The following is a 56,228-nucleotide window of genomic DNA, read 5'->3' on the forward strand; positions in this document are numbered from 1 at the left end:
TGCTCGCCGGCTTCCCGCTGGTGGCCAGTGGCACCGAGGGCTACCGCACCGCCGAAGTCACCCTGGGCGGGGTGGACACCGCGCAGGTGTCCTCCTCCAGCTTCGAATCGCGCAAGGTGGCCGGCCTGTATTTCATCGGCGAGGTACTCGACGTCAGCGGTTGGCTGGGCGGCTACAACTTCCAATGGGCGTGGGCCAGCGGCCATGCCGCCGGCAGCGTGGCGTAGGGGCCTGCGCATGGACCTGCGGGCGCGCATCGTGTATCTAATGGGCAGCTTGGGGAGCCTTTGAATGCAGAACTCGAATGACATCACGCTGCGCCTGGTGATCGTGGATGACAGCGGCGAGAACGCTGAAGCGATCGTCAGCGCGCTGCGCAACAGTGGCATCGCGGTGCGGCCTTCGCGGCCGCAGGACGTGGGCGAACTGGGGCAGGTGCTGGCGACGCAGCCGATCGACCTGGTGCTGGCCGCGCCGCAGCAGTCGATCAGCCTGCCGCAGGTCTCCCAGCAGATAGCCGCCAGCGGCAAGGACGTGCCGCTGATCCTGCTGGTGGACCACATCGAAGAGGACGCGCTGGTCGAAGCCAGCGCGCACGGCCTGCGCGCACTCGCGCTGCGGCCGCGGCCGGAACACCTGCTGGCGGTGGTGCGCGACCAGTGGATCGACCTGCAGGCACGTCGCGGCCTGCGCCGGATCGAGGCGCAGATGCGCGAGACCGAACGCCGCTGTGACGCGCTGATCGCTTCTTCGCGCGACCCCATCGCCTATATCCACGAGGGCATGCACATCCGCGCCAACGATGCCTACCTGGAGATGTTCGGGTTTGAAAGCTTCGACGACGTGGAAGGCATTTCGCTGCTGGACATGGTGGCCGCCCAGCACGTGGAAGGCTTCAAGCAGCTGCTGAAGGGCCTGAGCAAGGGCGAGGCGCCGCCGCCGCAGTACCAGATCGATGCCCGCCACCAGGATGGCAATGCGTTCGCGGCGACCATGGAGTTCACCAGTGCGAGCTACGAAGGCGAATCGTGCCTGCAGGTGGTGTTCCGCCGCCGCCTGGAACTTGACCCGGAGCTGGCCCGCGAAGTGGAGGAGCTGCGCCAGCGCGACCAGGTCACCGGCCTGCTCAACCGTCCCACCTTCATGGTGCAGGTGGAAAACGCGGTAGCCCAGGCCAGCCGCGGCGAAGGCCGTTCCGGCCTGCTGCTGGTCGAGCCGGACCATTACGCCCGCCTGCTGCCGGACATCGGGCTGGATTCAGCCGATGCGCTGATCGCCTCCATGGCCGCGTTGCTCAACGATACGGTCGGCAGCCAGGCGCAGCTGGCCCGCTTCGGCGAGCACAGCTTCGCGGTGCTGCTCGACGGCGCCTTCGCCGATACTGCGGCCTTGGCCGAACGCATCCGCAGTGCTTACGCCGCGCATGTGTTCAGCATCGGCGAGCGCTCTGCCACGGTTACCGTGAGCATCGGCGGCGTGCAGGTCGGCGAGAAGATCGCCAGCATCGGCCAGGTGCTGGCGCGTGCCACCACCTGCGTGCAGGCCGCGGCCGAACTGGGCAACAGCGTGCGCATCTTCGATCCGGCCGCCACCGATCGGGTGGAAGAAGAGCGCATCGCCCGCTGGGTCGCGCGCATCCGCGAAGCGGTGGAAGGCGATGGCTTCCAGCTGCATTACCAGCCGGTGCTGAACCTGCAGGGCGAATCACGCGAACTGTACGAGGCCTACCTGCGGCTGGACAACAACGGCGAACTGATGAGCCCGGTCGCCTTCCTCGGCATCGCCGAGGAACACGGTCTGCTGGCCGACATCAACCGCTGGGTGGTACGACGTGCGATCGCCATCCTGGGCGAACGCCAGCGCGCCGGCCATGCCACCCACATGCTGGTCAAGATCACCCCGGAATCATTCGCCGATCCGCTGCTGATCACCACCCTGCAGGAAGAACTGCAGGCACATGGCGTGCCCGGCGACCGGCTGTGGCTGCATGCCCCGGAGTCCAAGGTCTTCACCCACCTGCGCAACGCCCAGCAGTTCCTGCAGGCGGTCGCCCCGCTGGGCTGTCGGATCGGGCTGGAGCAGTTTGGTTCAGGACTGGATTCGTTCCAGCTGCTGGCGCATTTCCAGCCGCAGTTCCTGAAGCTGGATCGCGGCTTCACCCGCGACGCGGCGAGCACGCGCGAGAACTTCGACAAGATCAAGGAAATCACCGAACGTGCGCAGGCGGCCAACATCGCCACCGTCGCCGAGTTCATCACCGATGCCAATTCAATGACCCTGCTGTTCAGCGCAGGGGTGGATTACGTGCAGGGTGAGTTCGTCGGCGAGGCTACGCCGCGAATGGACTTCGACTTCGGCTGAGGCACCGGCCCGCAGCGGGTGACGACCGGTGGTCGTCACCCGCCCGACTTCAGGTCATGTCGACCAGATTATCGATCTTCACGTCCGGATCCACGTCGGCGTCATAGTCCACGCCCTCCACGCCGAAGCCGAACAGGCGCAGGAAATCGGCCTTGTAGCCTTCCAGGTCGCTGATCTCATACAGGTTCTCATCGGTCACCTGCGGCCACAATTCCAGCACTTCGGCCTGCACGCCCGGCGCCATTTCCTTGTAGTCCGCGCGCAGTCGGCCGGCATCGTCGATCAGCTCGACGTGGCGGCCATCGGCATCGGTCAGCTCATGGCGCAGGCGCTCCACCGCCGTGCCTTCGGCCTTGCCGCCGTAGAGGATGTCATACAGCACGTCGAGCTGCTCGATGCAGCCCTCATGGGTGCCCTTCTCCTTCATCACCTTGAACAGCAGCGACAGGTACAGCGGCATGGTGGGGATTGCCGAACTGGCCTGGGTGACCACTGCCTTCAACACCGATACGCGGGCATCGCCGCCGATCGCGGCCAGCTTTTCGCGCAGGCCGAGCACCTTCTGGTCCAGATCCTTCTTGGCCGCACCGATGCTGCCGTTCCAGTAGATCGCCTGGGTGATTTCCTCACCGACGTAGGTGAACGCGGTGGTGGTGCAGCCGTCGGCCAGCACGCCGGCCGCAGCCAGCGCGTCGATCCACATCTGCCAGTCCTCGCCGCCCATCACCGCCACGGTGCCGGCGATCTCTTCGTCGGTAGCCGGCTCCAGGTGGGTCTCGGTCAGCTTGATCTTGTCGGTATCCAGGCCGCGCAGGGTGATCGGCGCGCCGATCGGCTTGAGCGTGGAGTTGATCACTTCGCCGGTCCTGGGGTGCTTGCGGCGCGGCGACGCCAGGCTGTAGACCACCTGGTCGACCTGGCCGAGGTCGGCCTTGATCAGCGCGATGACCTGATCCTTCACTTCATCGGAGAACGCATCGCCGTTCACGCTCTTCGCATACCGTCCGGCCTGGCCGGCGTACTTGTGGAACGCGGCCGAGTTGTACCAGCCGGCACTGCCCGGCTTGGTCTCGCTGCCGGGTTTTTCGAAGAACACGCCCAGGGTGGCGGCGTCGCTGCCGAAGGCGGCGGTGATGCGCGCCGCCAGGCCGTAGCCGGTGGAGGCGCCGATCACCAGCACGCGCTTGGGACCGTTGACGATCTTCGGCCGGGCGCTGATGTAGTCGATCTGCTGCTTGACCGCCGCATCGCAGCCGGTGGGATGGGTGGTGACGCAGATGAAGCCGCGGACGCGCGGTTTGATGACCATGGATACCTCGGTGTGGGACAGGTGCGGCGCGCTGGCGCGCTTGCACGAAACGCTGGAATCGTAGTGTGCGGGGGGAATATGCACAACCGACGGGGGCGTATCGTTTTCTGCCTGTGAGAGTCGGCAGGTGGGATTGCGCGGGACACGCCGCAAGTACGTCCTTGTAGGCTGCGTCGCCGCATCCATGCGGCTCAGCGTCCCGCGCAACCCCACCCGCCGCCTCTTCTGATACCTCCCTGGGCGCCCGTGGCGTGTGCGGGGAGGAAAAAAAGCAAAGAAAAAGCCGCACTTTCGTGCGGCTTTTTCTGTGTCTTTCCGGCTGCCTCGTTATGGGCGGCGGGCCAGGGCTTCTTCGTCCTTGGCCTTGGGCAGCAGGTCCTGCTTGGTCACCGCCAGCACGCCCATGGTCAGCAACGGGCAGGCGATGAAGATCGAGGACAAGGTGCCGATCACTGCGCCGATCATCTGGCTCAGGGCCAGCCCTTCCAGCGAACCGCCGCCGTAGATGTACAGCGCCAGCACGGACAGGAAGAACACCAGCGAGGTGATGATGGTGCGCGACAGGGTCTGGTTGATCGAGCGGTTCATCACTTCCAGCGGCTCGACACGCAGGCTGCGGAAGTTCTCGCGGACACGGTCGAACACCACGATGGTGTCGTTGATGGAGAAACCCATCACCGACAACAGGCCGGCCAGCACGGTCAGGTCGAACTCACGGCCGCTGAAGGAGAAGTAGCCGGCGACCACCAGCACGTCGAACAGGGTGGTGATGATGGCCACCACCGCGAACTTCCACTCGAAGCGGAAACCGATGTAGATCAGGAAACCGACCAGCACGAACAGCGCAGCGTACAGGCCGTTGAGGGCCAGCTCCTTGCCGACCTGCGGACCGACGAACTCCGAGGACAGCACGGTTGCGGCGTTGCCTTCCAGCGACACCGCCGTACGCACCGCTTCGGCAGTGCGGTTGTTGGCGTCGCCGGCGCTTTCGCCTTCGGCCTGGACCTGCGGCTGCAGGCGGATCAGCAGGTTGCTGCCGCTGCCGAAGCTCTGCACCTGGGCACCGGCATAGCCGGCAGTCTCCAGGTGCTCACGCACGGCGTCGACGTCGGCCGGCCGGTCGAAGCGCACTTCCACCACGGTACCGCCGGTGAAATCCAGCGCGTAGTTGAAGCCCTTGCCGATGATGCTGCCCAGGGCGGCGATGAACACCAGTGCGGCGATGCCGATGGCGATCCATCGGGTGCGCATGAAGTCGAACTTGGTGTCGTTCGGGATCAGGTGGAGCGGAAACAATTTCATGGTATCGATCCTTTTCCCGTCAGATGGCCAGGGTCTTGAGCTTCTTGCGGCGGCCGTAGACCAGCACTGCAAGGGCACGGGAAACGGTAATGGCAGTGAACATCGAGGCGATGATGCCGACGATCATGGTCACTGCGAAGCCCTTCAGCGGGCCGGTACCGAACGCATACAACGCAACGCCTGCCAGGATGCCGGTCAGGTTGGCGTCGAGGATGGTGCCGGACGCCTTTTCGTAGCCCGCCACGATGGCGGCCTTGGCGGGCATGCCCGCACGCAGCTCTTCACGGATACGCTCGTTGATCAGCACGTTCGCATCCACCGACAGGCCGATCGACAACGCCAGGCCGGCAAAGCCCGGCAGGGTCATGGTGGCGCCGAACAGCGACATCACCGCGACCACGATCAGCAGGTTGAACAGCATCGCCACCGAGGTGATGACACCGAACATGCGGTAGTAGACGGTGAAGAACACCAGCGTGAACAGGAAGGCGAAGCCCACCGCGGTGACACCGCGCTGCACGTTCTCCGCACCCAGGCTGGGGCCGACGATCTTTTCTTCCACGAAGTCCATCGGCGCGGCCAGCGAGCCGGATTTCAGCAGCTTGGCGAGGTCTTCGGATTCACGCTTCTCCAGGCCGGTGGTCTGGAAATTCTTGCCGAACACGCCGTTGATGTTGGCCACCGAGATGACCTCTTCCTTGACCCGGAAGCTGCGCACTTCCTTGCCGTCCACCGTTTCCACGGTGGGGATGCGCTCGGTGTAGACCACCGCCATCGGCTTGTTCACGTTGGCGCTGGTGAAATCGAACATGCGCTGCCCGCCGACATTGTTCAGCGTCACGCTTACCGCCGCGGAACCGTTCTGGTCGGTGGTGGCCTGGGCTGCGACCATCTGGTCACCGGTGACGATCACCCGCTTGGCCAGCAGCACCGGGCCGCGGTTGTCGCGCAGCTGGTAGACCTTGGCTTCGGGCGGAATGCGGCCGCTGGCGACGGCGTCCTGCGCGTTGCCTTCGATGACCGCGCGGTATTCCAGGGTGGCGGTGGCACCGATCATGCGCTTGGCTTCGGCGGTGTCCTGCACGCCCGGCAGCTGCACGACCACGCGGTCGGCGCCCTGGCGCTGGATGATCGGCTCGGCCACGCCGAGCTGGTTGACGCGGTTGCGCAGCGTGTTGACGTTCTGCTCGATGGCGCCGTTGGCGATGGCGGCCAGTTCGGCATCGGGCAGGCTGACGGTCACGCGGTTGCCGGTGACTTCGAAGCCCAGCGTCGGCTGCGACTTGAACAGCGCATCACGGGCACGCAGTCCAGCGCCCTCGCCTGCACTCGGGCTCAGGTTGGCGACGATGGTGTTGTCCGCGCGGCGCTCGACCGACTGGTACGGAATACGCGCATCACGCAGGGTGGTACGCACGTCTTCGGTGTAGCTGTCCATGCGCTTGTCCAGCGCGGCCTTCTGGTCCACCTGCAGCACGAAATGCACGCCGCCCTGCAGATCCAGGCCCAGCGTCATCGGGCGCGCGCCGAGGTTGGACAGCCAGTCCGGCACGGTGGAGGCCAGGTTCAGCGCCACCACGTAATCCTCGCCGACGCTCTGCTTGAGCACGTCATTGGCGGCGGTCTGCGCCTGGATGTCGGGCAGGCGGACGATCAGGCTGTCGCCTTCCACTTCGGCCGCCATCGGGGCGACGCCGGCCTGCTTGAGGTCGGCCAGCACGCGGTCGCGCAGCGCTGAATCCACCAGGCCGCCGCGGTTGGCGGTGATCTGGATGGCCGGATCCTTCTGGTAGATGTTGGGCAGCGCATACAACGTGCTGATCGCCAGGACGATCAGGATGACGACGTACTTCCAGCGTGGAAATTCGAGCATTGCGAGGTTCCCGCGCGGCGCCATCCCCGGCGCCGCGGTTGTGCTTCAGAAAAGGGAGTGGATCAGACAGCCGACTTCAGGGTGCCGGCCGGCAGCACGTTGCCGACAGCGCCCTTCTGCACGCGGATGCGCACGTTGTCAGCCACTTCCAGGGTGACGAAGTTGTCGCCGATGTCGGTGACCACGCCGGCGATGCCACCGTTGGTCAGCACTTCGTCGCCGCGCTTGATCTTCTCCAGCATGGCCTTGTGCTCCTTCTGCCGCTTCATCTGCGGGCGGATCATCAGGAAGTACATGATGGCGATCAGGATGACCGGGAACAGCAGGGTGGTCATGGTGAAGCCCTGCGGTTGGCCGCCGGCAGCCTGGGCGTGGGCGGCGGGAATCAGGAAAGCAAGCAGGTTCATCGTGGAGTCCTTTGGTTGGGCGGCGCTGCGGTGCCACGAGTGGCCGGGCGCGACCGCAGATCGGTGTCAGCCGTGAAGTATGCCACGGGCCCAGGGATTCGTCCTTGGGCCCTTCGGCAGGGGGCGGCCGCTCAAAGCGGCGGGACGGCAGCCCCCCGGGCTGCGTAGAAAGACCCGCGGAAGGCCTCGAAGGTTCCCGCGGCGATGGCGGCGCGCATATCGGCCATCAACTTCTCGTAGTAGAAGAGGTTGTGGATCGTGCCCAGCATCGGCGCCAGCATTTCGTTGCAGCGGTCCAGGTGGCGCAGGTAGGAGCGGGTATAACCGCCGCTGCAGGCGAAGCAGCCGCAGCCGGGTTCGATCGGGTCCATGTCGCGCTCGTAGCGGGCGTTGCGGATGCGGACCGTGCCGAAAGAGGTGAAATAGTGGCCGTTGCGCGCGTTGCGGGTGGGCATCACGCAGTCGAACATGTCCACGCCGCGGGCCACGCCTTCCACCAGGTCTTCCGGCCGGCCCACGCCCATCAGGTAGCGCGGGCGGTCTGCCGGCAGCACTGGATTGAGGTGATCCAGCATGGCGTTGCGTTCATGCTCGGGTTCGCCCACGGCCAGCCCGCCGATGGCGTAGCCGTCGAAACCGATCTGCTGCAGGGCCTCGGCCGAGCGGCTGCGCAGGTCGGTATGCACCCCGCCCTGGACGATGCCGAACAGCGCGGCGTCGTTGCCCAGGCCATCGTGGGCATCGCGCGAACGCTGGGCCCAGCGCAGGCTGAGCTCCATCGAGCGGCGCGCGACGTCCTCGGTGGCCGGGTACGGCGTGCATTCGTCGAAGATCATCACCACGTCCGAATCCAGCACCTTCTGGATCTTCATGCTTTCCTCCGGACCGAGGAAAACCCGGGCGCCGTCGGTGGGCGAGGCGAAGGTCACGCCCTGTTCGGTGATCTTGCGGCGATGTGCCAGCGAGAACACCTGGAAGCCGCCGGAGTCGGTCAGGATCGGGCCATCCCAGCGCGCGAAGCCGTGCAGGCCGCCGTGGTCGGCGATGACATCCAGGCCGGGGCGCAGGTACAGGTGGAAGGTATTGCCGAGGATGATTTCCGCGCCCAGGGCACGCACCTGGTCGGGGAAGATGCCCTTGACCGAGCCATAGGTACCGACGGGCATGAACGCGGGGGTTTCCACGGTTCCGCGCGGGAAGGTCAAGCGGCCACGGCGGGCACGGCCATCAGTGGTCTGGAGCTGGAACTGCAGTCGGGACATGGTGCGGTTGTTCGGGACAGATAGTTTTCTATTGTCTCGTACTTTTGGGGTTCCCGCGAAAGGCGTGGCGCCTCGGGTATCTGCGAGGGGCGCGGGCGGGGCAGGCTGCACGGGACACGCCGTGAACCCGTCCATGGGGGCTCCAGTTCGGCTCCTGCCTCACAGGGTCCCGTGCAACCTGCCCCACCCGCACCTTCCAGATTCCGCGCCCGTCGCGGCGACGGCCGGCCGCAGGCCGGCTGCTTTTCATCCCCCACCCCACCGCACAGGCGCTCCTTGCCGGCCGCACGCGTGAACGTGTCAGGAGCCAGCGGATGGGGGCAGGCAGGACGCTTGGAGCCCCGGATGGGCGGAAAGCAGCCCCCATGGATGGGTTCACGGCGTGTCCTGCCTGCCCCCATCCGCTGGCTCGACCCGTATCAGGGAGTCGCGCAGACCAACAGAAAACCGATCAGCCCTGCGGGAACAACAACATCGCATCGCCGTAGCTGAAGAAGCGGTAGCGCTGCTCGATCGCATGCCGGTACGCCTCGAACACCCGCTCTTTGCCGGCAAACGCGGAAATCATCATCAACAGCGTGCTCTCCGGCAGATGGAAGTTGGTCACCATCGCGTCCACGCTGCGGATCCGGTACCCCGGCGTGATGAAGATCTGGGTCTCCCCGGCAAACGGCAGCAGCTCACCGTCGCGCATCGCGCTTTCCAGCGCCCGCACCACCGTGGTCCCCACCCCGATCACCCGGCCACCGGCCTCGCGCGTGCGCCGCACCTGCTGCACCAGCTCGGCACCGACGTTCAGCCATTCGCGGTGCATCACATGGTCTTTCAGATCGTCCGCGCGGACCGGCTGGAAGGTACCCGCGCCCACATGCAGGGTGACGTGGCCAAAGCCCACGCCCTTGGCCTGCAGGGCCGCCAGCAGCGCATCATCGAAGTGCAGCCCGGCGGTCGGCGCGGCGACCGCACCGATCTCGCGGGCGAACACCGTCTGGTAGCGCTCGCGATCGTCCAGCCCGGGCTCGCGCTGGATATAGGGCGGCAACGGCAGCCGCCCGGCATGCAGCAGCCACTGCTCCAGCGGTTCGGGCACATGGAACCGCAGCACGTAGAACTCGCCATCGCGGCCCAGCACTTCCACCTCGCCACCGGCGTCCAGCGCGATCCTGCTGCCCGGCTTTGGGGTCTTGCTGGCCCCGACCTGCGCCCTTGCCTGCTGCGCGCCCAGCAGGCGTTCGATCAGGATCTCCACGCGGCCGCCGGTCGCTTTCTGGCCGAACAGCCGCGCCGGGATCACCCGGGTATCGTTGAACACCAGCAGATCACCTTCGCGCAGCAGCGCGGACAGGTCGCGCACATGCGCATCCTGCAGCGCGCCCGGCGTCGGCGGCACCAGCAGCAGGCGGCTCGCCGAACGCTCCGGCAGCGGCGCCTGGGCAATCAGTTCAGTGGGAAGGTCGTAGTGGAAATCGGACTTCTTCAAGGGAACACGCAGCAACAGGTCGGCAATGGCGCGCATTGTACGACCGGCCACCGATGGACAGCGCAGTTGGCGGCAAACGCCCACGAAAATGCTGCCATGCAGCAGCGAACGGACGGGGTTATCGCGCAAAAAACCGCGTGCTAGCATCGAAACGGAAGTCCGAATGCACGAGCCATGACCCGACGCGCGCGCTTGCCGCGCGTTGTGCTTTTACGGGCCGTGCGACCTATCGTTTCAGGAGATCTGCAATGAGCTTCATCGAACGCCTCGCCCCCCTCCGCGCCCAGCCCGGCACCCGCATGACCACCGGCCTGGATGACGCCACGCTGGAGCGTCTTGCCGCCTCCCACCCCGCGCTGGTGGCTGCGGCCGATGCCGCCGCGGCCGAATTTTCCCGCCTCCAGGGTGAGCTGGGCGAGGTGCTGGCGCTGGACGAACAGGCCCAGATCGACGCCATGCAGGACGGCTTCATCAACTTCTACGCCGACGATGCGGTGACCCCGTATGTCGCCTTGACCGCACGCGGCCCGTGGGTGGTCACGCTCAAGGGCGCGGTGCTGTACGACGCCGGTGGCTACGGCATGCTCGGCTTCGGCCACACCCCCGATGCGGTGCTGGAGGCGATGTCGCAGCCGCAGGTGATGGCGAACATCATGACCCCGAGCCTTTCCCAGCAGCGCTTCGTCAAGGCGCTGCGGGCGGAAATCGGCCATCGCCGTGGCGGTTGTCCGTTCACCCGTTTCATGTGCCTCAATTCCGGTTCGGAAGCGGTCGGCCTGGCCGCGCGCATCGCCGATGTGAACAGCAAACTGCAGACCGATCCGGGCGCCCCGCATGCCGGTGCCGCGGTCAAGCGCGTGGTGATCAAGGGCAGCTTCCACGGCCGTACCGACCGCCCGGCCCTGTACTCCGATTCCAGCCGGCGCACCTACCAGCAGCACCTGGCCAGCTATCGCAACGAAGACTCGGTGATCGCCATCGCCCCGTATGACGAAGCCGCCCTGCGCGCGGTGTTCGACGAGGCAGCGCGCAGCAACTGGTTCATCGAAGCGGTATTCCTGGAGCCGGTGATGGGCGAAGGCGATCCGGGACGCTCGGTACCGCCGGCGTTCTATGCGCTGGCCCGCGAACTGACCCGGGCCCACGGCAGCCTGCTGCTGATCGACTCCATCCAGGCCGGACTGCGCGCCCACGGCGTGCTGTCGGTGGTGGATTACCCCGGCTTCGAAGGCCTGGATGCGCCGGACATGGAAACCTATTCGAAGGCGCTCAATGCCGCCCAGTACCCGCTGTCGGTGCTTGCAGTGAACGAACGCGCCGCACAGCTGTACCGCAAGGGCATCTACGGCAACACCATGACCAGCAATCCGCGTGCGCTGGACGTTGCCTGCGCCACGCTGGCCCAGCTCACCCCGGAGGTGCGCGGCAACATCGCCGAGCGTGGCCGGGAGGCACTGCGCCGGCTGGAAAAGCTCAAGGACGAACTGGGCGGACTGATCACCAAGGTGCAGGGCACCGGCCTGCTGTTCTCCTGCGAACTGGCTCCGCAGTTCAAGTGCTACGGCGCCGGTTCCACCGAAGAATGGCTCCGCCGCCAGGGCGTCAATGTGATCCACGGCGGTGAGCGCTCGCTGCGCTTCACCCCGCACTTCGGCATGGACAGCAGCGAGCTGGAACTGCTGGTCGGCATGGTCGGCCGTGCCCTGCGCGAAGGTCCGCGCCGCGAGCAGGCCCAGGCCGCCTGAACCCCGCCTCTGCTGGCACCGGGCAGCCTCCGGTGCCAGCAGGTAAAATACGCCGCACACTGATCCCGCACCCCGCCCCCGGCGGGGCGCTTTCGTTTCAAGGAATACCCGATGAAGTCCCTCTGTGTTTACTGCGGCTCCAACGCGGGCAGCAAGCCGATCTATACCGAACGCGCGATCGCGCTGGGTGACCGCATCGCCCGTGACGGCCTGCGTCTGGTCTACGGCGGCGGCAACGTCGGCCTGATGGGCACGGTGGCCAATGCCGCGCTGGAAGCCGGCGGCGAAGTGACCGGCGTGATCCCGCAGCAGCTGGCGGACTGGGAAGTCGCGCACCGCGGCCTGACCACGCTGGAAGTGGTCGGTTCCATGCACGAGCGCAAGTCGCGCATGTTCGAGCTGTCCGACGCCTTTGTCGCCCTGCCCGGTGGCTTCGGCACCATGGAAGAAATCTTCGAGATGCTGACCTGGCGCCAGCTCGGCATCGGCAACAAGCCGTGCGCCTTCCTGGACGTGGACGGTTTCTACGCCCCGCTGATCGGGATGATCGACCGCATGGTCGAAGAACGCTTCCTGCACCCGGCCCAGCGCGCCGATCTCTGGTACGGCTCGGACATCGACGCGATGCTGGACTGGATGCGCAGCTACGAGCCCGCGCAGGCCTCCAAGTGGATCGACGAGAAGCGCCGCAACGCCCTGGTCTAACGCGGTGCCGGGCGACCCAGCAGGTAGCCCTGGCCGTAGTCGCAGCCCAGGTCCAGCAGGATCTGGCGCTGGCTTTCGGTTTCTATGCCTTCGGCAATGGTATTGATGCCGAGCGTGCGCGCCAGTGACACCACGCCTTCCACCAGCGCCAGCGTGCTCTGCGCTTCCGGGCCGTTGAGGCCGGCGATGAAGCTCTGGTCGATCTTCAACGTGGAAATCGGGAATCGATGCAGGTAGGACAGCGCCGAGAAGCCCGTGCCGAAATCATCCAGCTGCACCAGGATGCCGCGCTCGCGCAGCGCCTGCAGCACGCGCAGGGTGCGTGGACCTTCATCGAGCAGGGCGACTTCGGTGATCTCCAGGCGCAACCGGTGCGGGTCGGCGTCGAAGGCTTCGATCAAACCGAACAACCGGTTGCTGAACTCGGCCGAGCGGAAATGCCGCGGTGATACGTTGACCGATACATAGCCGGTACCGCCGCGTGAGAGGCCGGCGATCACCTGTTCGTAGATCAGCCAGTCCACCTGCTCGATCAGGCCACTGCCCTCGCCGAGGTCCAGGAACGCGCCCGGCAGCAGCATCCCGCGGGTTTCGTGCTGCCAGCGCAACAGCGCCTCATGGCCTACCACCACGCCATCGGTGAGCCGCACGATGGGCTGGTAGTACGGCAGGAAGTCCTGGTTGATGATCGCCCGCCGCAGGTCCGATTCCAGGTCCAGGCTGCGCATCGCCTGCTCGCGCATGTCCTCGTCGAAGATCGCACAGCGGTCGTGGCCCTGCGCCTTGGCGCGGTACATCGCCGCATCGGCATCCCGCAGCAGCTCTTCGCCGCGCTGGTAGCGCGCATTCCACAGCGCGATGCCCAGGCTGCCGGACGGGAACAGCTCGCGCCCGGCCACCCACATTGACTCCTGCAGCGCCAGCAGCATGCGCTGGGAGAACTCCAACGCCTGCGCCAAGCCGTGCGGGCACTGCAGCAGGATGGCGAACTCATCCCCGCCCAGCCGTGCCACCACGTTGTCCGGGCCCAGCATCGAGACGATGCGCTTGGCCACCTCGACCAGCATCTGATCGCCAGCCGCATGGCCGATGCTGTCGTTGACCAGCTTGAAGCGATCCAGGTCAAGGAACAGCACCGCGAATTCGCCGCCCTCACCTTTGCGCGCGCGCAGCAGCGCATCTTCCAGGCGATCCAGCAGGTGGATGCGGTTGGGCAGGCCGGTCAGGCCATCGTGCATGGCCTGGTGGGTCAACCGCTGCTCGGCGCGCAACCGCTCGGCGATCTGTCCGAGCAGCTTCTCATTCACTTCGCCCAGTTCGCGGGTGCGTTCCTCCACGCGTTGTTCCAGTCCGGCATGGGCCAGCCGCAGCCGCTCCTGGTCACGTTGCCGCGCCAGTCCTGCGCCGATGTTCTGCGCCACGAAGGTCAACAGGCGCTGGTCGTGCGCGGTGAAGGCCACGTCCGGGCTGTAGCTCTGCACCACGATCACCCCGACCACTTCGTCATCGCGCAGCAGTGGCACACCGAGCCAGCACTGCGAGCGCACACCGGACTCTCGCACCTTGCCGGCTTCGATCATCGCGTCGATGTCGGCGCGTGCGGCCAGCAGCGGTCGCCGCTCGCGCACTACGTGTTCGGTCAGCCCCTGGCTGAAGGCGCGCGGCGCGCGCGTGACCGTGTACTCGTCGACCGAGTAGACGAACTCGAGCCCATCACCCGCCTCGTTGACCAGGGCGATGTAGAAGTTGCGCGCATCCAGCAAGGTGCCGACGATGCCATGGACCTGCGCATGGAACTGCGACAGGCTTTCGGCCTGCATCGCCAGTTCGGCGATGCCATACAGCGCGGCCTGCAGCTTTTCGGCACGGCGACGTTCGAAGACCTCATCCTGCAGGCTGCGGTTGGCGCGCTGCAGTTCCAGCGTGCGTCGTTCCACCTGCCGCTCCAGCTGCACCTGCGCCTGGCGCCGGTCCATCGCCGTGCGCACGTGCTGGGCGACGAAGCCGAGCAGCGCGCGGTCCGCCTCGCCGTAGCGGTCATGCTGGTCATAGCTCTGCACCACGATCGCCCCGCAAACGCGCCCTTCGCGCAGCATCGGCACGCCCAGCCAATCCAGGCTTTCCGGCCCACGCCAGTGCTGCCCGTCCTGGCCCACGCTGGCCAGCAACTGGCGCGAGGGGCCACTGAGCGGGTGCCCATGCTGCAGCAGCGCGAAGGTCAGGCTCCCCGGCAGCTCACTTTCGGCATAGGCGCGCGAGGGATCGGCGACGAAATCATCGATCTGATCGGCGAAGTACAGGAAGCGGATGGTCTGCCGGATATCGTCATATTCGACGATGAAGCAGTTGTGCGCGTACATCAGCGTGTTGAGGACGCGATGGACATGCCGCAGCATCTCGGCCATTTCCAGTTCGGCCCCGGACAGATCGGCGATCTCATACAGCGCCTGCTGCAGCCGCTTGGCATCTTCCAGGGCGTGGATCTGGCCGGCCTGGCGGGCCTGCTGCAGCCCCAGTTGAAGGGCTTCGCGGGCGACCGACCACCAGCCCGCGGGCACCGCTGCGCCTTCGACACGCAGGCCGATGCGCGCACCGTCGTGCTGCCATTGCTCGTGCTGCGCCTGCTGCGTCCCGGCCGCGCGCAATGACGGCATCGCCTGCGGCGGATGGCATTGGCTCCCCTGCCCCAGCAGCGGATCGTCCCAGTCCACCCACAGACAGGCGTGGCCCGGCAACAGGCCACACAGGGCCTCCAGCAAGCCGCTGGTCACCACCGCATTGCCCGGTGTTTCCATCGTGGGTGCAACGATCTGACTGGACAACATGACGACCCCATGGCGCGGGAACTCCCGACACCTCCCCTGTGCGCGGAGCATAGCGCTTTCCGCGACCTGAATTTGTCGTGCCGCAACCCCGTTCCGCCCCTGCGCGCGTTGACGCTCCGGACATGCCCATTCCTGCTCCCTCGGCCACCTCCCTGCGCCCCCTGATGAGCGGCTATGCGCCGCCGCGGGCAGGCCTTACCCTGTCCCCCGTGGATACCGCCGCCCTGCCAACCGATGAAGCCTTGATGCTGGCCTGGGCCGGCGGCGACCTGCCCGCCTTCCAGGCGCTGTACGAGCGCCACCGCCGGCGCCTGCACGGGTTCCTGGTGCGCCAGCTGCGCGACCCCGGCCTGGCCGAGGAAATGTTCCAGGATGTGTGGCAGCGGGTGATCGCCGCCCGCGCCGGCTGGCAGCCGGACGCCGCCTTCAGCACCTGGCTGTTCCGTATCGCGCATAACCGCCTGAACGATCATTGGCGCGCGGCGCGCCACCGCCCACCCGCACCGGCTGACGCCGAAGCGCGGGTGGAAGGGGTGGTCGACGGCCACACCCCGGAAACCGAACTGAGCGGCTTCGAACAACGGCGCCGGGTGCAGCAGGCGATGGATGCCTTGCCGGCGGAGCAACGCGAGGTGCTGCTGCTTCGACTGGAGCAGGAACTCAGCCTGGAGGAGATCGCCGAGGTCACCGGCGTCGGCCGGGAAACCGTCAAGTCGCGCCTGCGCTATGCGATGGACAAACTGCGTGCAGGATTGGCCCCATGAACAGCCGCGATCCCCTCACCCCTGAAGAGCGCGAACTGGCCCGGCTGCTGGGTGGCCGGCTGGACAAGGCACCGCCGCCCGCCGTGGATGCCGCCGTGCTGGCCGCCGCGCGGGCCTCGGTGCAGTCCGCGCCCGCCGGGCAGGATGCCGGGCCCATGGGCGCGGACGAGGCACCGACGCAGGCTCCGCGTCGGCAGCGTCGCCGTGCGCGTTGGCCGACGGTGGCGGGCATCGCCGCGTCGGTGGTTTTCGCCGTCGGGCTGGCCTGGCAGATGCAGCCGCAGCGGGAGCCGCCGCCGGCCCCATCGCTGCAGGAAATGGCCACGCCCGCTCCCCGACCGGAAGCTGATCCACCTGCGCCAGAACCCATCGCAGATACAGCACCTGCAACGCCTGCCAGTGCCGCCATGCAGCGCGTGCAACCAAAGCCAGCGCCGAGGCCGCCCCTGCAGGGGCAGGTACCGGAGGCACCGGAGCAGGCAACCGCGCCCGCCCAAGTGGACGCCGCGCCCGTGCCGCAGGCATTCCGCGCACGCGCAGCGGAATCGGCGCGCATGGCCCCATCACGGCCGGCGCCGCCAGCCGCACCGTCGCCTGCCGCGGCGGTGATGGCCGCACCGGCGCCTGCCGCGGAGGCGTTCGCCAAGCCTGCACGCACGCCGCAGGACATGGCCGCGCAGGATACCGCCGAGGTGGCTGCTGCGACGGCATCGGCACCACTGAGTGCAGCGGCGGTGCAGCAGGAAGTGGAGGCCGATGCACGGCTTACGCGGCGGCAGTGGTTGCAGAAGATCCGCCATAGGCGTGATGCCGGTGACGTGGATCTGGCGCGGGCCAGCCTGGAGCGTTACCTGGCGCAGTACCCGGAAACCCGCCTCCCGCGTGACCTGCAGCCGCTGCTCGCCGACTGACTCCGCGCCCTGGTCGGCACGTGCCTGGCGTGCGCACGGTAAGATCGCAGGGATGCTCGATACCCTCGCCGCTGCCGTCGACCACTGCCTGGAGATCAAGCACAGTCGTTTCCTGGCCCACGCCGCGCCGATCCGTGATGCCGGCCACGCCCTGGAGTTCCTGCAGCAGGTCGCCGTGGCCGATGCCACGCACAACTGCTGGGCCTACCGGCATGGCAATGAGTACCGTTCCAGCGATGACGGCGAGCCATCAGGCACCGCCGGCCGCCCGATCCTGGCGGCCATCGACGGCCAGGGGTTCGACAGGGTCATGGTGGTGGTCACCCGCTGGTATGGCGGCATCAAGCTGGGCGCCGGCGGGCTGGTGCGCGCCTACGGCGGTACTGCCGCCGAGTGCCTGCGGACCGCGCCGCGTGAGCCGCTGGTGGCGCTGGCACACCTGCAGATCCACGCGCCGTTCGAGGACCTGGGCGCACTGCACGCCGCCCTCGCCGCTCACCTGGCGGTCAAGCAGGAAGAAACCTTCACCGCCGATGGCGCCAGCATGCGGGTCGAACTGCCGGCCGACCAGTACGATGCATTGAAAACACGCCTGCGCGACGCCACCCGTAACCGGGTACGCCTGCACTCTCCTTCCGAGTCCCACCCTGATGACTGACACCGACGCGTCCCGCCCCGCCCTCAAGCGCCTTGGCAGCCTGGGTACGCTGTGGCCTTTCGTGCGCCGCCACGCGGGGTTGTTCAGTGCCTGGCTGGTGGCGCTGGCGGTGTCCTCGGCGGCCACGCTCAGCCTGCCACCGGCGGTCAAGCAGATGATCGACCATGGCTTCACCGGCGGCGGCCAGATCAACCGCGCCTTCGCCCTGCTGATGGTGGTGGCGGTGGTGATGGCGCTGGCAACCGCCGCGCGTTTCTTCTTCGTCTCGCTGCTCGGCGAAAAGGTCGTCGCCGACCTGCGCGCGCAGCTGTACGGCCACCTGATCACGCTCGGCGCCGGCTTCCATGACCGCAATCGCAGTGGTGAACTGGTCTCGCGCCTGACCGCCGACAGCGAACTGCTGCGCAGCGTGATCGGCTCCACCATGTCGGTGGCACTGCGCAGCAGCGTCACCGTGGTCGGCAGCCTGGTGATGCTGTTCGTGACCAGCCCGCGGCTGGCCGCCTGGGCCCTGCTCGGGATTCCCCTGGCGGTATTGCCGATAGTGCTGGGTGCGCGCCGTCTGCGCGGGATTTCGCGCGACAGCCAGGACCGCATCGCCGACGCCAACAGCCTGGCCGCTGAAACCCTGGGCGCGGTCCGCACCGTACAGTCACACGCACGCGAGCCCTACGAACGCGGCCGCTTCGACCATGCGCTGAAAGACTCGATCCGTGCTGCCCGGCGGCGCATCCGCGCGCAGTCGCTGGTCACCGCCAGTGCCATCCTGCTGGTGTTCGGCGCCATCGTCGGCGTGCTCTGGCTGGGCGCGCATGACGTGATCGCCGGTCGCCTGTCTGCCGGTACGCTCGGACAGTTCGTGCTGTACGCGCTGATCGGTGGCGGGTCGGTGGGGGCGCTGGCCGAAGTGTGGAACGAACTGCAGCGCGCGTCCGGTGGCATGGGGCGCATCAGTGAACTGCTGCAGGAAGACGTTGAGATCCGCGCGCCGGCCTCGCCGGCGGTATTGCCGGTTCCGTTGCGCGGCGAGATCCGTTTCGACGACGTGGTGTTCCACTACCCGCAGCGCCCGGACACTGCCGCGCTGGAGCATTTCAGCCTGCACGTGCGGCACGGCGAAACGGTCGCGCTGGTGGGCCCCTCCGGTGCCGGCAAGAGCACCGTGCTGCAGCTGCTGCTGCGTTTCCACGATCCGCGCTCCGGTGCGTTGAGCGTGGACGGCATCGACCTGCGCGCGATGGACCCAGCGGCGCTGCGCGCCCAGCTGGCGCTGGTGCCGCAGCAGCCCACCCTGTTCGCCGCCAGCGCACGCGACAACATCCGCTATGGACGACTGGAAGCCAGCGATGCCGAGGTGGAAGCCGCTGCCCGCGCCGCCGAAGCCGATGAGTTCCTGCGTGCGCTGCCGGAAGGGTATGACAGCGAACTGGGCGAGCGCGGCGCACGCCTTTCCGGTGGCCAGCAGCAGCGCATCGCCATCGCCCGCGCCCTGTTGAAGGATGCCCCGATCCTGTTGCTGGACGAAGCGACCAGCGCGCTGGACGCGCAGAGCGAACGCGCCGTGCAGCAGGCGCTTGAACGCCTGATGGCAGGCCGCACCACGCTGGTGATCGCGCATCGCCTGGCAACCATCCTCAAGGCCGACCGCATCGTGGTGATGGACCACGGCCGCATCATTGCCCAGGGCACCCACGAACAGCTGCTGGCCGAAGGCGGCCTGTACGCGGAACTGGCTCGCCTGCAGTTCATCGACTGACCACGCGCGGATAACAAGCGGCGGCGCACGCTTGCCCCGCAGACCCTTGGAGTGAAGGAGGTAGACGATGTCGTTCCGTCAGTTTCCCGCGACCGATTCCAATGGCGAAAGCCGCATCATTCTCGAGTTCAAGCCGGAAGATGCATCTGCGCAGGACCAGCGCGCCGAGCCACGTTACGAACTGGAGGATGGGCGTGTGCTGGTGCGCAGCGGGCGGGAGTTCGTGACGCCCGGGGGCGATGTGCGGTTGAGCATCTGAGGGGTCGAACGGGTGGCCCCCCCCTCGCGGCGGGCGGCTTACAGCGGTTTACGTGATTGGCGCCGGGCGGTGGGGCTGGTCGGGGGACGGCAAGAGCCGCTCCTGCGGGCCTTGTTTCGCGCCATCCATGGCGCTCAACGCCCCCGCCCAATCCCACCGCGCAACCCCACCGCCCGGCCCTTCGACAGGTTCCGGTGGCCGCTCGCCGCGCAATGGAAAAAGAAAAGCGGTAGCGCCGACCCATGGTCGGCGAGCGCAGCGGGCCGTCGGCGGGGACATTCGGCCGACCATGGGTCGGCCCTACCAAGGCCCGCCTGTCAGAAAACCTCGACACCTGGTGGCGTAATTTTCGCCACCCATCTTGACAGCGTTTGCCCGCAAGGGCTGCGGCCTGTTATCCACATGTTTGTGCGATAACCATCCACACCGCCTGTGGATGAAACCGTCAGCGTGTCAGTACCCGACCAATCCCGCTGTCGTCCACTTCTGCCGCCGCCGCGGCGATCGCCATGTCGCTGCTGCCGGGCACGAAACCGATGCGGAAATGCACGTCGCCACCCGGCGTGCGCGAGGAATGGATCGAGGCCAGGCTCACCTGGTGCTGCTCGAACACATGCAACAGCGCGCGCAGGGAACCGGGACGATCCTCCGGCAGGTGTACCGACAATGCTTGGCGTTCGGTCAGGTCGGCCAGCAGGTAACCCATACGCTCGAAGGTGTAGTTGCCGTCGGCAAGCACCTGTTCGCCGAACGCATCACGATTGGCCTGCAACATCTGCTGGCGGAACCCCGCGCGTGCCGCGTCGTCGCCCTGCTGCACCTGCAGCTGCAACTGCTGCAGCTGGCCGATCAAGCGCTCCAGCATCGGCGCCACGTGCGGATTGCCGAACTGGATATCCTCGTAGATCGCCGGGTTCAACGACAGGATCCGCGAGATGATCGCCGTATCCAGCTCGAAGGACGCCGATCGATACGGCAGCAGCGCGGAAAGATCGCCGAGTTCGGCCGCATAGCCGCGCAGCACGCCGGCCTGCGCCAGGTGCCCCGCATGCACCATCGCCTGCACCAGCGCCATCACCTTGTCGTGGTGGGCCGGCGTGGCACGCACGCACTCGGCCTGCAGGGCCGCGTACAGCTCGTTGAGCCACGGCTGCCAGCGCTGCACGCGGGCTTCGCAGACCACCATCACCCTGCCCTTCAGCGTCGGAGACTTGGGCGGCGCGGTCATCGGATGCAGGCCCACGACGTCCGCCTGCGAGGCCAGCATCGCCTGCACCGGGGCCTCTTTCACCGAGGTGACGTCCAGCCACAATCGACCCGCCTCGCGGCCTGCCGATGCCTGCACGTACTCGGCCATCAGCGCGGGCGCATGCCGGATCGGCGCTGAGAACAACAGCACGTCGGCCTGTTCCAGCAACTGCTCTGGTGTATGCGAGGTGGCATCGGCAGGATCATGGCCGATCACCTGCAGCTGCAGGCGCTGTTCGAAGAAGCGGGTCAGCCAGCGGCCATACGCGCCGGCGCTGCCGACGATACCGATCACCTGCGGCGATGCGCTCATTCCAGCTGCTCCACGGCAAATCGATGCGGCTGCGCCAACGCAGCCGGTGCAGCGGCATGCACGTCGAACTCTTCGTGGCCGTTGGCCAGCGTGGCTTCCAGTGCCGCATGGGTGCCCGACACGGCGCGGCCTATCGCCTGCTGCATGTCCTCGCCGCGCAGCAGGAACGCCACGATCAAGGCCATCAGCACATCGCCGGTGCCAGCCACGTCCACCGGCAGCAGCGGCGAGGTCCAGCGCCAGACGCCGGACGCGCTCACCGCCAGCGTCACCAGTTCGCCACCGTCGCCGGAAACACTGTGCGCCAACACCCACGTCGGCCCACGGCCCAGCAGCACGCGGGCGGCGGCAATGGCGTCGTCCTGCGCCAGCGCGGGCATGCCGGTCAGGCGGCCCAGCTCGAAGGCATTGGGCGTGACCAGCCACGCATGCGGCAGCAGGCGCTCGGCGAAGACTTTCTCCAGGCCGGGTTCGACGTAGGGACCGGTGTGGGTATCGCCGATCACCGGATCCAGGCAGTAGCGCAGTTGCGGGCACGCCGGCAGGGTCTGATCCAGCCAGTCCGCGAACGCCGCGCCGTTGTCGACGCTGCCGAAATAGCCGGATACCAGCATCCGCGCCCGCTGCGGCAGGCCGCGTTCGCTGGCACCGCGCAGCAGGTCGGCAAACCAGTCCGCCGGCAAGACGCGCCCGCGGGTGGTTTCGTAAAAGGGCGCGTTGCTAAGCAGCGTGGTCGGCACTTCGGCCACACGGAGGCCCAGTGCCCGCAGCGGAGGTGCTGCGGCGCTGTTGCCGGCGTGGCCGTAGACAAGCTGGGACTGGACCGAAATGACATCGACCGGCGACGGGCCGTCGGGGCGCTGGCGACGGCCGTGGACCAGGTGGTTTTCGAGGGATTCGCTCATCAGCCCATTTTACGCCCGTGACGACCAACGGTCGTCACCCACCGGAAGCGCAAGGGGAGGACGGCCAGCGGCCGTCGCTACCAGAGCGGTGGCGTCGGGCGGGACGGCCAGCGGCCGTCACTACCGGGCGTCAGGAGGTCATCCGGTCCCAGAAGCCCTTGACGCCATCGATGAACGTCGCCGACTTCGGCGAGTGCTTGCGGGCGTCTTCGCCGACAAAGGTGGCTTCGAACTGTTCCATCAGCTTGCGCTGGTCCGGCGTCAGGTTGACCGGGGTTTCTACCACCACGCGGCAGTACAGGTCACCCTCGGTGCGGCTGCGCACCGAACGCACGCCCTTGCCGCGCAGGCGGAACAGCTTGCCGGTCTGGGTTTCAGCCGGAATGCGGATCTCCGCTTCGCCGCCCAGCGTGGCCACGCGGATGCTGTCGCCCAACGAGGCCTGCGAAATACGGATCGGCACTTCGCAATGCAGGTCGTCGCCGTCGCGCTGGAAGATGGCGTGCTCGCGCACCCGCACTTCCACGTACAGATCGCCCGGCTGGGTACCGGCCGGACCGGCTTCGCCTTCACCGGCCAGACGGATGCGGTCGCCGGTATCCACGCCCGCAGGCACCTTCACCGACAGCACCTTGTCCTCTTCCACGCGGCCATTGCCGTGGCAGGTCTTGCACGGCTGGGCGATGGTCTGCCCGCGCCCGTTGCAGTGATGACACGCCTGCTGCATGGCGAAGATGCCGCGCTGGATGCGCACTTGGCCACGGCCGTGGCAGACGCTGCAGGTTTCCACCTTGCCGTCTTCCGAACCGCTGCCATCGCAGTCGCCGCACTCGGCCAGGGTCGGGATTTCGATACGACGCTCGATGCCGCGCACCGCTTCTTCCAGGTCCAGTTCCATCACGTAACCGATGTCGGCACCGCGACGGGCCTGGCGCTGGCCACCGGCGCCACCTCCGAAGATATTGCCGAAGATGTCGCCGAAAATATCATTCATGTCCGGACCACCCGGACCGCCGCCACCACCGCCCATGCCGTGTTCGAACGCAGCATGCCCGTGGGCGTCGTACATCCGTCGCTTGTTGCCGTCGGACAGGATTTCGTAGGCTTCCTTGCACTCTTTGAACGCCGCTTCGGCGGCCGCATCACCCGGGTTGCGGTCGGGATGGTGCTTCATCGCACAGCGGCGGTAGGCCTTCTTCAGCTCTTCGTCAGTGGCAGTGCGGGCAACGCCCAGGACTTCGTAATAATCGCGCTTGCTCATGGAGTGGATCGCTTTCCGGTACGTCGGGATTCGTCAAAGCAGAAAAGCGGACAAGGTCCGCTCCTGCGTCGGGCGCCCCGACTCGCCTCGCGGCGGCCAGGACCCTGATGCGACGACGGGACGCTGCGCGAGGCAACGTCCCGCGTCGGTCTGGATCAGGACTTCTTGTCGTCCTTTACTTCGGTGAACTCGGCATCGACGACGTCGTCGTGCTTGGCACCGGCGCCGGCGTCGGCCCCCGGGGCGCCGCCCTGGTCACCGGCCGAAGCGGCGGCGAACAGCGCCTGGCCGGCTTCTTCCAGTGCCTTCGAGCGCGATTCGATCTGCGCCTTGTCGTCGCCCTTCATCGCCGTTTCCAGGTCGGCCAGTGCGGCCTCGACCTTGCCGATCACATCGCCACCGACCTTGCTGCCGTGTTCGGTGATCGCCGAACGGGTGCCGTGGATCAGCGCATCGGCCTGGTTGCGGGCCTGCACCAGTTCCTGGAACTTCTTGTCTTCTTCGCGGTTGGCTTCGGCATCGGCCACCATCCGCGCGATCTCGTCCTCGGACAGGCCCGAACCGGCCTTGATCTCGACCTTCTGTTCCTTGTTGGTCTTCTTGTCCTTGGCCGACACGTGCAGGATGCCGTTGGCGTCGATGTCGAAGGACACTTCCACCTGCGGCAGGCCGCGCGGTGCCGGCTCGATGCCGGACAGGTCGAACTTGGCCAGCGACTTGTTGAAGCGGGCCTGCTCGCGCTCACCCTGCAGCACGTGCACCGTCACCGCCGACTGGTTGTCCTCGGCGGTGGAGAACACCTGCGAGGCCTTGGTCGGGATGGTGGTGTTCTTTTCGATGATCTTGGTGAACACACCGCCCATCGTTTCAATGCCCAGCGACAGCGGGGTCACGTCCAGCAGCAGCACGTCCTTGACGTCGCCGCCGAGCACGCCACCCTGGATCGCCGCACCCAGTGCCACGGCTTCGTCCGGGTTGACGTCCTTGCGCGGCTCCTTGCCGAAGAACTCGGTCACCGCCTGCTGCACCTTCGGCATGCGGGTCTGGCCACCGACCAGGATGACCTCGCTGATGTCGCTCGAGCGCAGGCCGGCGTCATTCAACGCAACGCGGCACGGCTCGATCGACTTGCGGATCAGCTCGTCCACCAGCGACTCCAGCTTGGCGCGGGTCAGCTTGATGTTCAGGTGCTTCGGGCCGGACGCATCGGCGGTCACGTACGGCAGGTTGACTTCGGTCTGCTGGGCGCTGGAGAGCTCGATCTTGGCGCGCTCGGCGGCGTCCTTCAGACGCTGCAGGGCCAGCGGATCCTTGCGCAGGTCGATGCCCTGGTCCTTGTTGAACTCTTCAACCAGGTACTCGATGACGCGGTTGTCGAAATCTTCGCCGCCGAGGAAGGTGTCACCGTTGGTGGCCAGCACTTCGAACTGCTTTTCACCGTCGACGTTGGCGATCTCGATCACCGACACGTCGAAGGTGCCGCCGCCCAGATCGTAGACCACGATCTTGCGGTCCTTGTTGTCACCCTTGTCCAGGCCATAGGCCAGCGCGGCCGCGGTCGGCTCGTTGATGATGCGCTTGACGTCCAGGCCGGCGATGCGACCTGCGTCCTTGGTGGCCTGGCGCTGGCTGTCGTTGAAGTACGCCGGCACGGTGATGACCGCTTCGGTGACCTTCTCACCGAGATAATCCTCGGCGGTCTTCTTCATCTTCTCCAGCACCTTGGCGGAGATTTCCTGCGGCGCCATCTTGCGCGCATCGCTGGTGGACACCCAGGCATCGCCATTGTCGTGGGCCAGGATGCCGTACGGCACGTGGGCGATGTCCTTCTGCACTTCGGCGTCGGTGAACTTGCGGCCGATCAGGCGCTTCACCGCGTAGAAAGTGTTCTTCGGATTGGTGACCGCCTGGCGCTTGGCCGAGGCACCCACCAGGACTTCGCCGTCCTTGGTGTAGGCCACGATCGACGGGGTGGTGCGATCGCCTTCCGAGTTTTCGATGACGCGGGCCTTGCCGCCGTCCATGATCGCCACGCACGAGTTGGTGGTGCCGAGGTCGATACCAATGATCTTGCCCATGGGGGACTCCTGAAGATTATTCGGTTAATCCGGCCGCAGCCGGTGTATGAATGGGATGTGGGGGAGGCTCGTGGAACATTCAAGCCATCCCGGGACGCTGTATTCCATGATTCAGGATCCAGGCCGCGCCGGGCCATGCCCGGCGCACCGGCATTCCCGGTTCGCGGTCAGTCGCGCGCGACCACCACCAGCGCCGGGCGCAGCAGGCGGTCGTTGAGCAGGTACCCCTTCTGGAACACCTGCACCACGCTGCCCGGGGCGGCGCCGTTGGCATCGACCTGGCTGATCGCCTGGTGGTGCTCCGGGTTGAAGGGCTGTCCGGTCGGGTCGAGCAGTGCCAGTCCGTTGTCTGCGGCCACCTTCAGCAGCTGCCTGTAGGTCATTTCAAGGCCGTCGCGCAGCGGGCTGGCGTCCTCGCCTGCCGCCTTCAGGCCGGCGTCCAGGCTGTCGAACACCGGCAACAGCTCGCCGAGCAGCTTCTCGTTGGCGAAACGGCGGGCCTGTTCCACGTCCCGGGTCATGCGCTTGCGCTGGTTGTCCAGGTCGGCGCGCTCACGCAGCGCATCGGCCTTGACCTGCTCCAGCTCACCGCGCAGCTGCTCCAGCTGGTCGTGGTGGGCCGCAGCGGCCTCGTCGGCGGCCGGGTTGGATTCGATATCGTGATGATCTTGGTTCATGTGCGTTTCCCTGGCGGTGACTCCCCGCCTCCATCCCACCTAGTGTGGGCGGGAAACTGCGTTTCAAGCGCCGCGGGTCATCGCGTTGCCCGATCCCGGCGAAAAGGCCGCCCCGAGCACCTCGGCGGTGGCCTGCACCAGCGGGATCATCCGGTCGTAGGCCATCCGCTTCGGCCCGATCACCCCCAGAACGCCCAGCACCTGGCCATCGGCGATATACGGCGCAGTGACCAGCGAGACGCCTTCCAGCGGCACCACCCCGGTTTCTTCGCCAATGAAGATGCGCACGCCCGGCGCCTGGATGGTGCGCTCCAGCAGTTGCAGTATCTCGCGCTTGCTCGAAAACAGCTCGAACAACTCGCGCAGCCGTTCCAGGTCGGACAGGTCCTGCACGCCCATCAGGCGGGTCTGGCCGGCTACCAGCATGTCGTTGGCCGGCGGCTGCAGCGCCTGCTCGGCCAGCTCGATGCTGTGCGCCAGCAGCTGTTCCATCTCGCTGCGGGTATCGCGCAGCTCGTGCAGAAGGCGGCGGCGTATCTGCGCCACCGGAAGCCCGGCGAAGTGGGTATTCAGGTAGTTGGCGACCTGCTCCAGCTCGCCCGGCTCCCAAGGCCTGCGGGCCTCGATCACCCGGTTCTGCACCTCGCTGTCGGCGAACACCACGATTGCCAGCACGCGATGGGCGTCCAGCGCCACGAAATCGATCTGGCGGAAGGCGAACTGCTCCCGCGTGGGCGCACTGACCACGCCGACGAAATGGCTCATCGCCGACAGCAGCTCGGAGGCACTGCCGAGCAGCGCCTGGGTGCCGGCGCCACTGGCCAGCTCGCTGCGCAGGCGGCTCAGGTCCTGCTCGCCCGGCGGATGCATCTGCACCAGGCTGTCCACGAACACCCGGTAGCCGTGCGCGGTGGGAATGCGCCCGGCCGAAGTATGCGGCGAACTGAGCAGCCCCAGGTCTTCCAGGTCGCCCAGGATGTTGCGGATGGTCGCCGCGCTGACATCCAGCCCCGCCGTGCGCGCAAGCGTTGCCGACCCGACCGGCTCGCCATCCTGGATGTGGCGGGCGATCAGGGTACGCAGCAGGTGCCGCGAACGTGGGGCAAGTTGGTCGAAAGACGGCGGCATTGGATCAGCCTGTGAGACTCCCCTCCTAGATAATGCCGGGAAGGACGCTTGGCAAGTCATTGGTGCATGCCACCGTGCGTGCTAGCGTTGCGCGGCTTGAGAGACCTACTGGACCATGCTCAGACACTTATCAATCAAGGATTTCGCTGTTGTCCGCGCCACTGAACTGGAGTTCGGCCCCGGCATGACCGTGGTTTCGGGCGAAACCGGCGCGGGCAAATCGCTGATGGTGGACGCGCTGGGCTTCCTGTCCGGCCTGCGCGCCGACAGCGGCGTGGTGCGCCACGGCGCCCCGCGCGCCGAGTTGTCGGCCGAGTTCGCGCTGGAGCAGCTCGCCGGCGCCCGCCGCTGGCTGGCCGACAACGAACTGGACGACGACGAACAATGCCAGCTGCGCCGGGTCATCCGCGCCGACGGCGGCTCGCGGGCCTGGATCAACGGCCGCCCGGTGACCATTTCCCAGCTCACTGAACTGGCCGGCCTGCTGGTGGAAATCCACGGCCAGCACGAACAGCAGGCGCTGCTGACCCGGCCTTCGCAGCTGGCCCTGCTCGATGCCTATGCCAGCAACGCCGAGCAGCGCCGCGCCGTGCGGGTGGCTGCAGCCGGCTGGCAGACGCTGGTCGACGAAGCCGCGGCGCTGTCCCAGCAGGGCGATGTCAGCGACCGCATCGGCTTCCTGGAACACCAACTGCGCGAACTGGAACGCGAAGAGCTGGAACCCGAATCGATCATCGCGCTGGGCGCCAGCCATCGCCGCCAGGCCCACGCCAGCGCCCTGCTGACCACCTGCGATACCGCCACCACCCGCATCAACGGGGACGACGACGCCTCCGCGCTGGGGCTGCTGGCGCAGGTGCGCGGCGACCTGGGGCGGATGATCGAACACGATGCCCGGCTGGGCGAGGTGGATGCGCTGATCGACAGCGCCAGCATCCAATTGCAGGAAGCGCTGAGCCTGCTGGACCGCGTGCATGATGACCTGGATGCCGACCCGGAGCAGTTCGAAGACAACGAGCGCCGGCTGGGCCGCCTGCATGACCTGGCCCGCAAGCACCGCGTGCCGATGGAAGAGCTGGCCGCCCAGCGCGACCGCATGCAGGCCGAAGTCGAGCAGCTGCGGGGGGCTGACGTGCGCCTGCAGAAGCTGGCCGGGGAAATCGAAAAGGCTGCGGCCGCCTGGCGTGAACAGGCGGCGCTGCTCAGCGCCGGGCGCCAGCGCGCAGCGGCCGAACTATCCACCACCACCACCGGGCTGATCGCCGAACTGGGCATGGGCGGCGGCCAGTTCCTGATCCAGCTGGAACCGCAGGACCTGGCCAAGCCGGATCCGCAGGGCGCCGAACGGGTGGAGTTCCTGGTGGCCGCCAATGCCGGCCAGCCGCCGCGCCCCCTGCGCAAGGTGGCTTCCGGTGGCGAGCTGTCACGTATCTCGCTGGCCATCGAAGTGGCCGCGCTGGACCTGGATGCGGTGCCGACCATGGTGTTTGACGAAGTCGATTCGGGCATCGGCGGCGCGGTGGCCGACATCGTCGGGCAGAAGCTGCGCGCGCTCGGCGAAAAGCGTCAGGTGCTGTGCGTTACCCACCTGCCGCAGGTCGCGTCGAAGGGCCACGCGCATTACCGCGTCAGCAAGGCGCCGGTGGAGGGCATGACCCAGAGCGCGGTGGAAAAGCTGGACACCAAGGCCCGCGAAGAAGAACTGGCGCGCATGCTGGGCGGGGTGGAAGTCAGCAAGGAAGCACGCGCGGCGGCCAGGAAGCTGCTGGCGGGCTGACCTGCGGGCGGGCCGCCTGACGGCCCGCTGGCGCCACGGTCCGCTGCGCTCGCCGACCATGGGTCGGCGCTACCGCTCACTCTGGTAGCGCCGAACCATGCTCGGCGGAATGCCTGAACGAAAAACCCCGGGCACGCCCGGGGTTTTTCGTCAACGCTCATGCCAGGACTCAGCGGCGCTTCTTGCGCACGTAGAGAACCAGCGAGTGCTCCTCCAGCTCATACCCGTGATCGGCTGCGATCTTGCGCTGCAGCTCCTCGATTTCAGCACTTTCGAACTCGATCACGTTGCCCGAATCCACGTCCACCATATGGTCGTGATGGCCGCCGCGGTCCAGTTCATAGACGGCCTGGCCGCCTTCGAAATTATGCTTCAGCACCAGGCCGGCGGCCTCGAACTGGGTCAGGACACGGTAAACCGTGGCCAGGCCGATCTCATCACCGTGCTCCAGCAACTGGCGGTAGATGTCTTCGGCGGTCATGTGGTGCTGGTGGTTCTGGGCATTGCGCTGTTCGAGCAACGCCAGGATCCGCATCCGCGGATGGGTCACCTTCAGGCCGACTTTGCGCAGGTCGTGGGTTTCCATATGTCTCCGTTCATTGGCGATTTAGCGCCAGCTGCCTCGGATTGGGTCGCGGTGGCACGCCGGGAGTGTATCATCGGATCGATTTCCCCAAACGCGATTCCCGATGCGCAATCTCCTGCTGGTCGCCGCCGTTGCCCTGTCCACCACGGGCTGCGGCATCATCTATAAGCAACCCATCTATCAGGGCAACCTGGTCCGGGAAGATGCCGTGTCCAAGCTGCAGGTCGGGCAGAGCAAGCAGCAGGTCAACGCCCTGCTGGGCACCCCCTCGGTGGCCGACCCGTTCCATGCCCAGCGCTGGGACTACATGGCCAGCCAGCGCATCGACCGCGTGGGCCGTACCGAAACGAAGAACTTCACCGTGTACTTCGAAAACGATGTGGTCACCCGCTGGGAAGGCGATTACTTCCCGGCCCAGGATTCCAAGCTGGCCACGCAGACGGTGCGGCAGTTCGGCCGCAACCTGCCGAAAGAAAAGAAGAAGGGCGGCGGCTGACCCGGTAGTGACGGCCGCTGGCCGTCAACCGCGCCAACCTGAACCTGGCGGATGATGCACAACCTGGTGGGTGATTCCCAGCCTGGTGGGTGACGACCGTTGGTGGTCACAGCCTTACCGCCCCACCTACCTGGGCTGCGCCTTCGCCCGCCGCCGACGGTTGTCCTTCGGGTCGGCCAGCAGCGGGCGCAACAGCTCTACTCGGTCGCCGTCCTGCAGCACCTGGTCGGTACGCGCCATGACTCCGTGAACCGCCACCGCAGGGCATGCGTCGCCGCCTTCCAGCGCCGCAGCCACGACGGCTTCGGCCACCGTGGCGCCTTCGGCCAGCTCCAGCGTGCGATCAAGCACCCGCTCCGGCCAGGCCAGCACTACCTGCACCCGGATCACCAGCTCACTCCTGCTCGTCAGCCACACGCACGAAATCGTTGACCATGCGGTCGGCCAGCCCTTGGAAGCCCAGCGCCAGCGCCGGCGCCAGCAGCCGTGACTTCGGTTCGAATTCCAGTTCCAGGCTGACCTTGCAGGCGTCTTCGGCCAGCGAATGGAACTCCCAACGCCCGTGCAGGCGCTTGAACGGACCATCACGCAGCTTCATGTCGATGGATGCAGGGCGTACCAGGGTGTTTTCGGTCATGAACCAGGTCGAGAACGAGCCCAGTCCAAGGTCCAGCCGGGCGACCAGGCGCTGTTCGCCCTCTTCCAGGATCTGCGCGGCCGAACACCAACGGAAGCGACGCGGATAGGCGGCGATATCGTTGACCAGATCAAACATGCGCGCCGCGGAGTGTTCAACCAGGGCGCTTCGACGGATGGTAGGCATTTCAGGTTCGGCTGCAGGTGATCGACCGGGCGGGCCCGAATCGGAGACAATACGGGAATGAGCAAGAACAGCAGCAAGGATAAAGCAAAGAACGCGACGGCCAACAAAACCATCGCGTTGAACAAGCGTGCCCGGCACGAATACCACATCGAGGAGCGCTTCGAGGCGGGCCTCGCCCTGCAGGGCTGGGAAGTGAAATCGATCCGTGCAGGCCGCGGCAACATCGTTGACGCATATGCCTATGTGAAGCAGGGTGAGATCTTCCTGATCGGCGCGCAGATCACCCCGTTGATCCAGGCGTCCACCCACGTGGTGGCCGAAGACCGCCGCGAGCGCAAACTGCTGCTGCATCGGAGCGAGATCGACAAGCTGGTCGGCAAGGTGGAGCGCGATGGCTACACCATCGTCCCCACCGCGATGTACTGGAGCAAGAACAAGATCAAGCTGGAAGTGGCGCTGGCAAAGGGCAAGCAGGACCACGACAAGCGTGACGCCGCCAAGGACCGCGAATGGGCGATTGAAAAGTCGCGGGTCATGCGCCGCGGCAATCGCGACGCCTGACCGCCCGTGCTATTGGGGCGGGTGACGTCCGTTGGTCGTCGATTCTTCGCTCCGGTGGGTGACGACCGTTGGTCGTCACGCTGTTGCTGTCGCCCGGGCCGCTACGCTCACCGAGCATGGCTCGGCGCTACCACCCAGATAGTCCGGTAGGGACGGCCCTTGGCCGTCAATGCGTCGCTCTGGTGGGTGACGACCGTTGGTCGTCACGACCTCCCCGCCCCCTCAGACGTCCACCGCCCCGCCCTTCATCCGCGGCGACAACGCCGCGTGCATCACGGCCAGGTGCATCACCACGGCCAGCTCGTCGGCATGGCTGTCATCACCCGCGCGCCAGCGATTCGCCAGCGTCGCCGCTTCGCCCGGCAGCAACGCCAACAGCCGCGAGTCATCCATCGCATCGGCCGCCTGCTGTAGACGGCGCGACAACCGACGCGCCTGCAGCACGTGGGTCAGTGCGCTCACCATGGCCAACGCCAGCAGCGCGATCGCCAAGCCATGCTCGAACCATTGGGACAGAACGTCCGGCTCCGGCGCCCACGCCAGCACCGCCAGCAACAGCAGGCCCAGCAGGCGCCAATAGCCCAGCGAGGGTCGCTTGCGGCGTGGCCAGTGCACCACCACCGCACTGGCCACCAAGGCCGCAGCCGCCGTCACCGGCAGTTCGATCAGGCACCCGGCCGCCACCAGGGCAACCAGCGCCGTCCACACCCACGGCGGCGGCACGGCCCTGCGCAGGTAGCCCATTCCCACCGGGCCGACCAATTGCCGGAGGCTGCGCTTGTTGCTTACGTCCACCTGTTACCTCGCCTGCAGAGCCAGTCCCAATGGTCACCCGGCGGGCGTCGCAAATAGGTCGGCAAGAAGTTAACAGTTCGAGATGCACACCCGCTACCGGAAGTCGCGCATTTGCGTGACTGTTCAGCCGGATTGGCGTAGCATCACCCTCGTTGGGCAGCCCTGCTCCAGCGTCATCGGAACTGGGCCAGTACTTGCAAGCACTTGTTAGAAACCGGGGGTGCATTGGTTTCGACGGGGGTTGTGAAGTCGCTTGGCGCATGCCGAGGGGGTAGCTTTCCTCGTAAATCCAGCTGCAAAACTCTAGTTGCCAACGACGACAACTACGCTCCGGTCGCACTCGCAGCCTAAAAGCTGTTGAGTTAGACCTTCTGCCGACTTAGGCGGAGCCTCGAAACTGCTTGTGTCCATGCTCGCAGCGTAGAGTCATTATCATGGGATCGAGCTGGGCGGCTGCCTGTCAGTCCGGCACTAGAACACAACAGGCTTGTTCCGGGATGTGCTTCGCACACCGTGCTGTTCCGGGACGAGACTCAACGGTGAGCTAAGCATGTAGAGCTGGGGATGGAGTGCCTTCGGACGGCGGTTCAATTCCGCCCACCTCCACCATTGATGGGACCGAGAAGGTCCGCGAGAGCCCGGAAACCCCCGCAATTCAAGGGTTTCCGGGCTTTTTCGTTTACCGCCTCACTCCTCCTCTTCCAGCGAACCTCGATGGATGCGCGACAGCCTCCAGCCCGCATGGGACCGGAAGTACCCGGTGTCGCCAGTCAGGGCATAACGGAATGCCGCCCAGGCCGACACCAACGGCGACGCACGCCAACGTCGGGCTTTTTCATATGCATAACGGACCGCACGCATCAGGCCATCGATCTCCTGATGGCATCACGCCGCACGCGGAGCTTCTTCCATACCAGTGTGGCCGCCTGCAGCGCGACCAGCGCCGCGGCAAAGGCTGCGGCGATGCCGAGCAGCGCAATCATGAGCTCCATGAGTGAGTCCTGTGTGTGGGGGGCTTTCACGCCTACGCAGGTTTTCACCTACGTGTAGAGTCCCCCTGCCGACCCTTCGCGCACCGTCAATTTGTCGACGCGGCGGTTAAACCCGCGTGATTCTGGCGCATTTGCCTTACCGGGAAGTTCAGGGTGGGAGGTAGGTCACAGAACAGTCTGAACGCACATCCTGAAGCGTTAATATTAACCGTTCATCAAAGTGCTGACAGCGGGGCAGCCTCATGCAAATCTATGCGCCCCCACGCCAGACCAGTGACGCTGGCAAACCGATCCTGAAGGACGCTGCATGAGAGACCTGCGACCGATACTGCTCGTAGAAGACAGCCTGCAGGACGCAGAGCTGACCATCGCTGCTCTGGCACGCTGCCAGTTGCTCAATCCCGTGATCCATGTGCGCGATGGCGAAGAAGCGCTGGATTACCTGCGCAGCACCGGCCGCTACAGCGGGCTGCACCACGGTGGCCCGGTCGTCGTGCTGCTGGACCTGAAACTGCCCAAGTTGACTGGCCTGGAAGTGCTCGCCGAGATCCGCCGCGACGAAACCCTGCGACATACCCCTGTGGTGATGCTGACCGCCTCCCGCCAGGACCGCGATCTGGTGAAAAGCTACGAGGTGGGCGTGAATGCCTTCGTGGTGAAGCCGCTCGACTTCGATGAGTTCCTGTCTGCCGTGCAGGAGCTCGGCATGTTCTGGGGAATGACCAACCAGCCGCCGCCCCCGTTCGTGCCGGCCGCCTGAGACGGGCCACCCGCGCAGTCAGGTCCGCAGGTGGCGACAGGCTTTCGCCCCCGCCAGCGCGTGCAGGCATGCCTTGCGCGCCCTACCCCGCCCGCGCGGTTTCCCCATGACGCGGACGGATCTGCAGAAAGAGAAGCAGCCAGCGCTGCACCCATCGCAGCGGCGCAGCCGAGCCACCGCTATGCTCGGTGTCCGATCCCACTGCGATGTCCGATGTTCCACCATCTTTCTCTGGGCGTAGGCGACCTCGCCCGCGCCGGCTGCTTCTACGACGCCGCCCTCGGTGCATTGGGTTATCGCCGCGTCTTCGAGGGCGAGCAATCCATCGGCTATGGCCTGGTCGACGATCAGGACCTGTTGCTGCTCAACCTCACCGACGATGCCGCCCCGCCGCGCGACGGCTTCCACATCGCGTTTGCCGCGACATCGCAGGAGGCGGTTGATGCCTTCCATCGTGACGGTGTCGCCGCCGGCGGCCAGGACAATGGCGCGCCCGGCGCCCGCCCCGATTACGGCCCCCACTACTACGCGGCTTTCCTCATCGATCCCGACGGGCACCGCGTGGAAGCGTTGATCAACAGACCCGGCATCGGCTGATCCCACACAGCAAAAAAGCCGCATCGTCACCGATGCGGCTTTTTGATTGCACGTGCGCGAAAGAACCGGTCAGGTCACTTTCTTGGCAATCGTCATGCCGAGCAGGAACAGCACCACGGCAATGATGATGCCCGCCCAGAACAGGAACTTGGCGATGCCGACCGACGCGCCGGCGATGCCGCCGAAGCCGAGGGCACCGGCGATGAGGCCGATGATGGCGAAGATGATGGCCCACTTGATCATGACAGTCCTTTCCGACAGGGAGTTACGTGTTGGCCCAAGCGTAGCGGGAGAGATGTCGTGCACTGGTGATCCTGTCGATTGCGTCGGGTGAAGAGGCTCGACAGCCATTGCCGACGACGTTGCACGGAAACCGCTACTGCCTGCCCCGCACGATGTCGGATTCGGTACAAACCGGGCTCGGTCATCAGGACTTTCCGAACTAAATGGCGCGCGCGTTGCGACACTTTATGAAATCAAAAACACAGCGATGACGTCTTGAACATTATGTATATACCTTGACGATTAACACTGTGACCGACCGCACACCCGACGCGCGACTCCACAACTAAGGTCGCACTTCCTACATTCACGCGGTCACAGTTTGAATGAATGCCCCCGACGTTGTGCAGCATGCGACCCCCGCCCTTCCGGCGCCGGAAACTACAGCGACACCGGCTGCAGGAAGATCAAACAGGGTAGAAAGCGTCCTCGCCGTTCGTCATTGGAACGACAGCCTTTTCAGTTTCACCACGACCCGCTCACCATCGTTCCGGTTTGAAAGTGGCCAGTTCGTGATGGTGGGACTGCTACGCGAAGGGCGCCCACTGATGCGCGCCTACAGCCTGGCCAGTCCCAGCCATGAAGACTATCTGGAGTTCTTCAGCATCAAGGTGCCCGGGGGCCCGCTCACCACTGAACTCCAGCATCTGCGGCCCGGCGATGGGGTGCTGGTGGGTAACAAACCGACCGGCACGTTGATTCTTTCCGACCTGCGGCCAGGCCGGGTGCTTTACCTGCTCTGCACGGGCACCGGACTGGCTCCATTCCTCGGCCTGGCAGGCGATCCGGAAACTTACGCCGCCTTCGAAAAAGTGGTGCTCGTGCACGGCGTGCGAACGGCGGCCGACCTCGCCTATCGCGAATATCTCCAGCAGGAGTTGCCTCGCCATGATTATCTCGGCGAGGCGGTCCGTTCGAAACTTGTGTATTACCCGACCGTCACCCGCGAGCCATTCCTGCACCAGGGCCGCATCACCGACCTGATCGCCGACAACCGGCTCTGCGACGACCTTGGCCTGCCTGCGCTATCGCCCGGAAGCGACCGGGTAATGATCTGCGGCGGGCCGGCCATGCTGGCAGAAACACGCGCCCTGCTCGATGCCCGTGGCTTCGCCGTTTCCCCGGGACGCGGTCACCCCGGCGACTACGTCGTGGAACGCGCCTTTGCAGATGCCTGATACCCGATTGCCGCCATCACGCGGCGACATCCCATGCACCTTGCTGCAGGAGACCAGCACCATGGATATGCCCGTTACCCCTCCCCCGCGCCGCGTCGCCATCACCGGATACGGCGCCATCAGTTCGATGGGCGCCACCGCCGACGCGATATGGCAAGCGATCATGGCCTACCGCGTGGGCTACAAGCGGTATACCCACGACGATCCAGCCATCACCGCGCGCTATTTCGGCTTCATCGATGACTTCGGACGCGAGCAGATGCGGCCGTTTTCGAAGAAGACCTCAAAGATGCTGCCGCTGTTCGCCAAGTACTGCCTTGTCGCGGCCGAGGAGGCCATCGGCATGGCATTCGGTGACACCGGGCTCGACGAGATCTGCACGCCGTTCGAGCGTGGCGTGATGCTCGGCACCGGCTGGGGAGGTCTGGATACCGCCAATGCCAACAACAATGACTACCGCCAGACCGGCGTGGCAACGTCGTTCGCCACGGTCATGTCGATGTGCAACGCGGCAACCGCCGGCGTCACCATGCACTGGAACTTCCGCGGCGTGCAGAACAGTCCGGTAGCCGCCTGCGCGACGGGCACCATCGCCGTCGGCGAAGCCTACGAGGCCATCCGCAGCGGGCGTGCCAAGGTCATGCTGGCCGGCGGCAGCGAGTCATTGAAAGAACAGTTCAACGTCTGGTCGGTCGATGTGATCCAGGCCCTGAGCAAGGAGCAGGACGACATCCGGCGCGCCTGCTGTCCCTTCAGCCAGGACCGCAGCGGCTTCGTGCTTTCCGAAGGCGCAGCCGTGCTGTGCCTGGAGGACTACGAACTGGCACGGCAGCGTGGCGCCCGCATCCTCGGCGAGATCACCGGCTACGCGAATTTCTCCGACGCCTACGACATGACCGCACCGGCCGAGGACATGCAGGCACGCGTGCAGGTGATCCGCCAGGTGTGCGTGCAGGCTGGCGTGGCGCCCGAAGACATCGGCTACGTGAACCTGCATGGCACCTCCACGCCGCTCAATGATGTCAACGAAACCAACGCGCTGAAGGAAGCACTGGGCCAGGCCGCGCATGCGATCCCGATGTCCAGCACCAAGTCCTATACCGGCCACCTGATCGGTGCAGCCGGCGCGCTGGAGGCGGTCCTGTGCCTGAAGGCCATCGAGCATCGCACCATCCCCGCAACGATCCATCTGGACCGCCCCGACCCGGAGTGCGATCTGGATTACGTGGCCAACCAACACCTGCACGACCGTGACATCCACAACGCCTTGAACCTGAGTTTCGGCTTCGGCGGCGCCAACGCGGGCGTGATGATCGCCCGGGCGGAGTAAGCATGGACCTTCGTTTCGACAGCCAGGACATCGAGGCCTGGGCGCGACTCTCAGGCGACCGCAACCCCATCCACTTCAACCGTGAAGCCGCCCTGCGCATGAATGCCGCCGACGTGGTGGTCCACGGCATGCTGGCGATGCTGCCGATCAAGCAAGCGCTAGGCCGCGCGGCGGCAGCGGAGCCGGGGCAGGACGCCGCCCCTTGGATCCACTTCAAAACGCTGTTGAAGGCGCCTGTCCTGCGCGACCGCGACGTCAGCCTGGCACTGGTCCATCGCGTGGACCGGACCGGATTCAAACTGCGTCCGTGCACGGGCGCTGCGGAACATTTCATCGGCGGGGCACGCCGCATCGAAGCGCCTGTCTGGGACTCCGACGCGCGTCGCATCACCCTTCCGGTGGGCGAAACCGAAGCCTGGCTGCGCCATTTCGAAGACGGCCTCGGCAAGCAACTGGATCAATGGGTCGCGCTGGATGCGCTGGTATTCGGTGACTTCGTCCGGTACCGCCTCTGCGCCGTATTCGATCGGCTTGGACCGGCCTTGCGGCTGGACGAACAGCTCGACCACATCCAGGACCTGAGCTCGCACCTGCTGGTGCAGACCACGCACCAGACCGTATTCGCCGGCGGACTCTGCTGCGCCGGTGCGCTTCCCCCCGTCGTTGATTACCAGATCGACAACATCGACCTGGTCGAACGTGACGATGAAGCAGTGGGCACGCTGGATCTCGGCGTGCACCTGCAGCAGCGCCACGTCATGACCATCACGCTGGGTCTGATGATCCGGAAACTGGCCTACCCACAGGAGAACGATACCCATGAACACCACTGAATCCGTATTCAACATCATCCGTGAGCTGATCCTGGAACTGAAGGATGAGGAGATCGAGAACATCACCCTGGAGAGCACCATCGAAGCCCTGGACCTGGACAGCCTGGATTTTGTGGAAATGCAGGTCGTGGTGAGGAAGAAGCTGGGCGTGGCGATGGATCCCAAGGCATTTGCCAGCCGCAACATCAACACGCTCCAGGCGCTCTGCGACTACATCCTGGAACTCACCCAGGCAGCGCAGGGGACGGCTTGACCGGGCGTTGCTTGCCGCCTCACCAACGCGCCGCAAAGGAACCACCATGCAGACAGAAACCACGCTCACCATCGCCCCGTCCCGTATGGAGAAAGTGCTACGCCTGAGCGAAGCCTCGCACCTGGATACGATGGACCACGCCACGGTACTGCCGTGGAATGAGCCGATCGACAAAGACATCGCGCCGAAGAACCTGGACCACCTGTGGATCACCGGCACACCCTTCGCCGAGGCATTGACCAAGGCCAACCGGCTCGAACTGGCCTGGCTGGAAACAGCGCGCGACATCTCCATGTTCATCTGGCTGGAACAGACCCTGCCACCGTTGTACATGGGCTACATCACCCGCGACCACGCACGCATCGCGCCGGAGCTGCAGGAATACCTGATGGTGTTCTCCAAGGAGGAAATCGTCCATACGCTGACCTTCAAGCGATTCATGGCCAAGGCCGGCCTGCCCTTGTTCCAGCCGCCGCAGGGACTGTACACGCTGCTCACCGATACGCTGCCGGCCATGGCACCACCGGTGGGGGTGCTGTTCACCCTGTTGCTGGAATGGGTAGCGGAGATGGGCGCGATGCATACGACCCAGGGTACGGACGTGGAGCCGATGACCCGCACCCTGTTCCGCGCGCACCACCATGACGAAGCACGGCATATCGCCTTTGGTCGCTGGATCGCCGAATCCTACTTCGAGACCGCCAGCGCGGAGGAGGTCGAACAGGTGCGCGCGATGGCCCGGCAGATCTTCCCGCGGCTGGTCGACATGTACACCTACAATCCGGAGATCGCGCTGCACACCTCGTTCGACTTCCCGGTCCAGCCGGACAATCCAGAGGCGATCGAAGCGGTGTGGCGGTCGGAGCACAACGTCCGCGTGAACGCCGAACGTTTCTCCGCGCTGTATGCGTGGATGGACAAACTGGGCCTGCGCTGATGACACAGCAACGCTGGGACGCCATCTTCGTGGGCGCCGGCATCACCAGCCTGGCCTGTGCGGCCTTGCTGGTGAAGCGGGATCCCTCCGCGCGCCTGCTGCTGATCGACAAGCACATCGCCGTCGGCGGCTATGCGTCCACGTTCTCACGCCCTCGCCTGGAGGCCACGTTCGACTGCAGCCTGCACAAGCTCAGCGGCATGGACGAGGAAGGCAACCTGCTGCGGATCCTGCGAAGCCTGGGCCTGGAAGCGGCGCTTGGGCTGGTTCGACCCGCTGACTATTTCTGCGCCCGCCGCGCCGAGCAGACGCTGGTACTGCCCAATGATGCGGCCGGCGTACAAGCCTTGCTGACGGCACGCTTCCCCCAACAGGAGGCGGGCATCGCCGCCTTCTTCGAGCACGTGCTGACACATGGCCGCAATGGCTATTACCAGTTCCAGATGCAGGACGGCAGCTTCGAACCGGACATGGCACAGCTGCGACATGCCCACCGCCACCTGAAGTCCAGAACCGTGTACGACGGCCTGGCCGAGCTGGTCGACGATCCTTTCCTGGTCGAACTGCTGGCCGCCCCGGGCATCTACGTGGGCGGTTATCCAGAAGATCTCGGCTATCTGTACTACCTGCACGTGGTGTATGCCACCTTGCGTCGGGGCAACGCGTACGTCACCGGCTCCTCGCAGCACCTGTCCAACCTGCTGGCGCAGCAGGTGATCGACGCCGGTGGTCAGGTGCTGCTCGGCACGGCGGTCGAACAGGTGCTCACCGATGGGGGCGGGCATGTGACCGGGGTGCGCACCCGCCGTGGCGTGTTTCACGCCGACCAGGTCTACATCAACGCATCCCCCCACTACGCTGCGGGCAACCTGTTCGGCGAGGACGTCGCGCTGGAGGACACGGTCAGCAGGCTGGCCGCACTCAAGCCTGCGCGTTCGACCACCACGGTCTACCTGGTCACCGACGTGGACCCGTCCACGCTGGGACTGCCCCACACCGAATCGATGCTGTTCGCCGACGACCCGTCTGCGGCGTTCAGCGCGCGCAGGACCGCGATGCAAGCCGGTGCCGGCGAGGCCGCCAGCGAACATGCGTACTGGCAGTGCTCGCCCATGGAGGTCACCAATTACCGGGCGCTGGATGCACGGGGGGGCAACGTGCTCTGCCTGAACGTGCTGGACTCGGCCGCGCACTGGCCGCAACGGCGCACGCCCGCCTATCGGGAGAAGAAGACCCGTGCTGCGGCAACGCTGGTGGAGCGGCTGCTACGCCAGGCGCCCGCGCTGTGCGGACACATGCTGCACACCGAGGTAGCGACGCCGCATACCTATGCCCGGTTCACCAACAACACCGAGGGTTCGGGCTACGGCGCCATGGTCGGCACCAGCCTGAAGGGCCACACGTTCCACCACGGGTTCCCCGTACGCGGCGTCCATTTCCTCAGCGCGTGGGTTGCCGGACCGAGCTACGAAGCGGCCTTCGGCTATGCCGAGATGACCGCCAGGCAGTGGACCCGACAGGCCGCCGGCGCATGACCGCCGCAGCATCCAGCAACGTGCAACGTACCTCACAACGAGTCGAACCGGAGACCGACATGCAGACAACCACTTCATCCAACACCCCCTGGGTGCTGGTGACCGGGGGCAGCCGCGGCATTGGCAGGGGCCTGGTGAAGGCACTTGCCACCGAAGGCTATATCGTGGCTTTCACCTACCAGTCCTCCGCCGAAGCGGCCGGACTGCTTGAACAGGAGGTCGCCGCTGCGGACGGGCAAGCGCACGGCATCCAGTGCGATGGCCGCGACGCTGCCGCGGTGGAACAGGCCTGTGAACAGCTCATCGAACGCTTCGGTGAGCCGTATGGCCTGATCAACAACATGGGCATCACCGGCGACCAGTTGATGTTCAACCTGGACGTCGAACGCTACCGCGACGTGGTGGCCACCAACCTGGATTCGGCGATCTATTTCAGCCGGTTCATGTCCTCGGCGATGGTTCCGGCGCGCCGGGGCCGCATCATCCAGATGTCCTCGGTGACCGGCCTGAGAGGCAACAAGGGCCAGGTCGGCTACGCCGCCACCAAGGCCGCGATGATCGGCATCACGCGGACCCTTGCAGTGGAACTGGCGCGCTTCAGGATCACCGTCAACGCGATCGCGCCGGGCTTCATCGCAACGGAAATGGTCGAGCAGATCGATCCTGCCATCCGTAGATCGATCACCGCCGACATTCCGCTCAAACGCCTGGGTGAGGTCAGCGAGGTCGCTGCATTGGCCAACTTCCTGCTGTCGTCCAGTGCCGGCTACCTGACCGGCCAGACCTTCGTGATCGACGGTGGCCTGACCGCTTGAGCTTCATCACTCCCTCAACTGCAGGAGGTTTTCCATGACCTATGTCGTGACCGAGAACTGCATCCAGTGCCGGCACACCCTTTGTGTGGACATCTGTCCGACCGACGCCTTCCACGTGGGTCCCAATTTCATCGCCATCAATCCGCAGGAGTGCGTGGACTGTGGCCTTTGCGTCCCGGAATGTCCGGAAGATGCCATCCTCGCCGACAACGCGCTGGATGCAGGCAACCAGCACTTCCTGCACCTGAACGCCCGGCTGGCGCAGCGCTGGCCGGTGTTGCTGGAGCGCATGCAACCGCTGCCGGACCATGCTCTGTGGAGCGGTCGCAGTGACCGCCTGGCGCTGCTTGAAGACGCCGAGGCCCGTGCATGAAGCAGGCCCGGTGATGCCCTCTTCCGGTACGCCCCTGCTGATCACCGCCGCAGCACTGACCGCACTGGCCGCGCTGCTGCACCTGGTGGTGATCCTGCAGGGCCCGCGTGGCTACCAGTGGTGCGGTGCGGGCGACCGTATCGTGGCGGCAGCCCGCAACGGCAGCCGCGTTCCGGCGGCGCTGACCAGCGTGATCTGCGTCGTGCTGCTGGCGTGGGCGGCCTATGCGCTGTCCGGGGCGGGGCTGATCGGTCCCCTGCCCCTGTTGCGGCCGGTGCTGGTTGGCATTTCCAGCGTCTTCCTGCTGCGCGCGCTGCTGGGCCCGTTCGTACTGGTTGGCAACGGGCGCAGCGCGCGGTTCGTCTGGGTCAGCTCGGCCATCTGCCTGCTGTACGGGCTGGTCTACCTGGTCGGGCTGGTACAGCGATGGGACGCGCTGCCCAGTTGATCCGGCCAACCAGCCGGAACGGCACATCCCCTCCCCTCCCTTCCGTGCGACCCTTGCCACGACCGTGTTTGCCTGGAATGGAGGGATTCTCATGTTGCATCGTCTGCGGCGCCCTGCCGCTTTGCTTCTGCTTGCGCTTGCGCTGCCTGCTGCGGCGGCCACCCCGCCCGCACCGCTGAAGGTGATGTCCTTCAACGTACGCACGCCTGCCGATACCGCGCCGCAGAAACGCTGGCCTGATCGTCGTGAGGCGCTGGTGGCCACCATCCGCACTGCGCACCCGGACGTCATGGGTACGCAGGAACTGGTCAAGGAGCAGGCCGATTACCTTGCCGCGCAGTTGCCGGACTACCAGTGGTTCGGCGAAGGGCGGCGTGGCGGTGATGGCGATGAGCACATGGGCGTGTTCTACGACAGCAAGGCGCTGGCGCTGGAGCAGTCCGGCAACTTCTGGCTGTCCGATACGCCGGATGTGCCAGGCAGCATCAGCTGGGGCAACCTGTTCCCGCGCATGGTGACCTGGGGCTTGTTCCGTCGTGTGACGGACGGCCGGCGCTTCTACCTGTTCAACACCCACCTGCCCTACCGCGAAGAAGACGAGCCGCAGCGCGTCCGCGGTGCACAGGCGATCGTGGCGCACCTGAAGACGCTGTCGCCGGATATCCCGGTGGTGGTGACCGGCGACTTCAACAGCGAACCGGGTGGGCCGACCTACGCGGCGTTCACCACCGCGTTGCAGGATGCACGCACGCAGGTGGCTGCGCCGCGTGGACCGAAGAAGACCTTCCATGATTTCACCGGAAAGGCGACCACTGAACTGGACTGGGTACTGGTGCGCGGCTTCAAGGCGCGCAGCTTCGCCACCCTTGACGGGCGGGTGGACGGCATCCTGCCGTCCGATCATTTCCCGTTGCTGGTGGAGCTGGAGTGGGATGCGCGGTAACAGCGTGACGGCCAGCGGCCGTCACTACCGGGGTGCCGCCTGCGCTGGGTAGCGCCGAGCCATGCTCGGCGAGCGCAGCGGCAAGCACGGGAGCGTGACGACCAACGGTCGTCACCCACCAACGGCAGGAGCGTGACGGCCAGCGGCCGTCACTACCGGGGTGTCGCCTGCGCTGCACTCGCCGAGCCATGCTCGGCGAGCGCAGCGGCAAGCGCGGGAGCGTGACGACCAACGGTCGTCACCCACCAACGGCAGGAGCGTGACGGCCAGCGGCCGTCACTACCGGGGTGTCGCCTGCGCTGGGTAGCGCCGAGCCATGCTCGGCGAGCGCAGCGGCAAGCGCGGGAGCGTGACGACCAACGGTCGTCACCCACCGAGGGCAGAAGCACCCACCACGGCCAGCGGCTGTCATTACCGGTGCTGCGTCAGTTGGCCAGCGCGACGGTTGGCTGTGCGGCCTGGCCCCAGCCGCCGAGTGCCTTGTACACACCGACCACGCTGACGTTGACCTCCGCTTCGGCGGCGGCCAGTGCATCGTCGGCCGACAGCTGCGTGCGCTGCGCATCGAGCAGGGTCAGGAAGTCTTCCGACCCTTCGCGATAGCGGATCTGCGCCAGCGTTTCCGCACGCCGTGCGGCCTGCGCCTGCTCGGCGACGATCGCCAGCCGGGCCTGCTGCTTGGCGTAGCGGGTCAGCGCGTTCTCCGTATCTTCCAGCGCCAGCAGCACGGCCTGTTCGTACTGCGCCGCCACGCCATCGGCTTCGGCCTTGCTGGCCTTCAGGCGCGCACGCACGGTGCCGAAATCAAACGCGGCCCAACTCAACGACGGGGTCAGCGACCACGCTTTGTTGTTGCCGTTGACCAGCCCGCTGGCATCGCCACCAAGGAAGCCGACGAAGCCGCTCAGCGACAACCGCGGGAACAGATCCGCGGTGGCAACGCCGACCCGTGCCGTGGCTGCGGCAAGCCGCCGTTCGGCCACGCGTACGTCCGCTCGCTGGCGCAGCAGCTCGCGCGTGTCGCCAAGCGGCAATGCCTTGGCGAAGGCCGGCACGTCGCGCGGGGCGAGCAGGCCGTCCAACGCATCCGGACGCAGGCCCAGCAATACGGCCAAGCGATGCCGCGACTGGGTCTGGGCCACTTCCAGCAGCGGGATGTCTGCTTCGATGGCCTTCAACCGGGCGCGGCTGCTCTGCACGTCCAGCTCGCTGCCAGCGCCCAGGTCCCAGCGGGTTTCAGTCAGCTTCTGGGTGTCACGCAGGTTGCCCAAGGTCTGTTCGGCTACTGCGATGCGCTTCTGCGTGCCGCGCAGCTCGAAGTAATTGCGTGCCACTTCGGCGGCGACCAGCACCTGGGCATCGGCGAGGTTGGCCCACTCCGCATCCAGGTCCGCGCGCGCGGCTTCGGCGGCACGACGCTGGCGACCGAACAGATCCAGCTCCCAGCCGGCGTCGAAGCCGAGCTGGTAGCTTTCACTGAACACCCGTTCGCCACCGGCCAACGTATCTGGCTGCTTGCGGCGGTCGTACGAACCGCCTGCGGTGACATGCGGGGCCTGGTCCAGGCGGCTTTCAACGAACACCGCACGCGCCTGCTGCACGCGCGATACCGAGACACGCAGATCCAGGTTGTCGGCCAGCGCGCGGTGCACCAGTTCCTCCAGCACCGGATCATCGAACTGTGCCCACCAGGTCGCCACCGGCGACTCGGTGCTGTACACCGGCGCCGCCGATCCCTGCAGGGTCACCGGTGCTTCCACCGGCGCCTTGTAGTTGGGTCCGACGGTCACGCAGCCGGCCAGCAGCACGCTGGCCAGGGCAACCACCAGGGTTTTGATCACCACGGCAGCACCTCACCCAGGTAGGTGAAGCTGCCGTTCGGGCCATCGGCGTCCAGCAGCGCCATCTGCACGCTGGACTGCGCGCCCACGGACACTTCCACTTCGCCCTCGCCACCGTTCATGTCGGTCTTGACGTAGCCCGGATGCACGGTGTTGACCTTGTGCGCGGTGTCGCGCAGTTCGTAGGCCAGCTGTGCGGTCCAGGCATTCACTGCACTCTTGGACACGTTGTAGGCCGGCACCTTGAAGTCATAGATGGGCGAACCCGGCTGGCTGTGCAGGGTGACCGAACCGAGCAGGCTGGACACGTTGACGATGCGCGCAGCGGCCGATTCGCGCAGCAGCGGCAGGAACGCCTGGGTCACCGCCACCAGCGCGAACACGTTGGTGTCGAAGGTGCGCCGCCAGGCATCCAAAGACTGCTGCGACGGCGCCTTGCTGATGTCATCAAGCAGGATGCCGGCGTTGTTGACCAGGATGTCCAGGTGGCCATGGCGGGTGCGGACCTGCTCGACGGCAGCGGCGATGCTGGCTTCGTCGGTGACGTCCAGCTCGATGGCTTCCACCGGCAGCCCTTCGGCCTGCAGCTTCAGGGCGACTTCCACGGCGGTGTCGCGCTTGCGGCCGGCCAGCAGGGTGTGCACGCCGGCCTGCGCCAACTGGCGCACGGTCTCGGTGCCGATGCCACGGGTGGCACCGGTGACCAGCGCAATCTTGTGGGTATTCGCGTTCATTGTGGGGTTCCAGGTTGGGTCAGGGGTAGCGCCGGGCAATGCTCGGCGGCTACCGGGGGAGGAACGGATCAGTGATGCAGCGTGGATTCGCCGTGGGTCACCAGTTGGCCACCGCCATTGCGGGTGACGAACTTGCGCAGGGCCACGTAGAACACCGGGGTCAGGAACAGGCCGAACAACGTTACGCCCAGCATGCCGGCGAACACCGTGATGCCGGTGACCGAGCGGACCTCGGCGCCTGCACCATGCGACAGCACCAGCGGCACGGTGCCGGCGATGAAGGCGATGGAGGTCATCACGATCGGGCGCAGACGCAGGCGGCAGGCTTCCAGCGCCGCTTCGACGATGCCCTTGCCGCCCATTTCCAGCTCCCGGGCGAACTCGACGATCAGGATCGCGTTCTTGCACGCCAGGCCCATCAGCACCACCAGGCCGACCTGCACGAACACGTTGTTGTCACCGCCGGTCAGCCACACGCCGAACAGGGCCGACAGCAGGGTCATCGGGACGATCAGGATCACCGCCAGCGGCAGCGACCAGCTTTCATACAACGCGGCCAGCACCAGGAAGGCCAGCATCACCGCCACCGGGAACACGATCAGCGCGGCATTGCCCTGGGTGGCCTGCTGGTAGCTCAGATCGGTCCATTCGGTGACCATGCCCGGCGGCAGCACCTGGGCGGCGATCTCGGTCAGCTTGGCCATGCCTTCGGTGGACGACAGCAGGCGCGGATCGGTTTCACCGGCCAGGTCGGCGGCCGGGTAGCCATTGAAGCGCAGCACCGGGTCCGGGCCGAAGGTCTGCTTGACGGTGACCATCGAACCGATCGGCACCATTTCGCCACGGTCGTTGCGGGTACGCAGGCGGCCGATGTCTTCCACGCTGTCACGGAACTGGCCATCGGCCTGGGCGATCACCTGCCAGGTGCGGCCGAACTGGTTGAAGTCGTTGACGTAGGACGAACCGAGGTAGGTCTGCAACGTATCGAACAGTTCGGTCAGCTGCACGCCCTGGGCCTTGGCCTTGACGCGATCCACTTCGGCATCCAGCTGCGGCACGTTGGCCTGGTAGCTGGTGATCGGGAAGGCCATGCCCGGGGTCTGCGAGACAGCGCCCTGCATGGTCTGCACGGCCGTCTGCAGCGCACCGTAACCCAGGTTGCCGCGGTCTTCGATGAACATCTGGTAGCCGTTGCCGTTGCCCAGGCCGAGGATCGGTGGCGGCATCATCGAGAACGCAAAGCCCTCCTGCAGCGCGGCGATCTTCTGGTTGATCTCCGCGTTGATCTGCGCAGCGGTGCGGCCATTGCGCTCGCTGAAGGGCTTCAGCGGTACGAAGGCCACGCCGGTGTTGGGCGTGTTGGTGAACTGCAGTGCATTGAGGCCGGGGAAGGAAATGGTGTGCGCCACGCCATCGGTTTCCATGGCGATCTGCGCGACCTTCTTCAGCATCGCGTCGGTCCGGGCGATGGAAGAGCCTTCCGGCAGCTTCACGCCGGCGATCAGGTACAGCTTGTCCTGGGTGGGGATGAAGCCCGGCGGGACCAGCTTGAACATCACACCGGTGCCGACCAGCAGCAGCGCGTACACCACGAACACCGCGCCACGCTTGCCGAGGATGTTGGACACGCTGCGCTCGTACTTCTCCGAGCTGGACTTGAAGAAGCGATTGAACGGACGGAAGATCCAGCCGAACAGGCGATCGATGATGCGTGTCGGCGCATCCTTGGCGGCGTCATGCGGCTTGAGCAGGCGCGCGGCCAGGGCCGGCGAAAGGGTCAGCGAGTTGATCGCCGAGATCACCGTGGAAATGGCGATGGTGACCGCGAACTGCTTGTAGAACTGGCCGGTGACACCGGACAGGAAGGCCATCGGCACGAACACCGCACACAGCACCAGCGCGATGGCGACGATCGGGCCGGACACTTCCTTCATCGCCTGGTGGGCGGCGGCGGTGGGTGACAGGCCTTCTTCGATGTTGCGCTCGACGTTCTCCACCACCACGATCGCATCATCGACCACGATGCCGATCGCCAGCACCAGGCCGAACAGGCTCAGCGTGTTGATCGAGAAGCCCAGCAGGTACAGCGCAGCGAAGGTACCCACGATGGAGACCGGCACGGCGATCAGCGGAATGATCGAGGCGCGCCAGGTCTGCAGGAACAGGATCACTACCAGCACCACCAGCGCGATGGCTTCCAGCAGGGTGGACACCACCGCCTTGATCGAGTCGCGCACGAAGATGGTGGTGTCATACACCGCCTCGTACTTGACGTCGTCCGGGAAGGTCTTCTGCATCTCGTCCATGGTGTTCATGACGGCATCGCGGATTTCCAGCGCGTTGGCGCCGGGAGCCTGGAAGATGCCGATACCCACCGCGTTCTTGCCATCCAGCTGCGAACGCAGGGTGTAATCACCGGCGCCCAGTTCCAGCCGGGCGACATCGGACAGACGCACCACTTCACCGTCGACGCCGCTCTTGAGCACGATGTCGTTGAATTCCTGCTCGCTCTTCAGCCGGCCCTGCGCATTGATCAGGGTCAGGAACTGGCTGTTGGGCATCGGTTCGGCACCCAGCTGGCCGGCCGAGACCTGCACGTTCTGCTCGCGCATCGCCCCGACGACGTCGCTGGCGGTCAGCCCGCGCGCAGCGATCTTGTCCGGGTCCAGCCAGGCACGCATGGCGTAGTCACCGCCACCGAAGATCTGTGCATCACCCACGCCCTGGATGCGCGACAGCGCGTCCTTGACGTGCAGGCGGGCGTAGTTGCGCAGGTACAGCGTGTCGTACTTTCCGTTCGGCGAGGTCAGGTGCACCACCATCAGGAAGGTCGGCGACTGCTTCTGGGTGGTCACGCCCTGCCGCCGCACGTCCTCGGGAAGACGGGCCTGGGCCTGCGCCACGCGGTTCTGCACCTTCACCGCCGCCGCGTCCGGGTCGGTGCTCGGGCGGAAGGTGATGGTCATCTGCAGCACGCCGTCGGAGCCGGCGACGGACTTCATGTACATCATGTCCTCCACGCCGTTGATCGCTTCTTCCAGCGGCGTGGCCACCGTTTCTGCGATCACTTTCGGGTTGGCGCCCGGGTACACGGTGCGCACCACCACCGAAGGCGGGACGACGTCGGGATATTCACCGGTCGGCAGCAGCGGGATGCTGATCAGGCCGGCGGCGAAGATGATGATCGACAACACCGCCGCGAAGATCGGCCTGTCGATGAAAAAGCGGGAGAAATCCATGGGAATGTCCTTGGGTTTGGCCGGCGCGGGGGTGCAGCCACCCTGCCCCTGCCGTGCTGGCAGGGGATCGGGGTTCGCGGTGACGCTGGCCGGATGGATCAGTTCAGTGCGGCGGTTTCACTACCAACGCGTGCCGGTGCGGGTGCCGGGACGGGGGCCTTTGCAGGGGTGGCGGCGGGCGCGGTGCCTGACTGCATGGCCACCGGCTTGGCCTGTACCGGCATGCCCGGCATGAAGACCTTCTGCACGCCGTCGACGATCACCTTGTCGCCGGCCGCCAGTCCGTTCTCCACGATGCGCAGGCCTTCGGCACTGCGACCCAGCGCGATGTCGCGACGCTGCGCCTTGCCGTCCTTGTCGACTACGTAGACGTACTTGCGGTCCTGGTCGGTCAGCACCGCGCGGTCGTCGATCAGCATGGCCTGGAACTGGCCGCTGCCGAGCAGCTGCACGCGGGCGAACAGGCCCGGGGTGAACTGGCGGTCGGCATTGTCCAGCAGCGCGCGGACGCGGATGGTGCCGGTGCTGCGGGTCACCTGGTTGTCCAGGAAGTCGACCTTGCCTTCGTGCGGGAAGCCCTGCTCGCCGCTCAGGCCGATGCGCACCGGCAGCGATTCGTCGCGCTCGCTGGGGCGCTCACCCTTGCGTGCCATCTGCGCATAGCGCAGGAAGGTGGCTTCGTCGGCATCGAAGTACACGTGCACCTTCTCCAGCGACACCAGCGTGGTCAGCACGCTGGCTGCATCACCGGCGCTGACCAGGTTGCCGGCGGTAACCATCGCGCGGCCCGCACGGCCGTTGATCGGCGCGCGCACCTTGGTGAACTCCAGGTTGAGCGCCGCCGCATCCAGGGCCGCCTGCGCCGCCTGCAGCTGGGCGCCAGCCTGGTCGGACGCCGCACGGCGCTGTTCCCAGGTTTCGGTGGAGATGGCCTGCTGTTCGGACAGGCGCTTGGCGCGCTCGGACTCGCCGCGGGCCAGCGTGGACTGGGTGCGGGCGCGGGCGACCTCGGCGCGGGCGCGGTCGTACTCGGCCTGGTAGCTGCGGGCATCGATGGTGAACAGCACATCGCCCTTCTTCACTTCCTGGCCTTCGATGTAGTTGACCTTGTCGATGTAGCCGGAGACGCGTGGACGCAGGTCGACATTCTCGACCGCTTCGACGCGCCCACTGAACTCATCCCACTGGCTGACCTGCTTGACCAGCACCGGCGCGGCGCTGACTTCCGGGGCAGGCGGTGCGCCGGCTTCTTCGGCATGGCTGCCACTGCAGGCAGTAAGGATGGCCAGGGCCAACGCCGAAACCGTGGCGAAGGCCAGGCGGCGGGTGGTGCGGTGGAGGGGCATCATGGTGTTCATGGCATGTATCCGTAGGGGGTGGTGATACGGGTGTTCTGTCGTTCGTGGTGCCGGTCGGGCCGGCGGCCGGGGGATGGTGCGACCTCAACAAAGGTTGAGGTCAAGCACTCCCGGCCGATTCGCGCCATCGCAGCGGCGCGTCCAGCCGCAGCAGCCCGCGAGGCAGCTGCGCATCGCGCGTATCGCAACGCACGATCGCGCGGTTGTCGTGGCACTGGTCCAGCAGCGAGACCAGGCGGCGGCCGACCAACAGCGCGCTCGGCCACTCGATGCAGGCGTTGGCGGCGTTGCTGGGCGTGCACACCGGCGCACCGACTTCCAGCAGCTGCGCGCGCACGCCCATCGCCTGCGCCTCCTGGTGCACCACCTGCGCGTACATGCGCAGTGCCGCGGCAGTGATCGAGGAATCACCATGCGCGGCCCACGGCTTGAGGCCGGCGGGGCTGCCGATGATCACGAAGCGGCGCGGGTGGTGGTGGTCCTGCAGCAGCGGCAGCAGGTGGCGGACGGCGTGTACGTGCGGCATCAGGTCCAGCTGCAGGGTCTGCATCAGCGCATCGCCGGGACGGTCGATGACCCGGCCACGTGCATACGGCCCCCCGAGCGCTGCGACCACCGCGCCCAACGGGCGCTGGCGTGCGGCGACGCGGTCGGCGACCACCTTGGCCGATTCGTCATCGGCCAGCGAGCCGAGCATGGTCTCCAGGCCCGGCTCGTCGTCGAACTGCAACCGCAGTGCGGCCAGCCGGCCCGGATCGCGGCCGACCACCAGCACCGGGCTGCCGGCTTCCAGCAATGCACCGACCACGCCCTGGCCCACGGCACCGGTGCCGCCGAGGACGAGGACCTCCGGCGCCAGCGTCCCGTTCACGGGATATTTCCTCCCATCTGCGGGACAATACCGATACGGCCCAGGCGATCCATGCCACGCGGGCGGATACGCAGGGCACCGCCACGCTGCTGCCGCGGGACGGCGGTGAACTCGCGAAAATCCTTGTTAACCAAGGAACTGGGACGATTTTCGACCGTCATCGCCTGGTCCAGGTCGTGCTGGTCGGCGGAGCGGAAAAGGTTGAGAATGTTGCGCAGGCTCATGACTGATGGCCTCCGGTTCGGGAATGGCGCCATGGTGCGCTTCTAACTCCTACTTGATTAGTCCTCTTTTAGGGGAATAATCATCCCGCACCCGGTCCAATCTTTTTGTCACGATAATCCCGTCCCCGACGTCCAGGAATTCGACCATGTCCCACGATCTCAACGAAACGCTGATCTTCGTCAAAGTGGTCGAGCAAGGCAGTTTCATTGCTGCAGCCAAATCGCTCGGCCTTCCCAAGACCACTGTCAGCCGCAAGGTGCAGGAACTGGAAACGCGCCTCGGCGCGCGCCTGCTGCACCGGACCACGCGTCGGCTGGGCCTTACCGAGGCCGGCTCGATCTACCACGAGCACTGCCAGCGCATCGCACGCGAACTGGAAGAAGCGGAGAGTGCGGTGAGCCAGCTGCAGTCCGGCCCGCGTGGCTGGTTGCGCTTCACCGTGCCCTATTCGCTGGGCATCACCTGGATCGCGCCGCTGCTGGGTCAGTTCCATGCGATGTATCCGGAAATCCGCCTGGACATGCATCTGGGCAACGAGAAGCTGGACCTGATCGCCGGCGAGGCCGACCTGGCCCTGCGCGTGGGGTCGCTGCCCGATTCCAACCTGGTGGCGCGCAAGCTCGGCACGCTGCGCACGCAGGTGTTTGCCAGCCCGGCGTACATCGAACGGCATGGTGAGCCGCTGCACCCGGACGAGCTGCAGTTCCATCGAATCCTGGCGATGCGCAAGGCGTACCACAGCCATCCCAACCGGATCACCTGGCAGCTCGGCGAGAACGGCGGCGAACTGCGTGATTTCCCGGTCACGCCCCTGATGGTGGCCAACGATGTGTCCGCGCTCAATGGCGCACTGGTGTGCGGCGAAGGCCTGTTGCTGACCGGTGACGTGATGGCCAAGCCGTTCATCGAAACCGGCATGGTGCGCCGCGTGCTGGCCGGCTGGACCGGCCCGGAAGTGGACTTCAACGCGGTGTTCGCCGGCGGCAAGCTGGTGTCGCCGAAGGTGCGCGCGTTCGTGGATTTCCTGGTGGAGAAGCTGAACTTCGACGCCAACTACATGATGGCGCAGTGCCCGGCGGCGAAGTACGCGCAGCAGCAGACCGAGAAAGCCGAAGCAGAAGCGGCCGCCGAAGGAAAGCGGATCCTGGAAGTGGTCGCTGCCTGATCGGGTGATGACGGCCACTGGCCGTCAACCGCTTCGGTAGTGACGGCCGCTGCCGTCATGAACTTCGGTGGGTGACGACCGTTGGTCGTCACGCTGTTTGCTGTCGGCGTGACGACCAACGGTCGTCACCTACAAAAAATGCCGCCTGCGAGGGCGGCATTTTGTTGCGGTCGAAGCCGCAACCGCAATAACGCTGCGCGTTATTGCTGCAAGGGAATCACACGGATCTCCACGCGGCGGTTCTGTGCGCGGCCCGCGTCGGTGCTGTTATCGGCAATCGGATAGGCCTTGCCCGCGCCCAGCGTTTCGATACGCGCACGCTGCACGCCCTGCGCCGTCAGGTAGGACGCCACGGCATCGGCACGTTCCTTGGACAAGCGGTTGTTGACCGCGTCGCTGCCGATGCTGTCGGTATGGCCGACCACTTCGATCATCGTCTGGTTGTATTCGGACAGCGTGCTGGCGACGCCGTTGAGCGAGCCGTAGAACTGCGGCTTCAGCGCCGACTTGCCGAAATCGAAGGTGATGCCGTCCGGCAGGTTCAGGCTGATGTTGTCGCCCTGGCGCACCACGTCGATACCGGTATTGGCGGTACGTTCGCGCAGCGCGCGTTCCTGGCGGTCCTGGTACTGGCCAACGGCCGCGCCACTGAGCGCACCGATGCCAGCGCCGATCATGGCGTGCTGGCGGCGCTCGGTCGCGCTGCCACCGGTCAACAGGCCAGCTGCGACACCTACTGCGGTGCCGATCAGCGCGTTGCGGCCGGTGCGGTTCTGCTGCTGGGTTTCATTGCCGTACTGGTCACTCTGCACGTAGGAACCGCCAGTGGCGCAGGCGCTGAGCGCTGCGGCGGTCATCAGGGCAAGGGCCACATTGCGGGGAGCGGAACGGATCATGGAGTTCTCCTTGGAAGCCGGCTGGTCCGGCGTGCGTCGGGGTGAGCATATACAGCCTGACGCGATGCGGGGATGAGGGCACCGCGTGGGGACAGCGCCCCGTTCAGCTTGTTCCCCACGGCGTGCAAAAGCGCCCTACTCCGCCCCGGTGCGGCGATACGCCGCCAACGCCGCCTCGCGGCCTTCCGTCAGGCCGACCAACGGTGCGCGCGGATAGCCTGGCGCCTTGGCCGCCAGCAGCGCGGCGTGCTGCCAGGGGGCAAATCGGGCCTTGACCGGCAGAGCGGCCAGTTCAGGCAACCACCGCGTGATGTAACGCGCCTGCGGATCGAATTTCTCGGCCTGGGTCACCGGGTTGAACACCCGGAAATACGGCGCGGCGTCGGCCCCGGTGCCGCCGACCCACTGCCAGCCCATGGAATTGTTGGCCAGGTCCGCATCGACCAAAGTGTCCCAGAACCAGCGCGCGCCGACGATCCAGTGCGCCCGCATGTGCTTGCACAGGTAACTGGCCACGATCATCCGCACCCGGTTGTGCATCGTCCCGGTATGCCAGAGCTGGCGCAGCCCGGCATCGACGATGGGCACGCCGGTGCGGCCCTGCTGCCACGCCTGCAGGTCGGCGGCGCTGGGCGTGGCCCATGCAAATCCGTCGAAACGCGCATTGAGGTTCTCGTCGCTGGTCTTCGGGAAATGGTGCAGCAGGTGATGGGCGAAATCGCGCCAGCACAACTGGCGGATGTAGGCGTCGATGTCGGCGCTGCGGCCGGCGCTGCGCTCTGCTTCCAGCGCATGCACGATGCGCCACGGCGCGATCTCGCCGAAGTGCAGGTGCGGTGACAGCAACGAGGTACCGACGCGGTCCGGCAGGTCGCGTTGCTCGCGATAGCCGTGCAGCGCACCATCGACAAACACCGTCAGCGCCTCGCGCGCACCGGCCTCGCCGGGCTGCCAGTGCTCCCAGAAGCCGGCATCCCAGTCCAGCGCGGGGGCCAACCCCAGCGCGTCCAGCGCGAGCCCCTGCACGGCATGCGCGGGCAAGCTGGCCGGCGCCTCGCTGCCGGGCTGCAGCCTCCATTTACTCAGTGCGTTGCGCCAGAACGGGGTGAACACCTTGTACGGGCCGCCCTGCTTGGTTTCCAGCTCCCACGGTTCAAACAGCAGGCTGCCGTTGCAGCTGTCTGCCTGCAGACCCTGCTCACGCAGCGTGCGCTTGATCTTCGCATCACGCGGTTGCGTCGCCGGTTCGTATCTGCGGTTCCAGAACACCGCTTGCGCGCCGGTCTCCCTGATCAGCTGCTGCAGCACGTCCAGGCTGTCGCCTTGCCGCAGGACCAGGTGCGAGCCGCGTGCGCGCAGGTCCGCATCCAGCGCAGCCAGCGAACGGTGCCGCCAGGCATTGGATGCCGCGCCGGGTGCCCAGTTGCCCTCCTCGTGCGGAGCGTGGATGTAGACCGGGACGACGTCATGCCCTGCCTCCAGCGCAGCCTGCAGGGCCGGGTTGTCGGCAAGGCGGAGATCACGGCGAAACCACACCAGGGCTGATGACACGCGCTGCATCCAAGGCAAAAACAGGAAGCGCCATCATAACGATGGCGCGTGACCTGGCTGTAGAGCCGACTTGGGTAGCGCCGAGCCACGCTCGGCGGCTTTCCGGGCAGGCGATGCCACGTCTGATACAGGCCGCGCTGCGCGCTCGCCGAGCATGGCTCGGCGCTACCTGCCCTTTCCTGCGCTGTCGAAACGCTGCATCGACTGCTGGATCAACACCTTCGCTTCGGCGGCGTTGCCCCAGCCGCTCAGCTGCACCGGATTGCGGCCTTCGGGCAGGTCCTTGTACACGCGGAAGAACGCTTCGATGCGCTGGCGCTCGATCGGCGCCAGGTCGTCCAGCTCGCGGATGTGCGCGTAGCTGGGATCGACCTTGTCGGTCGGCACGCCGATCACCTTCTCGTCCTGCTCGCCATCGTCGACCATCTTCAGATAGCCGATCGGCCGGAAGCGCACGATTACCCCCGGATGCAGCGGTTCACGCGTCAGGACCAGTGCATCGAGCGGATCGTTGTCACCGGCCAAGGTGCGCGGCATCGAACCGTAGTTGGCCGGGTACGCCACCGGCATCGACTGGAAGCGGTCCACATGTACCAGTCCGTCTTCCTTGATCTCGTACTTGGTGAAGCTCCCGGCCGGAATCTCCACGGCCAGGTGCACCTCCTCCGGAGCCTGCCTGGGCTGTGCGGCCAGGAACGGATGCAGCACCGTGTCGGCGCCGATCGCCGCGCCGGTGATCAGGACCAGGCCGGCGGCCAGTGCCAGCATTGGCAGCGCGTTGCGCACGGGGGCCTTCATTCCCAGCAC

53 protein-coding genes, 1 other RNA gene and 1 pseudogene (2 of these 55 running past the window's edge) are annotated in these 56,228 nt (G+C 66.2%); 26 read left to right on the forward strand and 29 right to left on the reverse strand.

Going from position 1 to position 56,228, the window contains the following annotated elements; genetic code table 11:
- Both IFT63_RS08020 and IFT63_RS08025 read left to right on the forward strand, forming a co-directional pair.
- Positions 1-227, forward strand: the 3' portion of a protein-coding gene (locus tag IFT63_RS08020) for an NAD(P)/FAD-dependent oxidoreductase (protein ID WP_042615073.1). It extends 958 nt beyond the left edge of the window; 227 of the gene's 1,185 nt are visible here — the last part of the coding sequence; its start codon lies beyond the left edge, outside the window; its stop codon occupies positions 225-227.
- Positions 228-291: 64 nt separating this feature from the next.
- Positions 292-2,361, forward strand: a complete 2,070-nt coding sequence (locus IFT63_RS08025; RefSeq protein WP_192083776.1) for an EAL domain-containing protein — start codon at positions 292-294, stop codon at positions 2,359-2,361.
- Between the two features lie 49 nt (positions 2,362-2,410).
- Here IFT63_RS08025 and fabV read toward each other — a convergent pair whose 3' ends face one another.
- The 6 genes from fabV to queA form a co-directional block, all read right to left on the reverse strand.
- Positions 2,411-3,670, reverse strand: coding sequence for an enoyl-ACP reductase FabV (gene fabV, locus IFT63_RS08030; RefSeq protein ID WP_192083777.1), 1,260 nt, complete (start codon positions 3,668-3,670; stop codon positions 2,411-2,413).
- A 327-nt stretch (positions 3,671-3,997) separates the two neighbouring features.
- A complete protein-coding gene (gene secF / locus IFT63_RS08035; RefSeq protein ID WP_192083778.1) occupies positions 3,998-4,972 on the reverse strand; it encodes a protein translocase subunit SecF in 975 nt (324 codons plus the stop codon).
- A gap of 19 nt (positions 4,973-4,991) precedes the next feature.
- Positions 4,992-6,845 carry a protein translocase subunit SecD gene (gene secD, locus IFT63_RS08040; RefSeq protein WP_192083779.1) on the reverse strand — a complete coding sequence of 618 codons (1,854 nt, stop codon included), beginning with the start codon at positions 6,843-6,845 and terminating at the stop codon, positions 4,992-4,994.
- A 62-nt stretch (positions 6,846-6,907) separates the two neighbouring features.
- Positions 6,908-7,252, reverse strand: coding sequence for a preprotein translocase subunit YajC (gene yajC, locus IFT63_RS08045; RefSeq protein WP_042615071.1), 345 nt, complete (start codon positions 7,250-7,252; stop codon positions 6,908-6,910).
- Between the two features lie 131 nt (positions 7,253-7,383).
- Positions 7,384-8,514: a tRNA guanosine(34) transglycosylase Tgt gene (tgt, locus tag IFT63_RS08050; protein ID WP_192083780.1), complete on the reverse strand. Its 1,131-nt coding sequence runs from the start codon at positions 8,512-8,514 to the stop codon at positions 7,384-7,386.
- A 451-nt stretch (positions 8,515-8,965) separates the two neighbouring features.
- Complete coding sequence (gene queA / locus IFT63_RS08055) at positions 8,966-10,030, reverse strand: tRNA preQ1(34) S-adenosylmethionine ribosyltransferase-isomerase QueA (RefSeq protein ID WP_192083781.1); 1,065 nt, start codon at positions 10,028-10,030, stop codon at positions 8,966-8,968.
- Positions 10,031-10,242: 212 nt separating this feature from the next.
- Here queA and IFT63_RS08060 point away from each other — a divergent pair, with 212 nt between their 5' ends.
- Positions 10,243-11,739 (forward strand): aminotransferase class III-fold pyridoxal phosphate-dependent enzyme, encoded by a 1,497-nt coding sequence (locus tag IFT63_RS08060; protein ID WP_192083782.1) that lies wholly within the window; start codon positions 10,243-10,245, stop codon positions 11,737-11,739.
- Positions 11,740-11,850: 111 nt separating this feature from the next.
- Positions 11,851-12,444, forward strand: a complete 594-nt coding sequence (locus IFT63_RS08065; protein WP_057687281.1) for a TIGR00730 family Rossman fold protein — start codon at positions 11,851-11,853, stop codon at positions 12,442-12,444.
- Here IFT63_RS08065 and IFT63_RS08070 read toward each other — a convergent pair.
- Positions 12,441-15,269 (reverse strand): EAL domain-containing protein, encoded by a 2,829-nt coding sequence (locus IFT63_RS08070; RefSeq protein WP_249404358.1) that lies wholly within the window; start codon positions 15,267-15,269, stop codon positions 12,441-12,443. The genes IFT63_RS08065 and IFT63_RS08070 overlap by 4 nt on opposite strands.
- Positions 15,270-15,433: 164 nt before the next feature.
- Between IFT63_RS08070 and IFT63_RS08075 the strand changes: the two genes are divergently transcribed.
- The 5 genes from IFT63_RS08075 to IFT63_RS08095 all read left to right on the forward strand — a co-directional run bounded on the left by IFT63_RS08075 (position 15,434) and on the right by IFT63_RS08095 (position 19,617).
- Positions 15,434-16,033 carry an RNA polymerase sigma factor gene (locus tag IFT63_RS08075; RefSeq protein WP_152620713.1) on the forward strand — a complete coding sequence of 200 codons (600 nt, stop codon included), beginning with the start codon at positions 15,434-15,436 and terminating at the stop codon, positions 16,031-16,033.
- Complete coding sequence (locus IFT63_RS08080; protein ID WP_192083783.1) at positions 16,030-16,944, forward strand: hypothetical protein; 915 nt, start codon at positions 16,030-16,032, stop codon at positions 16,942-16,944. The genes IFT63_RS08075 and IFT63_RS08080 overlap by 4 nt, the downstream gene beginning before the upstream one ends.
- Before the next feature lie 52 nt (positions 16,945-16,996).
- Entirely contained in the window at positions 16,997-17,602 is a 606-nt protein-coding gene (locus IFT63_RS08085; RefSeq protein ID WP_192083784.1) for a YigZ family protein, read from the forward strand.
- Positions 17,595-19,358, forward strand: coding sequence for an ABC transporter transmembrane domain-containing protein (locus IFT63_RS08090; protein ID WP_042615413.1), 1,764 nt, complete (start codon positions 17,595-17,597; stop codon positions 19,356-19,358). The genes IFT63_RS08085 and IFT63_RS08090 overlap by 8 nt, the downstream gene beginning before the upstream one ends.
- 67 nt (positions 19,359-19,425) lie before the next feature.
- Positions 19,426-19,617 carry a hypothetical protein gene (locus IFT63_RS08095; protein ID WP_192083785.1) on the forward strand — a complete coding sequence of 64 codons (192 nt, stop codon included), beginning with the start codon at positions 19,426-19,428 and terminating at the stop codon, positions 19,615-19,617.
- 445 nt (positions 19,618-20,062) lie between these two features.
- On the opposite strand, the gene IFT63_RS08100 is transcribed toward IFT63_RS08095, so the two are convergent.
- The 6 genes from IFT63_RS08100 to hrcA form a co-directional block, all read right to left on the reverse strand.
- Positions 20,063-21,178: a prephenate dehydrogenase gene (locus IFT63_RS08100; RefSeq protein WP_192083786.1), complete on the reverse strand. Its 1,116-nt coding sequence runs from the start codon at positions 21,176-21,178 to the stop codon at positions 20,063-20,065.
- Complete coding sequence (pdxY, locus tag IFT63_RS08105; protein WP_042612300.1) at positions 21,175-22,083, reverse strand: pyridoxal kinase; 909 nt, start codon at positions 22,081-22,083, stop codon at positions 21,175-21,177. The genes IFT63_RS08100 and pdxY overlap by 4 nt, the downstream gene beginning before the upstream one ends.
- A 130-nt stretch (positions 22,084-22,213) precedes the next feature.
- Complete coding sequence (gene dnaJ, locus IFT63_RS08110; RefSeq protein WP_042612301.1) at positions 22,214-23,344, reverse strand: molecular chaperone DnaJ; 1,131 nt, start codon at positions 23,342-23,344, stop codon at positions 22,214-22,216.
- A gap of 155 nt (positions 23,345-23,499) precedes the next feature.
- Positions 23,500-25,422, reverse strand: coding sequence for a molecular chaperone DnaK (gene dnaK, locus IFT63_RS08115; RefSeq protein WP_042612302.1), 1,923 nt, complete (start codon positions 25,420-25,422; stop codon positions 23,500-23,502).
- Between the two features lie 167 nt (positions 25,423-25,589).
- On the reverse strand, positions 25,590-26,099 hold the full coding sequence (gene grpE, locus IFT63_RS08120) for a nucleotide exchange factor GrpE (RefSeq protein ID WP_042612303.1): 510 nt from the start codon (positions 26,097-26,099) through the stop codon (positions 25,590-25,592).
- A 63-nt stretch (positions 26,100-26,162) separates the two neighbouring features.
- Complete coding sequence (hrcA, locus tag IFT63_RS08125) at positions 26,163-27,227, reverse strand: heat-inducible transcriptional repressor HrcA (RefSeq protein WP_042612304.1); 1,065 nt, start codon at positions 27,225-27,227, stop codon at positions 26,163-26,165.
- 115 nt (positions 27,228-27,342) lie between these two features.
- Here hrcA and recN point away from each other — a divergent pair, with 115 nt between their 5' ends.
- The gene (gene recN, locus IFT63_RS08130; RefSeq protein WP_192083787.1) at positions 27,343-29,004 is read left to right on the forward strand and encodes a DNA repair protein RecN; all 1,662 of its coding nucleotides are present in this window, start codon (positions 27,343-27,345) and stop codon (positions 29,002-29,004) included.
- Positions 29,005-29,173: 169 nt separating this feature from the next.
- Here recN and fur read toward each other — a convergent pair whose 3' ends face one another.
- A complete protein-coding gene (gene fur, locus IFT63_RS08135; protein WP_042612306.1) occupies positions 29,174-29,590 on the reverse strand; it encodes a ferric iron uptake transcriptional regulator in 417 nt (138 codons plus the stop codon).
- Between the two features lie 103 nt (positions 29,591-29,693).
- On the opposite strand from fur, the gene bamE reads away from it, so the two are divergent.
- Positions 29,694-30,086, forward strand: a complete 393-nt coding sequence (bamE, locus tag IFT63_RS08140; RefSeq protein WP_192083788.1) for an outer membrane protein assembly factor BamE — start codon at positions 29,694-29,696, stop codon at positions 30,084-30,086.
- A gap of 126 nt (positions 30,087-30,212) precedes the next feature.
- Here bamE and IFT63_RS08145 read toward each other — a convergent pair whose 3' ends face one another.
- Positions 30,213-30,476, reverse strand: a complete 264-nt coding sequence (locus tag IFT63_RS08145; protein ID WP_042612308.1) for an RnfH family protein — start codon at positions 30,474-30,476, stop codon at positions 30,213-30,215.
- Between the two features lie 4 nt (positions 30,477-30,480).
- Positions 30,481-30,909, reverse strand: a complete 429-nt coding sequence (locus IFT63_RS08150) for a type II toxin-antitoxin system RatA family toxin (RefSeq protein ID WP_192083789.1) — start codon at positions 30,907-30,909, stop codon at positions 30,481-30,483.
- A gap of 57 nt (positions 30,910-30,966) precedes the next feature.
- Between IFT63_RS08150 and smpB the strand changes: the two genes are divergently transcribed.
- On the forward strand, positions 30,967-31,470 hold the full coding sequence (gene smpB, locus IFT63_RS08155; RefSeq protein WP_042612310.1) for an SsrA-binding protein SmpB: 504 nt from the start codon (positions 30,967-30,969) through the stop codon (positions 31,468-31,470).
- A 222-nt stretch (positions 31,471-31,692) separates the two neighbouring features.
- On the opposite strand, the gene IFT63_RS08160 is transcribed toward smpB, so the two are convergent.
- Positions 31,693-32,214: a hypothetical protein gene (locus IFT63_RS08160; protein ID WP_042612311.1), complete on the reverse strand. Its 522-nt coding sequence runs from the start codon at positions 32,212-32,214 to the stop codon at positions 31,693-31,695.
- Between the two features lie 267 nt (positions 32,215-32,481).
- Here IFT63_RS08160 and ssrA point away from each other — a divergent pair.
- Positions 32,482-32,874, forward strand: a transfer-messenger RNA (tmRNA) gene (gene ssrA / locus IFT63_RS08165).
- Between the two features lie 251 nt (positions 32,875-33,125).
- On the opposite strand, the gene IFT63_RS17675 is transcribed toward ssrA, so the two are convergent.
- Positions 33,126-33,257 carry a hypothetical protein gene (locus IFT63_RS17675; protein ID WP_274602579.1) on the reverse strand — a complete coding sequence of 44 codons (132 nt, stop codon included), beginning with the start codon at positions 33,255-33,257 and terminating at the stop codon, positions 33,126-33,128.
- A 307-nt stretch (positions 33,258-33,564) separates the two neighbouring features.
- Here IFT63_RS17675 and IFT63_RS08170 point away from each other — a divergent pair, with 307 nt between their 5' ends.
- Together IFT63_RS08170 and IFT63_RS08175 are read left to right on the forward strand one after the other, a co-directional pair.
- The gene (locus tag IFT63_RS08170; protein ID WP_192083790.1) at positions 33,565-34,017 is read left to right on the forward strand and encodes a response regulator; all 453 of its coding nucleotides are present in this window, start codon (positions 33,565-33,567) and stop codon (positions 34,015-34,017) included.
- A gap of 213 nt (positions 34,018-34,230) precedes the next feature.
- The gene (locus IFT63_RS08175) at positions 34,231-34,614 is read left to right on the forward strand and encodes a VOC family protein (RefSeq protein ID WP_192083791.1); all 384 of its coding nucleotides are present in this window, start codon (positions 34,231-34,233) and stop codon (positions 34,612-34,614) included.
- 69 nt (positions 34,615-34,683) lie between these two features.
- Here IFT63_RS08175 and IFT63_RS08180 read toward each other — a convergent pair whose 3' ends face one another.
- Positions 34,684-34,857: a DUF1328 domain-containing protein gene (locus IFT63_RS08180; protein ID WP_042612362.1), complete on the reverse strand. Its 174-nt coding sequence runs from the start codon at positions 34,855-34,857 to the stop codon at positions 34,684-34,686.
- Between the two features lie 458 nt (positions 34,858-35,315).
- On the opposite strand from IFT63_RS08180, the pseudogene IFT63_RS08185 reads away from it, so the two are divergent.
- From IFT63_RS08185 to IFT63_RS08230, 10 genes and pseudogenes are all read left to right on the forward strand, one after another.
- Positions 35,316-36,074, forward strand: a pseudogene (locus IFT63_RS08185) (ferredoxin--NADP reductase); the annotation flags it as partial.
- Positions 36,075-36,135: 61 nt separating this feature from the next.
- On the forward strand, positions 36,136-37,404 hold the full coding sequence (locus IFT63_RS08190) for a beta-ketoacyl-[acyl-carrier-protein] synthase family protein (protein WP_192083793.1): 1,269 nt from the start codon (positions 36,136-36,138) through the stop codon (positions 37,402-37,404).
- A 2-nt stretch (positions 37,405-37,406) separates the two neighbouring features.
- Positions 37,407-38,237 carry a MaoC family dehydratase gene (locus IFT63_RS08195; RefSeq protein WP_192083794.1) on the forward strand — a complete coding sequence of 277 codons (831 nt, stop codon included), beginning with the start codon at positions 37,407-37,409 and terminating at the stop codon, positions 38,235-38,237.
- Complete coding sequence (locus IFT63_RS08200) at positions 38,224-38,490, forward strand: phosphopantetheine-binding protein (protein ID WP_192083795.1); 267 nt, start codon at positions 38,224-38,226, stop codon at positions 38,488-38,490. Before IFT63_RS08195 ends, IFT63_RS08200 begins: the two co-directional genes overlap by 14 nt.
- Before the next feature lie 46 nt (positions 38,491-38,536).
- Positions 38,537-39,427, forward strand: coding sequence for a diiron oxygenase (locus tag IFT63_RS08205; RefSeq protein ID WP_192083796.1), 891 nt, complete (start codon positions 38,537-38,539; stop codon positions 39,425-39,427).
- Positions 39,427-40,962: an NAD(P)-binding protein gene (locus IFT63_RS08210; protein ID WP_192083797.1), complete on the forward strand. Its 1,536-nt coding sequence runs from the start codon at positions 39,427-39,429 to the stop codon at positions 40,960-40,962. Before IFT63_RS08205 ends, IFT63_RS08210 begins: the two co-directional genes overlap by 1 nt.
- 59 nt (positions 40,963-41,021) lie before the next feature.
- Complete coding sequence (gene fabG, locus IFT63_RS08215; RefSeq protein ID WP_192083798.1) at positions 41,022-41,777, forward strand: 3-oxoacyl-ACP reductase FabG; 756 nt, start codon at positions 41,022-41,024, stop codon at positions 41,775-41,777.
- A gap of 34 nt (positions 41,778-41,811) precedes the next feature.
- Positions 41,812-42,150, forward strand: coding sequence for a ferredoxin FdxA (gene fdxA / locus IFT63_RS08220; RefSeq protein WP_192083799.1), 339 nt, complete (start codon positions 41,812-41,814; stop codon positions 42,148-42,150).
- A gap of 13 nt (positions 42,151-42,163) precedes the next feature.
- Positions 42,164-42,598: a hypothetical protein gene (locus tag IFT63_RS08225; RefSeq protein ID WP_192083800.1), complete on the forward strand. Its 435-nt coding sequence runs from the start codon at positions 42,164-42,166 to the stop codon at positions 42,596-42,598.
- A gap of 91 nt (positions 42,599-42,689) precedes the next feature.
- Complete coding sequence (locus IFT63_RS08230) at positions 42,690-43,541, forward strand: endonuclease/exonuclease/phosphatase family protein (protein WP_192083801.1); 852 nt, start codon at positions 42,690-42,692, stop codon at positions 43,539-43,541.
- Between the two features lie 425 nt (positions 43,542-43,966).
- On the opposite strand, the gene IFT63_RS08235 is transcribed toward IFT63_RS08230, so the two are convergent.
- The 6 genes from IFT63_RS08235 to IFT63_RS08260 all read right to left on the reverse strand — a co-directional run bounded on the left by IFT63_RS08235 (position 43,967) and on the right by IFT63_RS08260 (position 51,808).
- Positions 43,967-45,385 (reverse strand): efflux transporter outer membrane subunit, encoded by a 1,419-nt coding sequence (locus tag IFT63_RS08235; RefSeq protein ID WP_192083802.1) that lies wholly within the window; start codon positions 45,383-45,385, stop codon positions 43,967-43,969.
- Positions 45,379-46,116: an SDR family oxidoreductase gene (locus IFT63_RS08240; RefSeq protein ID WP_192083803.1), complete on the reverse strand. Its 738-nt coding sequence runs from the start codon at positions 46,114-46,116 to the stop codon at positions 45,379-45,381. The genes IFT63_RS08235 and IFT63_RS08240 overlap by 7 nt, the downstream gene beginning before the upstream one ends.
- 68 nt (positions 46,117-46,184) lie before the next feature.
- Positions 46,185-49,355 (reverse strand): multidrug efflux RND transporter permease subunit, encoded by a 3,171-nt coding sequence (locus IFT63_RS08245; RefSeq protein ID WP_192083804.1) that lies wholly within the window; start codon positions 49,353-49,355, stop codon positions 46,185-46,187.
- 98 nt (positions 49,356-49,453) lie between these two features.
- Complete coding sequence (locus IFT63_RS08250) at positions 49,454-50,701, reverse strand: efflux RND transporter periplasmic adaptor subunit (RefSeq protein ID WP_042612409.1); 1,248 nt, start codon at positions 50,699-50,701, stop codon at positions 49,454-49,456.
- 112 nt (positions 50,702-50,813) lie between these two features.
- On the reverse strand, positions 50,814-51,584 hold the full coding sequence (locus IFT63_RS08255; protein WP_192083805.1) for an SDR family NAD(P)-dependent oxidoreductase: 771 nt from the start codon (positions 51,582-51,584) through the stop codon (positions 50,814-50,816).
- The gene (locus IFT63_RS08260; RefSeq protein WP_042612373.1) at positions 51,581-51,808 is read right to left on the reverse strand and encodes a hypothetical protein; all 228 of its coding nucleotides are present in this window, start codon (positions 51,806-51,808) and stop codon (positions 51,581-51,583) included. Before IFT63_RS08260 ends, IFT63_RS08255 begins: the two co-directional genes overlap by 4 nt.
- Positions 51,809-51,954: 146 nt before the next feature.
- Between IFT63_RS08260 and IFT63_RS08265 the strand changes: the two genes are divergently transcribed.
- A complete protein-coding gene (locus tag IFT63_RS08265) occupies positions 51,955-52,974 on the forward strand; it encodes a LysR family transcriptional regulator (RefSeq protein WP_057506671.1) in 1,020 nt (339 codons plus the stop codon).
- 200 nt (positions 52,975-53,174) lie between these two features.
- Here IFT63_RS08265 and IFT63_RS08270 read toward each other — a convergent pair whose 3' ends face one another.
- The 4 genes from IFT63_RS08270 to IFT63_RS08285 all read right to left on the reverse strand — a co-directional run.
- Entirely contained in the window at positions 53,175-53,870 is a 696-nt protein-coding gene (locus IFT63_RS08270; protein WP_042612375.1) for an OmpA family protein, read from the reverse strand.
- A 135-nt stretch (positions 53,871-54,005) separates the two neighbouring features.
- Complete coding sequence (locus tag IFT63_RS08275) at positions 54,006-55,421, reverse strand: FAD-binding domain-containing protein (protein ID WP_192083806.1); 1,416 nt, start codon at positions 55,419-55,421, stop codon at positions 54,006-54,008.
- A gap of 165 nt (positions 55,422-55,586) precedes the next feature.
- A complete protein-coding gene (locus tag IFT63_RS08280; protein WP_192083807.1) occupies positions 55,587-56,219 on the reverse strand; it encodes an inorganic diphosphatase in 633 nt (210 codons plus the stop codon).
- Positions 56,216-56,228, reverse strand: partial view of a metallophosphoesterase gene (locus IFT63_RS08285; RefSeq protein ID WP_192084191.1) — the 3' end only. The gene runs 1,364 nt beyond the window's last position; only the last 13 of its 1,377 coding nucleotides appear in the window; its start codon lies off the right edge, out of view — the gene reads right to left on this strand; the stop codon is at positions 56,216-56,218. The genes IFT63_RS08280 and IFT63_RS08285 overlap by 4 nt, the downstream gene beginning before the upstream one ends.

Origin of the sequence: Stenotrophomonas sp. CFBP 13724 (assembly GCF_014841975.1) — a bacterium.
GTDB classification, from domain to species: Bacteria; Pseudomonadota; Gammaproteobacteria; order Xanthomonadales; family Xanthomonadaceae; genus Stenotrophomonas; species Stenotrophomonas lacuserhaii.

Coding starts and splice junctions, on each gene's coding strand:
- IFT63_RS08025 (WP_192083776.1), top strand. CDS start 292: ATGCAGAACTCGAATGACATCACGCTGCGCCTGGTGATCGTGGATGAC.
- fabV (WP_192083777.1), bottom strand. CDS start 3,670: ATGGTCATCAAACCGCGCGTCCGCGGCTTCATCTGCGTCACCACCCAT.
- secF (WP_192083778.1), bottom strand. CDS start 4,972: ATGAAATTGTTTCCGCTCCACCTGATCCCGAACGACACCAAGTTCGAC.
- secD (WP_192083779.1), bottom strand. CDS start 6,845: ATGCTCGAATTTCCACGCTGGAAGTACGTCGTCATCCTGATCGTCCTG.
- yajC (WP_042615071.1), bottom strand. CDS start 7,252: ATGAACCTGCTTGCTTTCCTGATTCCCGCCGCCCACGCCCAGGCTGCC.
- tgt (WP_192083780.1), bottom strand. CDS start 8,514: ATGTCCCGACTGCAGTTCCAGCTCCAGACCACTGATGGCCGTGCCCGC.
- queA (WP_192083781.1), bottom strand. CDS start 10,030: ATGCGCGCCATTGCCGACCTGTTGCTGCGTGTTCCCTTGAAGAAGTCC.
- IFT63_RS08060 (WP_192083782.1), top strand. CDS start 10,243: ATGAGCTTCATCGAACGCCTCGCCCCCCTCCGCGCCCAGCCCGGCACC.
- IFT63_RS08065 (WP_057687281.1), top strand. CDS start 11,851: ATGAAGTCCCTCTGTGTTTACTGCGGCTCCAACGCGGGCAGCAAGCCG.
- IFT63_RS08070 (WP_249404358.1), bottom strand. CDS start 15,269: ATGTTGTCCAGTCAGATCGTTGCACCCACGATGGAAACACCGGGCAAT.
- IFT63_RS08075 (WP_152620713.1), top strand. CDS start 15,434: ATGAGCGGCTATGCGCCGCCGCGGGCAGGCCTTACCCTGTCCCCCGTG.
- IFT63_RS08080 (WP_192083783.1), top strand. CDS start 16,030: ATGAACAGCCGCGATCCCCTCACCCCTGAAGAGCGCGAACTGGCCCGG.
- IFT63_RS08085 (WP_192083784.1), top strand. CDS start 16,997: ATGCTCGATACCCTCGCCGCTGCCGTCGACCACTGCCTGGAGATCAAG.
- IFT63_RS08090 (WP_042615413.1), top strand. CDS start 17,595: ATGACTGACACCGACGCGTCCCGCCCCGCCCTCAAGCGCCTTGGCAGC.
- IFT63_RS08095 (WP_192083785.1), top strand. CDS start 19,426: ATGTCGTTCCGTCAGTTTCCCGCGACCGATTCCAATGGCGAAAGCCGC.
- IFT63_RS08100 (WP_192083786.1), bottom strand. CDS start 21,178: ATGAGCGCATCGCCGCAGGTGATCGGTATCGTCGGCAGCGCCGGCGCG.
- pdxY (WP_042612300.1), bottom strand. CDS start 22,083: ATGAGCGAATCCCTCGAAAACCACCTGGTCCACGGCCGTCGCCAGCGC.
- dnaJ (WP_042612301.1), bottom strand. CDS start 23,344: ATGAGCAAGCGCGATTATTACGAAGTCCTGGGCGTTGCCCGCACTGCC.
- dnaK (WP_042612302.1), bottom strand. CDS start 25,422: ATGGGCAAGATCATTGGTATCGACCTCGGCACCACCAACTCGTGCGTG.
- grpE (WP_042612303.1), bottom strand. CDS start 26,099: ATGAACCAAGATCATCACGATATCGAATCCAACCCGGCCGCCGACGAG.
- hrcA (WP_042612304.1), bottom strand. CDS start 27,227: ATGCCGCCGTCTTTCGACCAACTTGCCCCACGTTCGCGGCACCTGCTG.
- recN (WP_192083787.1), top strand. CDS start 27,343: ATGCTCAGACACTTATCAATCAAGGATTTCGCTGTTGTCCGCGCCACT.
- fur (WP_042612306.1), bottom strand. CDS start 29,590: ATGGAAACCCACGACCTGCGCAAAGTCGGCCTGAAGGTGACCCATCCG.
- bamE (WP_192083788.1), top strand. CDS start 29,694: ATGCGCAATCTCCTGCTGGTCGCCGCCGTTGCCCTGTCCACCACGGGC.
- IFT63_RS08150 (WP_192083789.1), bottom strand. CDS start 30,909: ATGCCTACCATCCGTCGAAGCGCCCTGGTTGAACACTCCGCGGCGCGC.
- smpB (WP_042612310.1), top strand. CDS start 30,967: ATGAGCAAGAACAGCAGCAAGGATAAAGCAAAGAACGCGACGGCCAAC.
- IFT63_RS08160 (WP_042612311.1), bottom strand. CDS start 32,214: ATGGGCTACCTGCGCAGGGCCGTGCCGCCGCCGTGGGTGTGGACGGCG.
- IFT63_RS17675 (WP_274602579.1), bottom strand. CDS start 33,257: ATGGAGCTCATGATTGCGCTGCTCGGCATCGCCGCAGCCTTTGCCGCG.
- IFT63_RS08170 (WP_192083790.1), top strand. CDS start 33,565: ATGAGAGACCTGCGACCGATACTGCTCGTAGAAGACAGCCTGCAGGAC.
- IFT63_RS08175 (WP_192083791.1), top strand. CDS start 34,231: ATGTTCCACCATCTTTCTCTGGGCGTAGGCGACCTCGCCCGCGCCGGC.
- IFT63_RS08180 (WP_042612362.1), bottom strand. CDS start 34,857: ATGATCAAGTGGGCCATCATCTTCGCCATCATCGGCCTCATCGCCGGT.
- IFT63_RS08190 (WP_192083793.1), top strand. CDS start 36,136: ATGGATATGCCCGTTACCCCTCCCCCGCGCCGCGTCGCCATCACCGGA.
- IFT63_RS08195 (WP_192083794.1), top strand. CDS start 37,407: ATGGACCTTCGTTTCGACAGCCAGGACATCGAGGCCTGGGCGCGACTC.
- IFT63_RS08200 (WP_192083795.1), top strand. CDS start 38,224: ATGAACACCACTGAATCCGTATTCAACATCATCCGTGAGCTGATCCTG.
- IFT63_RS08205 (WP_192083796.1), top strand. CDS start 38,537: ATGCAGACAGAAACCACGCTCACCATCGCCCCGTCCCGTATGGAGAAA.
- IFT63_RS08210 (WP_192083797.1), top strand. CDS start 39,427: ATGACACAGCAACGCTGGGACGCCATCTTCGTGGGCGCCGGCATCACC.
- fabG (WP_192083798.1), top strand. CDS start 41,022: ATGCAGACAACCACTTCATCCAACACCCCCTGGGTGCTGGTGACCGGG.
- fdxA (WP_192083799.1), top strand. CDS start 41,812: ATGACCTATGTCGTGACCGAGAACTGCATCCAGTGCCGGCACACCCTT.
- IFT63_RS08225 (WP_192083800.1), top strand. CDS start 42,164: ATGCCCTCTTCCGGTACGCCCCTGCTGATCACCGCCGCAGCACTGACC.
- IFT63_RS08230 (WP_192083801.1), top strand. CDS start 42,690: ATGTTGCATCGTCTGCGGCGCCCTGCCGCTTTGCTTCTGCTTGCGCTT.
- IFT63_RS08240 (WP_192083803.1), bottom strand. CDS start 46,116: ATGAACGCGAATACCCACAAGATTGCGCTGGTCACCGGTGCCACCCGT.
- IFT63_RS08245 (WP_192083804.1), bottom strand. CDS start 49,355: ATGGATTTCTCCCGCTTTTTCATCGACAGGCCGATCTTCGCGGCGGTG.
- IFT63_RS08250 (WP_042612409.1), bottom strand. CDS start 50,701: ATGCCCCTCCACCGCACCACCCGCCGCCTGGCCTTCGCCACGGTTTCG.
- IFT63_RS08260 (WP_042612373.1), bottom strand. CDS start 51,808: ATGAGCCTGCGCAACATTCTCAACCTTTTCCGCTCCGCCGACCAGCAC.
- IFT63_RS08265 (WP_057506671.1), top strand. CDS start 51,955: ATGTCCCACGATCTCAACGAAACGCTGATCTTCGTCAAAGTGGTCGAG.
- IFT63_RS08270 (WP_042612375.1), bottom strand. CDS start 53,870: ATGATCCGTTCCGCTCCCCGCAATGTGGCCCTTGCCCTGATGACCGCC.
- IFT63_RS08280 (WP_192083807.1), bottom strand. CDS start 56,219: ATGAAGGCCCCCGTGCGCAACGCGCTGCCAATGCTGGCACTGGCCGCC.